Consider the following 57,671-nt stretch of genomic DNA (forward strand, 5'->3'; position numbering starts at 1 on the left):
CCAAACTTCAAACGCTAGAAATGAAGACTTTATAAACCTAAAATAAATCCTCTAATATCTATAAAAAGAAATTCCAATATCTGGAGTAAATGGACATCTACCTTGTTACTATATAAATAACACATAATATTGTATGTGAATATTTAACATACTATCTTTGCCCTCTTAAATTATAGCCATTATTATAATGATTAATATTACTTTGCCAGATGGTACAATTAAAAGTTTTGAAAAAGGCGCTACTCCATTAGAAGTAGCAAAAAGCATAAGTGAAGGGTTTGCAAGAAACGTCATATCTGCAAATTTTAACAATGAAACTATTGAAGTGTCTACACCTTTACAAGTTGATGGCTCACTAATTTTATATACTTGGAGAGATCGTAAAGGAAAAGAAACGTTTTGGCACTCCTCATCTCATGTGATGGCTCAAGCCTTAGAAGAGTTATATCCTGGTATTAAACTAACTATTGGGCCAGCAATTCAAGAAGATAAAGGTAATGGGTTTTACTATGATATCGACTTTGGCGAACATTCAATTTCTGAGAAAGATTTCAAAACTATCGAGAATAAAATGATTGAAATTGCTAGAGGCAAACATGAATTTAGAATGCGTTCTGTATCTAAAGATGAAGCACTTTCATTATATAAATCTCAAAATAATGAATTCAAAGTCGAACTAATCGAAAATCTTGAAGATGGTGATATAACATTCTGCGATCATTCTACATTTACAGATTTATGCCGTGGAGGTCATATTCCAAACACTGGTATAATAAAAGCAGTAAAATTACTTTCAGTTGCAGGTGCCTATTGGAGAGGAGATGAAAAGAACAAACAACTCACAAGAATATATGGCATATCATTTCCTAAACAAAAAGAATTGACTGAATACCTTCAACTATTAGAAGAAGCTAAACAACGTGATCATAGAAAATTAGGAAAAGAGCTAGAATTATTTACTTTTTCTCAAAAAGTTGGTCAGGGTTTGCCTCTTTGGCTGCCCAAGGGAGCTGCTCTTAGAGAACGACTTGAGAATTTTTTGAAAAGTGCTCAGAAAAAAGCTGGCTACGAAATGGTAGTTACGCCTCACATAGGCCAAAAAGAATTATATGTAACTTCTGGTCACTTTGCAAAATATGGAGAAGACAGTTTTCAACCGATAAACACTCCAGCCGAAGGTGAAGAATTCTTACTGAAACCTATGAATTGCCCTCACCATTGCGAAATATTTAACACACGTCCCTTCTCCTATAAAGAATTACCTAAACGTTATGCAGAATTTGGTACTGTTTATCGTTATGAACAAAGCGGAGAACTGCATGGATTAACAAGAGTTAGAGGTTTTACTCAAGATGATGCTCATATATTTTGTACTCCTGATCAGTTAGATTCTGAATTCAAAGAAGTAATTGATCTCGTTCTTTATGTTTTTGGATCTTTAGGGTTTGAAAACTTTAAAGCACAAGTATCATTACGAGATCCGGACAATCCAGATAAATATATAGGTAGTGATGAAAATTGGGAAAAAGCTGAAAACGCCATTCTGAATGCTGCAATAGATAAGGGTCTAGATTATATTGTAGAAACTGGAGAAGCTGCATTTTATGGTCCTAAACTGGATTTCATGGTCAAAGACGCTCTTGGAAGAAATTGGCAACTTGGGACAATTCAAGTAGATTACAACTTACCTGAACGCTTTGATCTAACCTATAAAGGTAGTGATAATGAGCTACATAGACCAGTTATGATTCATCGTGCTCCTTTTGGAAGTATGGAACGATTTATTGCAATTTTACTTGAACACACAGGCGGAAACTTTCCGCTTTGGTTAATGCCAAATCAAGCAATCATACTATCATTAAGTGAGAAATATGAAAAATACGCCGAAAAAGTTTTAAATTTGCTAGAAAATAACGAAATTCGCGCCCTCGTTGATAATAGAAATGAAACAATCGGAAAGAAGATTCGTGAAGCGGAGATGAGTAAAATCCCCTACATGATTATTATTGGTGAGAACGAAGAAAAAGAAAATACGATTTCAGTTCGCCAACATGGTGGTGAAGATTTAGGCACGATTAGTGTAGATCAATTCTCTGAAATCATTAAAAATGAAGTTAATAAAACATTAAAAACGTTTAAATAAAACACATAAGTTTAATTAAAATATATAAGCCATAGCAATACGTAGAAGACATAACTCGAAAAGAGTAGTTAAAGAAGATCAGCATAATATTAACTCTAGAATTAGAGCTGAAAAGGTAAGACTTGTAGGTGATAATGTAGAAATAGGTATTTACACAACAAAACAAGCGCTAGCCATAGCTGATGAGCAAGGTCTAGATCTTGTTGAGATTTCACCTAAAGCAGATCCTCCTGTATGTAAAGTAATGGACTATAAAAAGTTTCTTTACGAACAAAAGAAACGAGAAAAAGCACTTAAAGCTAAAGCTAGTAAAGTTACTATAAAGGAAATACGCTTTGGTCCTCAAACCGACGATCATGACTATCAGTTTAAAAAGAAACATGCTGAAAAATTCCTTAAAGATGGTGCAAAGCTTAAAGCTTTTGTATTTTTCAAAGGACGTTCAATCGTATTTAAAGAGCAAGGTCAAATCTTATTATTAAGATTAGCTCAAGATCTTGAAGAACTAGGTAAAGTTGAACAAATGCCGCGTTTAGAAGGAAAGCGAATGACCATGTTCATTGCACCAAAGAAATAAATTACACTGAAACAAATTCAGTTTTAAAGATAATAAGCGAAACGTAAATAAACTAGGAGACAATGCCCAAAATGAAAACTAAATCAAGTGCTAAGAAACGTTTTAAACTAACTGGCACTGGTAAAATTAAGAGAAAGCATGCTTTTAAGAGTCATATATTGACAAAAAAATCTAAAAAGCGTAAGTTAGCTTTAACTCATGACACTTTGGTACACAAAGCAGATGAGAACAATATTAAAACAATGTTACGCTTAAAGTAATATCGTTTTAATCGGTTAAAACAAATTATAAACCCTGGAGTTAGGCAAAATAATTTAGCAAGTATCGATGTATCGATCGCCTACTACAAAAAACAATTTAAGAAATGCCAAGATCAGTAAATTCAGTAGCGAAAAGAGCCAGAAGAAAAAAGGTTCTTAAGCAAGCAAAAGGTTACTTCGGAAGACGTAAAAACGTTTGGACAGTAGCAAAAAATGCGGTTGATAAAGCGATGCAATATTCGTATAGAGATCGTAGAAACAAAAAAAGAACGTTCCGTTCGCTTTGGATCATGCGTATAAATGCAGGAGCTAGACAACATGGAATGAGCTATTCTAAGTTTATGGGAAAACTGAAAGCTAACAATATCGAATTGAACCGTAAGGTTCTTGCAGATTTAGCAATGAATAACCCAGAAGCTTTTGAAGCAATAGTAAACAAAGTAAAGTAAGGCGTTCGCCTAAACAATAACAACAATTCGCTTATAAAAACCGATTCATTTTAGAATCGGTTTTTTTATTTGCATTTTAAGCTTGAGGCTAAATGATTTGAAATCTATTTTTTAGTAACTTCCCATTCTAATTTTAATTTCTTATGATTCGAATTCAATTTTTAGCAATCCTCACACTATTATTTACCCTAAACTCGTTTAGTCAAGACAAAGAAAAAGATACAAAACCCACTTGGGATGTTTCTAATCCTGAAGGGAATTGGAGCTTTAAAGACCTACAGTTATCAACAAATGAAGGCACTTGGATGAACCTTGACGTAAGTCCAAATGGCAAACACATTGTTTTTGATCTTCTAGGAGATATATACAAGTTAGATATCAATGGAGGAAAAGCTACTGTACTTCGCAAAGGACTCCCTTTTGAAATACAACCACGCTTTAGTCCTGATGGAACCTCAATAGCATTCACTAGTGATGCAGGTGGTGGTGATAATATTTGGACTATGGACTTAAATGGCAATAATGCCAAACAGGTAACAAAAGAAAAATTTAGACTACTAAACAATGCTATATGGACAAATGATGGTAACTACTTAATAGCAAGAAAACACTTTACCTCGACTCGATCTGCAGGTGCTGGAGAACTTTGGATGTATCATAAAACAGGAGGTAGCGGTATACAACTCACTAAGAAGAAAAATGACCAACAAGATGTAAATGAACCTACATTATCGCCAGATGGGAAATACCTTTATTATAGTGAAGATATGTATCCAGGCGGTTTTTTTCAATACAATAAAGATCCAAATAGCCAAATCTATGTCATCAACAGATATAATATGGAAACAGGTGAAATTGATAGAATCACTGGTGGACCAGGTGGTGCAGCAAGGCCTCAAATTTCAAAAGATGGGAAAAAATTAGCGTTTGTTAAACGAGTTAGAACTAAAAGTGTTTTATATATACACGACTTAGAAACTGGAGAAGAATGGCCCATATATGATAAATTAAACAAAGACCAACAAGAAGCATGGGCAATTTTTGGTGTGTATACAAACTTTAATTGGATGCCAGATAATCAAGCTATTATTATTTGGGCTGGCGGAAAAATAAATCATATAAATATCAATACCCTAGACGTTAAAAATATTCCTTTTCAAGTAGATGCTACTATTAAAATTGCAAAAGCTGTTGAGTTTGATAATCCAGTTGCTCCAGAAAATTTTGAAGCAAAAGTTATAAGACATTTAACAACTTCACCAAATGGTAAATCGGTTGTTTTTAATGCCCTTGGTTATTTGTGGACTCAAAAATTACCTAACGGAAATCCAAAACGATTAACTTCTGGAACCGACTTTGAATTTGAACCAACCTATTCTCCTGATGGCAAATACATTACTTATGTGACTTGGAATGATGAGAATTTAGGAGGCATCTACTCTATTCCTACTTCTGGTGGTACACCAAAAAAACTCACAGACCAAAAAGGGATATATAGAAACCCTTCTTACTCAAATAATGGTAAATATATTGCCTACCGTAAAGAAAATGGCAATAGTGAACAAGGTCGAACATTTGATAAAAATCCAGGTTTGTATTATATGAATGTAGATGGATCAAACGCAAAGTTCATAACCAGAGAAGGTGATTATCCTGTTTTTAGCACCAATGATAAGCGTATTATTTATCAAAAGGGAGGGGTTTTCTTTGGAGCGTTAACTAAAGAATTGAAAAGTGTTAATTTAGATGGGTTTGATGAACGCATTTTGGTGAAATCAAAACATGGGAACAGATTGGTTCGTAGTCCAGACGGAAAATGGATCGCATTTGTACATTTACATAAAGTATATATAGCTCCTATGCCTCATCCAGGGCAAACTTTAGATCTAACTAATAAGTCAAAATATATTCCTGTAACGCAATTATCAAAAGATGCTGGTATAAACCTGCATTGGTCTAAGACTAGTAAAAAACTGCATTGGACGCTTGGTAACACCTATTTTTCAATAGACGCCTCCGAAGATGTTAAGCTTGTAGAAGAAGGCATTAAGATTTCTCTAAACGTAAAAACTGATAAACCTCAAGGCTCAATTGCTCTCAAAAATGTAAGGCTAATTACAATGGAAGGAAATGAAGTTATTGAAAATGGGACTATTATCATTAAGAATAATAGAATTGATGCCATTGGTAAAACCTCAGAAGTAAATGTACCATCTGGAGCTAAAGTATATGATCTCTCTGGAAAAACCATTATGCCAGGTATAGTTGATGTACATGCACATATTGGTGGATTTAGATATGGTTTAACAACCCAAAAGCATTGGCAATTTTATGCCAATTTAGCATACGGTGTTACCACAGCACATGATCCTTCGGCGCATTCTGAAACAGTTTTTGCCTTGTCTGAGTTACAAAAAAATGGAACGCTTGTTGGTCCTCGTCTTTATTCTACTGGGTTTATTTTATATGGTGCCGATGGAGATTTCAAAGCAGTAATCAATAGTTTAGAAGATGCACGATCATCAGTAAGGCGAACAAAAGCATTTGGTGCATTATCAGTAAAAAGCTACAATCAACCAAGACGAGATCAAAGACAACAAGTATTACAGGCAGCTCGAGAAGAAGGTATCTTTGTAGTCCCTGAAGGCGGATCAAATTTTTATCATAATATCACTATGATTATGGATGGTCATACAGGAATAGAACATAACATTCCTGTAGCACCTGTCTATAAAGATGTTTTAGAACTTTGGGGACAAAGTAATACGGGCTACACACCTACTCTAGTTGTGAATTATGGAGGCATCAATGGTGAATATTATTGGTATCAAAATACTAATGTTTGGGAAAATGAAAAACTACTAAAATACACACCTAGAGGAATTATTGATTCGAGATCCAGACATAGAACAATGATACCAGAAGATGAGTACAAAAACGGACATATTCTAGTTTCAGAAACCTGTAAAACACTTAGTGATGCTGGTGTAAAAGTAAACCTTGGAGCGCATGGTCAATTACAAGGTCTAGCCGCTCACTGGGAGCTATGGATGCTTCAGCAAGGTGGAATGTCTAATCATGAAGCCTTAAAAGCAGCCACCATCAATGGTGCTGAATACATTGGTGCAGCAGGAGATATTGGTTCCTTAAAGCAAGGGAAACTTGCTGATTTAATTATCTTGGAAGACAACCCTTTAGAAGATATTAAAAATTCAGAAAGCATAATTTACACCATGATAAATGGTCGTATGTATGATACCGAAACTATGAATGAAATTGGTAATCACCCAAAAGAGCGCTCAAAATTTTATTGGGAGAACACAAAATACAATCAAGCATTTCCGTGGCACGAAGAAAGTATGAGCTTTACTCGTGAAGCTTGTGGTTGTCATATAGGTTCACATTAGAAAAGTAAAATCCGATATATCTCTATATCGGATTTTTTTATTAGTGATAGTGATGATGATCTTTATGTCTTATGTCTTATGTCTTATGTCTTATGTTTTTTGTTTTTTCTTCTTAGCAGCTGGGAATAATACATTATTTAATATTAATCTATAGCCAGGTGATGTAGGATGTAAGTCTAACTCTGTTTTTGGGTCTCCAACTTTGTGTGTGTAATCTTCAGGATCATGTCCGCCATAGAAAGTAAAAAAGCCTTTACCTTTGATACCATGAATATATTTAGCTTCACCATTGGTTTTATTCTCTCCCATGACCAAAACATTAGACTTGATTTCATCTCGTGTAAAAGAAGTAGTCTGTCCCATAAAACCTTTAACTAATGCGGTATGATTTTGACACAACATGGTTGGAATTGGATCCCATTTTGCTGAAAAATCCATCAATGAAAAATAATCTGTCATTTTAGGTATTCTACGCTTTTGTGTCATATCTATTGAAGAGAACTCGTAAACATTAGGATTACGTTCAAGTATAAAATCTTTAAACGCAAACGTCTTGTTATAATCAATTTTATTTTGATAACTTGGATCGCTGCCATCTCCATCAAACATAGGTTCGCATATATCTACGCCTTCAGCAGATAATGCAATATCAAAACTATCAGTTGCACTACACATTGCAAACATAAATCCACCTCCAATAACATAATCTCTTATCTTTTTAGCCACATCTAATTTTTCTTCAGAAACCTTATCATAACCTAAACTTCTTGCTAATTCTTCAGCTTCCTTCTTTTCTTGAATATACCATGATGCAGAACGATATGCTCTGTAAAATTTACCATATTGTCCTGTAAAATCTTCATGATGTAAGTGTAACCAATCATATAATAGTAGCGCATCATTCAACACGTCATCATCATAAACTGTTTCATAAGGAATTTCCGCATAGGTTAAAACCATAGTTACTGCATCGTCCCAAGGCTGTAACCCTTTAGGCGTATAAACCGCTATTTTTGGTGCTTTTTCTAAAACAACAGCTTCCATATTTTGCGAAGGACTACTTATAAGATCAAGAATTTCTTCTGCTTTAGAATTAGAAATAACTTCAAAACTAACGCCTCTAATCTGGCACTCACGTTGAATTTCTTCGGTATCTGGTAGTAAAAATGAACCCCCTTTATAATTGAGTAACCATTTAACTTTTAATTGTTTTTCTAAAGTCCAATAGGTTACACCATAAGCTTTTAAATGATTTTGTTGCTCTTCTGCATCCATTGGAATTAGAATATAAGATGCATAACCATTTAAAGCTAATAATAAACAGATAATTAATACAAAATACTTCTTCATAATGGAAAGATACTCAAAAATTATTCCTAAGGTAATAGCTTTAATATAGTTTTATATATTTTTTAGCTAAATGACCTTTTTTTTAAGTTAACGCTAACTTTTGAAGTTGATTGTAGTATGGCTGGCACTCATTTAGAAGCGGAATCAAATACTCAGGAAATGGCTCATTTTTAGGTTTATACCTTGAAAAACCTGAAGATTTATGAACATTAGCATACCAGTACTTAGCCCAAACGCCATCTTCTTCTCGCTGTTGTGGTGACCATTGTAACATATTTATATCGAAAGGAATATCTATAATTTTACAAAATTGACGTAATACACCTTCAGGATTGAGTAATACTTTTTTTGCATCCAACACGACATAATCTATGTCATACAAATCAAAATAATTAATCAAATCTAAATGCAACTTATAACCAACATCAGACATTGTTGGATTATCTATAACTTTTGCAAACGAGGGTAACATCTCTTTAGGATCTCTTGTTAGTATAACGTTTATGATTTGTTTCATAAAGCTTCGATCTAATCCTAAAATATGATGTGTCATGTTCTTAAAAAATACGATTGATTTTTCAGAATAGTTCAGCATCATTTCTACTACTCTTTCTCCATCATTTTCCATGGTTTTTAAAATAACATCAGCTCCTGGATGATACGCTTTTGCTCTAGAATTACTTAGATAGTATGCATACAAAGGCTCATCAAAAACTTTTGTATCATTACGCTGAGCAAAGCTATACATTAATGCTGTAGAAATATTTCTTGGTCCAGACCAAAGTGAAATTCGTTTAATTTTATCGCTTTGCATGTGTTATGTAGTCATCAATTAGGTCATTATATAAATCTGAAAGTTGTTGTGTCTTATTACCATAAGGTTTTTCGCCAATTGATCTTCCATCTATTTTTGTTACAGGCGTTAGTCCACCAAAAGTTCCAGTTACAAAAGCTTCATCAGCTCCATACACATCAAATAATGAAAAATCTTTTTGATGACATACTATACCATTCTTACGACAGGCTTCAATTACTTTTGCTCTAGTAATACCATTCATACAGTACTGACCAGTAGACGTCCAGACTTCATTATTTTTGATTATAAAAAAATTAGTGGCATTACATGTAGAAACAAAACCATTAACGTCTAGCATTAAAGCCTCATCTGCACCAGCTTCAATAGCTTGAATTAACGCTTGGACCTCATGCAGCTTACTATGGCAATTTAACCTCGGGTCCAGATAATCTGGTGAGCCTCTTCTAATTGTACTAGTAAATAATGTTATTCCTTTAAGTTTACTTTCTTGAGATGCTTTCTTATGTTCAGGAATTATGACAATGTTAGGCCCTGAAATGGTTAACCTAGGATCTTGTGATGGTGTCTTTTTTATACCACGAGTGATCATTATTCGCACATGGACATCATCTGTCATATGGTTTTTACTAAGTGTGTTTTTAACAAGCTCAGTCAATTCGTTTTTAGAAAACGGAAAGCTCATACCCACTGTAGCGGCTGAAGTCCATAATCTTTCTAAATGATCTTCTAAAAATACGAGTACACCTTTGTGTAAGCGTAGTGCCTCCCAAATACCATCACCAACTAAATAACCACTATCAAAAACTGATATTTTAGCATCTTTACGCTGAAAATATTCACCGTTTATGAAAATTTTGATGTCTTTATTTCTGTCATCAGCGACAGCATTATGTGTACCATGAACCATATGAAGCAAATTAAACATGACTCTGAAAGATAATTAAAAAACTGAAGCCGTCGACTTACTTTTTCAAGGGTCTAATCGAACGTTCTGGCCCAGATAATATTGAAGCCACAACCTTTGTTCCTGAAAATTGCTCTAAAATAATTTTAATGAATACTGTAATTGGAATGGCCATAATTAAACCAGGAATTCCCCAAATAAAACCCCAAAGCATTAACATTATCAATACGGTTATGACGTTAATAGAAAATGATTTTCCCATAAATATTGGTTCAAGTACGGCTCCAAAAAGCACTTGTACACTAGTAATTGAAAGTATAAAGAAAAATAAGGTACTCGTTGGATCTAATTCAACAAAAGCAAAAATTGATAGCAATATAACTGAGATAAAAGAACCTACCATTTGCACAAAATTAATTAAGAAGGCGAAAAGTCCCCAAAATATTGGAAAGCTTACATCAAAGAATACACAAGCTAAACCAGTAAATATTCCTGTAAGTAAACTCACTAAAAACTTAACTTTAATAAAAGTTATTAAGTCTTTTTCTATTTTCATAAAGGCTTTGATAGAGGTATGTTTACGTTTTAAAATTGTATTATTCAATACTTTATGCATATTTATAGATTCCGACAACCACAAAATGGTAAAAAATGTAATCATTAAAATATTGGTCAAAAATTTCCTAACAAAATCAAATGTAGAGCCTATACTTTCTTTCTGAAAGAATTGTGCTAAAAAGTTACTATTAGGATCATATTCTAAACCTACTTTGTCTTGCATGTAAAGCATTAAATCATTGATTTTCAGCTCAGCTTTGTTAAAAAACCCTGTGTCATTAGATAAAATTTGCTTGCTTGAAAGCTGAACTAATTCTACGCCAATAAAAACACCAATACCTATAAGTGCTACAACAACAATAATACTTATCAACCTAGGTACATTACGTCTCCCAAACCAACGCATCAATGGTAAAAACAATAATGCAATAAACATTGAAGAAATAAGAGGTATGAAAATAAATGATAGAATCTTTAGTAGGTAAAACACCAAAGGAACTACAATAAACAATAAGAGAATATTAGTGGTACGTCGTTTTTCTAGCATGAGGCAAATTTTCTTTTCTTAGCTGGAAAACAAATTTAAAACAATATGTTGTTAATACATCTTAAAAAATCTTAAAATGGTACATCATTATCATCCTCTAGATCTGGAGTACCAAAAGCATCTTCTGCAGAAGGGAAATTATCTGGTTTAAAAGTATCATCATTAGCTGCGGCATTCATTTTAGAATGAAATTCACCAAAAGGTGTATCAAAATCATCTAGATTATCAAACTTACCTAAATGCCCTATGAACTTCAATCTGATATTTTCTAAACCACCATTTCTATGCTTAGCAACAATAAACTCTGCTTGTCCTTCGGTAGGTGAACGGTCATCATCATCCCATTCTTCAATCTTGTAATACTCTGGTCTATAAATAAAGCTTACAATATCGGCATCTTGCTCTATAGCTCCAGATTCACGAAGATCAGATAGCAATGGTCGTTTACTTCCACCACGAGTTTCAACTGCACGTGATAATTGAGATAATGCAATTACTGGCACACTGAGTTCTTTAGCTAATGCTTTAAGGTTACGAGAGATTGTAGAGATTTCCTGTTCACGATTGCCTCCTTTTTGACTTCCGCCTGCTGTCATTAACTGTAAATAATCGATAACGATCATTTTGATTCCATATTGTGAGGCTAAACGCCTTGCTTTTGCTCGTAAATCGAAAATAGAAAGTGAAGGTGTATCATCAATAAACAATGGTGCTTTTTCTAAGGTCTTAACTTTTACATTAAGTTGTTCCCACTCATGTTTTTCAAGCTTGCCTGTTCTTAATTTTTCTGAAGATAAACCCGTTTCAGAAGAAATTAAACGAGTGATCAATTGCACTGAAGACATTTCCAGAGAAAAGAATGCTACCGGAATATTTTGATTTACAGCAATATTTCTTGCCATAGATAGTGTTAATGCTGTTTTACCCATACCAGGACGAGCTGCAACAATAATCAAATCACTTTCTTGCCACCCAGAAGTTAATCTATCGAGCTTGGTAAATCCAGATGGAATACCACTAAGTCCTTCTTTGTTAGAAATTTCTTCAATTTTCTTTTTGGCTTGAATCACCAAGCTTTGAGCTGTTTCAGTAGACTTCTTTACATTGCCTTGGGTGACTTCGTACAGTTTTGCCTCAGCATTATCTAAAAGATCAAAGACATCTTTGGTTTCATCGTAAGCTTCCTCAATAATTTCATTAGAGATTTTGATTAAACTACGTTGAATATATTTTTGAAGAATAATACGGGCATGAAACTCAATATGAGCGGAAGATGACACACGTTGTGTTAATGATATTAGATAAAAATCACCTCCAACTAGATCTAATTTTGCATCTTTTTTAAGCTGACTAGAAACAGTTAATAAGTCGACAGGTTCACTATTTTCAAATAATTTGAAAATAGCTTCAAATATATGTTTATGTGCCTCTTTATAGAACGCTTCAGAACTCAAGATATCAATAACCTCATCAACTCCTCTTTTGTCGATCATCATTGCTCCCAATACAACCTCCTCTAAATCAATAGCTTGAGGCGGTATTTTGCCTTTCTCAAGATTAATTATAGTGCTTTTATCTACTTTGAAGCCTTGTAATTGGTTAGGTTGTTTCATAACTGCGAATGTAAATAAATTGTAAACAAGTATGTTGTTTTTCTAGACATTCAATCTTAACAGGTGTTCAACAATTTAACTGTTAATAACTTGAATATATTGTTAATAGCGATAAAAAAAACCGAAACTCAACGTTTCAGTTTTTTTAATCCGTTATATAATAAGGTCTAACCTTTAAAAACTCCCATTTGAGCATACTTATCCATACGCTGATTAACTAGATCCTTTGGTGATAAGTTTTTAAGTTCTTCATAATTTTTTACGATGGCATCTCTAACAGACATGAATGTCTTTTCACGATTTGTATGTGCTCCACCTAATGGCTCTTTTATGATTTCATCAACTAATTTTAACTTTTTCATATCTGGTGCAGTTAGCTTCAATGCTTCAGCTGCTTGTTCTTTGTATTCCCAACTGCGCCATAAAATAGATGAACATGATTCTGGTGAAATTACCGAATACCATGTGTTTTCTAACATTAACACTTTATCACCAACACCAATCCCTAAGGCACCTCCAGAAGCGCCTTCGCCAATAATGACAGTAATAATTGGTACTTTTAATCGTGTCATTTCTAGAATGTTTCTTGCAATAGCTTCACCTTGACCACGTTCTTCAGCTTCTAAACCTGGATAAGCACCAGGAGTATCTATAAGTGTAACTACAGGTATACCAAATTTTTCTGCTGATTTCATTAAACGTAATGCTTTCCTATAGCCTTCGGGATTAGACATTCCAAAATTTCTATATTGTCTCGTTTTGGTATTGTAACCCTTTTGTTGACCAACAAACATATACGTCTGATCTCCGATTTTACCAAGGCCACCAATCATAGCCTTATCATCTTTGACATTTCTATCACCGTGAAGCTCTAAAAAAGAATCACCGCAAAGGGCTTTTATATGGTCTAATGTGTAAGGTCTGTTTGGATGACGAGACAATTGAACCCTTTGCCAAGCAGTAAGGTTTTTATATATCTCTTTTTTGGTCTCAGTTAATTTCTTTTCAATTTTTTTACAGGTTTCAGTGACATCTACATCGCTTTCTTCACCAATAATTTGACATTTTTCAAGTTGCTCTTGAAGTTCTTTAATAGGAAGTTCAAACTCTAAATATTCCATTGAAATTATAGTTAGTATTTATTAGCTTACAAAGCTACATATTTTTTAGTTTGTACGCACACGAAAGATAAGTTCGATTTAATGGGCATACAAATTTAATGATTATCATTAAAAACTAACAACCTTTGGTCTATTTTATGGAAGGTATTGGTGCTCTTTTTTCTTTTTGTAGTTCTTTAAAATGCCATCCATTAGTACCGTAGCCAATACCAAAGAAGCACCATAATAAAATTGTGTACTCATAATCTCTGTTTCAGGAAACAAGAGTAATGCTAGCGCAATTCCATATATAGGCTCTAAATTATAAGTCAAAATAACGGTATATGGGCTTATATAGGTCATTACTTTTACAGAGCCTATAAATGCATAAGCTGTACAAACCGAAGCTAAAATAAATAGATATACCCAATCTTCAGATGACAAAATAAAAAACTCAATACTGAAGCCATCTTGAAATATTAATATAAATAATGTCAAAAATGCTACACCACTAATAAATTCATAAAATGAAATAATCGTTGCGCTATGTACCTCTATAAAACGACCATTAATTACTGCAAATAATGTAGAAAAAAATGCAGAAGAAATACCTAAAATAATCCCATTAAGATACTTGATCTCACTTTGTGTTATAAGGAATACACCAATAATTACTATTAGACCAAAAATGATCTCATACCATATTATGCGTCGTTTATATATTAAAGGTTCTATGAAAGAAGCAAAAAAAGCTCCTGTTGAAAACATCGCTAGAGTAATTGAAACATTAGATTGATTAATTGCTTCAAAAAAAGTGATCCAATGTAGTGCTATGATAATTCCAGCACCAAAAAATTTAAGTTTTGTTCTGGCATTTACTTTCACTTTAAGCTTAATAAGCTTAATATAAATGTACATAAGTATGCCAGCTATAAACATTCTATACCAAACTAAAGCAGTTGAACCTATAGATATTAGTTCACCAAAAATAGCTGTAAACCCAGCAATAAATACTAAAAAATGAAGGTGAAAATAATTCTTTGCTTTAGCGTTTGGCATTATACAAGAGATATCCTGCTAATATACCAAAAACCAAATTAGGAAACCAGACGGCTATAATAGGTGAAAAATCAGATTGTTCTGCCATAACACCAAATACTTTATCAAAAAACACATAGACCATCGCAATTGTAATTCCAAAAGCAAGATTAACACCCATACCTCCTCTGCGTTTGATAGAAGACACTGCTACAGCAATAATGGTAAGAATAAATATAGATACAGGTAAGCTCCATTTCTTATGCTTAACAACCTCATACCTACCAATGTTAGAAGATCCTCTTTTCTTTTCTTTCTCAATAAACCTATTGAGTTCTCCATATTGTAATGTTTCTGCAATATACTCAACAGGTGTTAAATCTTCTACATCAAAGGCAAACAAGGTATCAAACCGTCTTTGAGATTCTAAAATATCTCCATGATCTCCTATAATTCTTTTGGAATAATTGGTGAGTCTGTATATAGAATCTAAATACATAATTGAAGTTGCAGAAATTTTGTACTTGAGTTTATTACCTTCAAAATGTTCTAAAGTAAAACTACTTCCTTGTCTAGTAGAAGGATTAAAATTACTTACATAAATGAAGTCATTATCGTTTACTTGCCTGTAGATATTTTGTGTTTGAACTACACTCTTACTACTCTTAAGATATTTGTATTTAAACTCATTAAAACCCTTACTTGCTTTTGGTGCTAAATACAATCCTAGTAGTAAAGCAAAAGCAGCTACAATAGAAGCGCCTATTAGATACGGTCTTAGAAATCTTGAAAAAGAAACTCCTGAACTTAAAAAAGCGACAATCTCAGTATTATTTGCAAGCTTAGATGTGAACCAAATAACAGATAAGAATAAGAATATTGGAAACAAAAGATTAGCAAAATATATGGTAAAATCTAAGTAATATTGTGCTACAGCTGGAAAAGGAACTTCGCGTTCTAAAATTTTACCAATCTTTTCAGCTAAGTTAACTGTTATACCTATAGGAATAAACAGTAATAACATCATTAAAAATGTAAACAAATAGCGTTTTAATATGTACCAATCGAGTATTTTTAACATTATAAGCGATTATCCATTTGTTTGACCATTTTATCTTTCCAAGTTCTAAAATCTCCTACTAATATATGTTTTCTAGCTTCTCTTACCAACCACAAATAAAATCCAAGGTTATGAATAGTGGCTATTTGCTTTCCTAAAAGTTCATTGACCGTAAATAAATGTCTTAAATACGCTTTACTATATTCAGTATCTACAAATGTAATACCCATTTCATCAATAGGTGAAAAATCATCAGCCCACTTGAGATTCTTGATATTTATAGTTCCATTTGCTGTAAACAACATTCCATTTCTAGCGTTACGTGTTGGCATGACGCAGTCAAACATATCAACACCCAATGCTATGTTTTCAAGAATATTTATTGGTGTACCAACACCCATTAGATATCGTGGCTTTTCCCATGGTAATATCTCACATACGACATCTGTCATCGCATACATCTCTTCAGCAGGTTCTCCAACAGACAAACCTCCTATAGCATTACCTTCAGCTCCTGCATTAGCAATGTACTCGGCCGATTGTTGGCGTAGGTCTTTATATGTGCTTCCTTGAACTATAGGGAAAAATGTTTGCGCATAATCATATTTAAAAGGGGTTTTATCTAAGTGTGCTAAACAGCGTTCTAACCAACGATGTGTCATATGCATAGAGCGTTTTGCATAATTATAATCACATGGATATGGAGTACATTCATCGAAAGCCATTATGATATCTGCTCCAATACTTCGTTGAATCTCCATCACATTTTCAGGTGTAAAAACGTGATAACTTCCATCAATATGAGATTTAAATTTCACACCTTCTTCTTTTATTTTTCTGTTAGCAGACAAAGAGTATACCTGGTAACCTCCTGAATCGGTCAATATATTCCTATCCCAATTCATAAACTTATGCAAACCGCCTGCTTTCTCTAAGATAGGTGTTTGCGGTCTAAGGTATAAATGATATGTATTTCCTAAAATTATATCTGGGTTTATGTCATTCTTAAGCTCTCGTTGGTGCACACCTTTAACAGATGCAACGGTTCCAACTGGCATAAATATAGGTGTCTCAATCTTACCATGATCTGTTGTTATTACTCCAGCTCTAGCCTTACTTTGAGAATCACTTGCTTTTAATTCAAATTTCATAAAAAATGCTCATCGATGGGCAAAGATAATTATCTAGTTGTATTATGCTCTTAAACATTTAATAAAATTATACTACTAAAAACTTAAATCTCAGATTGATATTTTCAATTCTGATTTAAATTGTTAGCAACTGACTAAAATCGTTAATAAGTGAAGGGTTTCTATTTTTGATTAGCCTTATGAAAACTTTATTTTTGACGCTGAATTTACTCACATTATTTTTATGCCAAACACACAACAATTACAAGACTTAACAACACAAGTTCGTAGAGATATTTTACGAATGGTTCACAAAGTAAACTCTGGTCATCCTGGTGGTTCGTTAGGATGTGCAGAATTTTTTGTAGCACTCTATCAAGAGATTATGGATAGAAAGGATTCATTTGATATGAATGGAATAGGTGAAGATCTTTTCTTTCTATCTAATGGCCATATATCACCTGTATTTTATAGCGTATTAGCGCGCTCTGGTTATTTTCCTATAGATGAACTAAATACATTTAGACTCATAAATTCTCGATTACAAGGTCATCCAACAACACATGAAGGTTTACCTGGTGTACGAGTTGCTTCTGGTTCATTAGGTCAAGGTTTTAGTGTCGCCATTGGTGCAGCAGAAACTAAAAAGCTAAATAACGACAGTCACATCATATATAGTTTACATGGAGATGGTGAGTTGCAAGAAGGTCAAAACTGGGAAGGCATAATGTACGCAGCAGCAAATAATGTAGACAATATAATATCTACAATAGACTTGAATGGTCAACAAATTGATGGTGCCACTGATGATGTGCTTCCAATGGGAAGTCTTAGAGCTAAATTTGAGGCTTTTGGTTGGGTTGTAGTAGATATCGAAAAAGGAAACAACATTGAAGCCATACTTCAAGGAATGGCACAAGCTAAGTCACTAACTGGAAAAGGTAAACCTGTTTGTGTTCTGCTAAAAACAGTCATGGGTAATGGTGTAGATTTTATGATGCATACGCATGCTTGGCACGGAAAAGCTCCAAATGATGAGCAATTAGCTATTGGGTTAGCCCAAAATGCTGAAACTCTAGGAGATTATTAACCATCAATTAAAACAAATGAAAACATATACAAATACAGGAAATAAAGACACACGCTCAGGTTTTGGAGCAGGATTGACAGAATTAGGAAAGACTAATAATAATGTTGTTGCACTTTGTGCAGACCTTATAGGTTCACTTAAAATGGATGAATTTAAAGCAAATCATCCTGAACGCTTCTTCCAAGTAGGTATAGCAGAGGCTAATATGATTGGTTTAGCAGCTGGTATGACTATTGGTGGAAAAATACCTTTTACTGGAACATTTGCTAACTTTTCTACGGGGCGTGTTTATGACCAAATAAGACAAAGTGTAGCCTATTCAGATAAGAATGTAAAAATCTGTGCATCACATGCAGGATTGACCCTTGGAGAAGATGGTGCTACGCATCAAATCCTTGAAGATATTGGTTTGATGAAAATGCTCCCAGGCATGACTGTGATAAACACTTGTGATTATAATCAGACTAAAGCCGCAACAATAGCTATAGCAGAACACCATGGTCCAGTATACCTTCGCTTTGGAAGACCTAAAGTGGCAAATTTTACGCCTGAAGATCAAACTTTTGAAATTGGAAAAGCACTTAAATTAACAGATGGTGATGATGTTACTATAGTGGCTACTGGTCACTTAGTCTGGGAAGCGCTAGAAGCTGCAAAAGTACTTCAAGAAAAAGGGATTTCTGCTGAAATAATTAATATCCATACCATTAAACCTCTTGATAATAAAGCCATTTTAGATTCTGTAAGTAAAACAAAATGTATTGTTACCGCTGAAGAACATAATTATCTAGGCGGTTTAGGAGAAAGTGTTGCTAGAGTATTATCACAACACAACCCAACACCTCAAGAGTTTGTTGCAACAAATGATACTTTTGGTGAGTCTGGTACTCCTGCTCAACTGATGGAAAAGTATGGACTTAATGCCAATGCAATTGTTAAAGCTACTGAAACTGTACTTAAAAGAAAGAAATAATATTCGTTTGGCAACGTTTTTGATATAATACTCAAAATCACAAAAAACGAATATTATGCAAAAATTAGTTATTAGCACATTTGTACTAGCGTTATTATGTTTTAATAGTTACGCTCAAGATGGCACCTCATTTGGTATTAAAGCAGGTTTAAACTACAATGCCAATGGTGATTATTTTGAATCCATTGGAGATAATGCTGAAAATCCAGACCGAAACATTGGCTATCATGTTGGCGTTTTTGGTAAAATTGGAAATCAAATCTACTTCAGACCAGAACTTATTTACACGGCTACTAAAAGTAGTTATGACAGTGATGACTTATCTATGAAGAAAATTGATGCGCCTTTATTAATTGGCGTTAAGGTTATTGGGCCAGTTAGTGTGTTTGCTGGACCATCACTTCAATACATATTAGACACGGAGTTTGACGGTATAGACATTGATGACGTTGAAAATGATTTTTCAATAGGACTTAATTTTGGGATTGGTTTAAACATCAACAAAATTGGAATCGATTTAAGATATGAAAGAGGATTTAATGATAATGAGGCTACATTTATCGACAACAACCTAGGCAATGGCATAGTTAGTAGAATAGACACTAGGCCTGATCAATTAATATTGAGCCTTTCTATTGCGCTTTAATAAAAAAAGCCGCTTTCTAGGAAAGCGGCTTTTTTTATTATTTTATTAATTATCTTCTTCTTGATTTGATTGTGTCGAACTGGCATCTAAGTAATTTGGAATACCATCACCATCGGTATCGTCATTAGACGGGTCACCATCATTATCTATATCTTCAAAAATTGTTGGTACACCATCATTATCATCGTCAGTATCAAAAAAGTTTGGCAATGTATCGCCATCTGTATTATCATCAAATACATCTAAGTTATTGTTTAAGTCTTCAAGATGAGATAAAATTCCATCATTGTCATGATCATTAACACCTGATTGATACAACTCAAACTTAAAAACCAAATTTGCATAAGCAGGTATTCCAGAACCTGGAGGCGGCGAAGCAAAATAGCCTAAACCAGAAGGTAAAAACATCACACCAAAACCATAATTATCAAAATCTGACGTACCATCAGGATTCTCAACAAGACCAACAGCTGTATTGAAATTTGTTAATACATCTCTCCACCCTCTAACAACACTAGTTAAATCTAAAGGTGTATCAGCGTTTACTGTATTATCAAAAACTTCACCATCTAAAAAATTTCCCGAATAATTTATTCTTATATCATCTGTGAAATTAGGATTGTCACCACCGCCTTGATTTAATCTTAGCACATAATACTCATAATCAACATCATCAATCAGTATATTTAGCGTTTCAACCGCATCAATTAACAACGTATTGTTGGTTGGGTCAGGCAAATCTTCGTAATTTCCTTGCTCATCTCTAGGCAACTCGTTAATAATAATACTTGTATAAGAATAATTACCTGGCGTTGTAAATGCAGACGAATTGTAGTAATGTGTTTGCAAGTAATTCAATAAAGAGTCTTTATCGGTTATTTGTTGTTCCGCACGATCTCTCACAGGAGCAGGAATAAATGTTTCTTCATCATCTTTTTTACAAGAGGAAAATCCTAAGACAATTATAAAAAGAAATAAAATAGTATTCTTATATGTCATAATATGGTTCATTTTCTTTAAAATAAGTTTATCGCAAAAAAACGATATAAAATTGCATATTTTTGGGCTGCAAGATACAATAATATAATAGTTTTGCATCATACAATTAACGTCATTTTCACAACTAAATTATGCGTGTAGATAAATACCTTTGGTCTGTTAGATATTTTAAAACCAGAAGTCTTGCAACTCAAGCATGTAAAAAGGGACATGTTAAAGTCAATGAACAAACTGTAAAGCCCAGCAGAGAAGTTTATGCAACCGATAAAATTGAGTTAAGAAAAAACCAAATAAATTATCAAATTATTGTTAATGATTTACCTGCAAATAGAGTTGGTGCAAAATTGGTAGATATTTACAGAACAGACGTAACACCAAAGAATGCGTTTGAGGCTCAAGAACTCCTGAAATATTCAAAAGACTATTATCGAAAAAAAGGAGTAGGAAGACCAACCAAAAAAGACAGGCGAGATATTGACGATTTTTATGACGCACCTGATCTAAACAATTAGACAAAATAACAAGGACATTGTTTATCTTTGAAAAAACATCGGCATAATGAGTATAAGTAAAAACACCATATTAAACCATCAAGAAATACAACATAAAATCAAGCGTATTGCTTATCAAATCTATGAAAGCAATGTAAATGAAACAGAACTTATACTTGCTGGAATTGATAGTAATGGTTATCTTTTAGCTAAAAAAATCAAATCTAATCTTGATAAAATTTCAGACATAAAAGCTGTTTTATGCAAAGTTATTATTGATAAGAAGAACCCTTTATCGCAAATAAAAACGTCTTTAAAAGAAGAGGATTACGCTAATAGGTCTATCGTACTTATTGATGATGTACTTAATTCAGGAAATACGCTTATATATGGTGTAAAGCACTTTTTGGAAGTTCCATTGAAACAATTCAAAACAGCTGTTCTAGTGAACAGAAATCATAAAAAATTTCCTGTTAAGGCAGATTTTAAAGGTATTTCACTATCTACTTCATTAAGTGAACACGTAGAAGTGATCTTAGATGGAAAACAGTTTGAAGCCTATCTAAAATAACTCTAATACAATGGATGCTACAACCTCATCAACGCTCAAGTTATCTGTTTTTATAATAATATCAGATTGTTCATAAAAAGGAGCACGTTCAAATAAATGTTTTCCTATAAATTCCAAAAGTGCTCCTTCAGTTTGAAGATGAGCAATTAGTGGTCTATTTTCTTTTTCAGAAGATAATCTTGTAGTCAGACTCTTAATAGACCCTTTAAGATAAATGATCTTACAATTAGGATGGTTTTTTATTAAAGACAAATTAATGCCGTAACAAGGTGTTCCACCACCTAAAGCAATAACAGCGTTATTAACTTCTATCACTTCTTTCAAAGATGTATGCTCTAGCTTTCTAAAAAAAATCTCATTTCTCGTTTTGAAAATTTCTTTTATAGACATTTCAGCTTTTTCCTCAATATAATCATCCAAATCAATGAAATCATAATTAATAAGTTCGGCCATACGTTTCCCAACAGAAGACTTTCCAGAACCCATATATCCAACTAGAATTAACGTCATTAACGTGTTATAAATTGATTATTAAAAACATACAAAATTAGATAACAAAAAAACAAAAAAATATCTAAAAAACCGTTTGGAATATAAATTAAACGTTTTATATTTGCACCCTCGTTAAAGAGACTTATTGACTTGGTAGCTCAGTTGGTAGAGCATCTCCCTTTTAAGGAGAGGGTCCTGGGTTCGAGCCCCAGCCAAGTCACTTAAAAAAGTTAAGCAATTGCTTAACTTTTTTTTTACCTTTATTATTTAAAAGCGCACGTGGCGGAATTGGTAGACGCGCTGGCTTGAGGGGCCAGTGACCGTTTAGGTCGTGGAAGTTCGAATCTTCTCGTGCGCACTTTTCCTATTTTTATTTCTTTTTAAATCCTTTTACTCATAAATTAAACATAAAATTTAAGACTAAATCAATTAAATGTTTATTTTTGTTTAATCTTTTTACGTGTAAAATGAACAATATTAAAAATACGTTTAGTATTAAAGACTTAGAAAATCTAACTGGTATCAAAGCGCATACTATTAGAATTTGGGAAAAACGGTACAACCTACTTCAGCCTGAAAGAACAGATACTAATATTAGATATTATAGCTTAGCCAACTTACAGAAACTATTAAACATAAGCTATTTAAACAATAATGGCTTTAAAATCTCTAAAATTGCAGCAATTGATGGAGAAGAAATTCCAAAGCTGGTAAAAGAAGTTGCTCAAAGTGATACAACAAATAATCACGCTATAGACACCTTTAAGCTTTCAATGCTAAACTTTGATCAAAAGTTATTTTACGATACCTATGAAGGTTTGATGAAAGAAAAAAGTTTTACTCAGATTTTCTATGAAGATCTCATTCCACTACTCTCACAAATTGGTCTACTTTGGCAAACAGATACAATAACACCTGCACATGAACATTTTCTAACATCACTGATAAGACAAAAAATTCTAATAAATACAGAGCTCATACAGTCTAAAAATCAAGTGGTTACTGATAAGACATTTGTGTTATTTCTTCCAGACAACGAAGTTCATGAGTTAGGATTAATGCTTATAAATTATGAACTTATTGCCAAAGGCCATCAATCAATATTCTTAGGACAAAGTGTACCCTTAGATAGTTTGAGAGACCTGTTAACCTATTACGATGAAATAACATTCGTGTCCTATTTTACAGTGAAACCTGAAAAAGATGAAATAGAAAACTACATCAAAAAGTTTTCAGATAAAATACTAGTCAAAAAAACTATTAATCTTTGGATATTAGGTAGAATGCTAGAAGAACTTGACTTAGATACTCTACCAAAACAAATCTTTCCATTTGATACCATTAAAAATTTAGTTAAAAAACTCTAAAATTTTATACCTCAAGTTAATTTTGTTTAGCTTTTGTATAAATTTGTTAAACAATGAATAAAAATATATCTATTATAGGTTCTGGATTTTCTGCTTTAGCTGCTTCATGCTACTTGGCTAGATATGGCTATAAAGTTACCATTTTTGAAAAAAACAAAACCATAGGTGGCAGAGCAAGACAGCTTAAAAAAGATGGCTTCACATTTGACATTGGGCCAACATGGTACTGGATGCCAGATGTGTTTGAGCGATTCTTTTCAGATTTTAACAAAACACCTGACACCTACTACACTTTAGACAAACTCAATCCTGCATACAGCGTCTATTTTGGGAAAAACGACTACATTACAATTGAAGATACCTTAGAAAAAATCTGTGTTGCTTTTGAAAAAGAAGAAAAAGGAAGCTCAAAAAAATTAATGAAATTTATTGATAATGCACAAAACAATTATGAAGTAGCTATCAAAGATTTAGTCTATAGACCAGGTGTATCACCACTAGAATTAGTCACTCCTGTAACCATTAAAAAAATTAGTCAGTTTTTCAGTACCATAAAAAAAGATGTTAGGAAAGAATTCAAAAACGATAGGCTTGCTATGATTTTAGAATTCCCAGTTTTGTTCTTAGGTGCCAAACCAGACAACACACCCTCATTCTATAGTTTTATGAATTATGCCGATTTTGGTATAGGAACATTTCACCCAAAAGGTGGGATGTACAAGGTTATATTAGCTATGGAAAGTTTAGCTAAAAGCTTAGGTGTAACTATAAACACAGAAAGTGTTATTGAAAAAATAAATGTTACTGATGGTAGAGCCTCATCCATAGTTACAAATGGAACAACTTACACTAGCGATATTGTTTTGAGTGGTGCGGATTACCACCACACCGAAACACTTCTAGCCCCAGAATATGTTCAATATTCAGAAAATTATTGGGAGAAAAAAATATTCGCCCCGTCCTCTCTCCTGTTTTATGTTGGTTTTGATAAAAAACTAAAAAATGTAAATCACCATACGCTGTTTTTCGATGTTGATTTTGATGCTCATGCTAAAGACATCTATGACAGACCTAAATGGCCTGATCATCCTTTGTTTTATGCTAGTTTCCCTTCTATTACAGATAGTGAATCAGCTCCAGAAGGTAATGAAGCTGGTATTTTTTTAATTCCATTAGCGCCAGGATTAGAAGATACAGAACAACTAAGAGCAGAATATTTTGAGAAAATAATAACACGTTTCGAGGACTTAACCTCTCAAAGCGTAAAAAAAAATATTATATTTAAAGAGTCCTTTTGCGTTAATGACTTTATAAACGATTATAACTCATACAAAGGAAATGCTTATGGAATGGCTAACACCTTATTGCAAACAGCATTTTTAAGACCCAAATTGAAAAGTAAAAAGGTGAATAACCTTTATTTCACAGGACAATTAACGGTTCCAGGACCAGGAGTTCCTCCTTCATTGATTTCAGGAAAATTAGTGGCTGAACTCATTAAAAAACATCACAACAATTAATTATGAAGTCTATTTTTGATTCTGTTTCAAACCAATGCAGTAAGACCGTTACTAAATCTTACAGCACTTCGTTTTCTTTAGCAACAAAAATGTTATCTAACTCTATTAGACAAGACATTTATAATATATACGGGTTTGTTAGATTCGCAGACGAAATTGTAGACACATTTCATGATTATGATAAAGCACTCTTATTTGAAAATTTCACTGAAGATCTCGAACGCGCTTTACAATATAAGATCAGCTTGAATCCTATTCTAAATTCATTTCAAGAAACTTACCATAAATATAATATAGACAAAGACTTGGTAGATGCCTTTATGAAAAGTATGCGAACCGATTTACACAAAAACACATACTTAACTGATGATGAATACAAACAATATATTTATGGATCTGCAGATGTGGTTGGCTTGATGTGTTTAAAGGTATTTGTTAAAGGAAATCAAGAAAAGTATGAAGCGTTAAAAGATTCAGCTATGAGCTTAGGCTCTGCTTTTCAAAAGGTTAACTTTTTAAGAGACCTAAAAGCAGATTTTGAAGATCTAAGTAGGACCTACTTTCCGAATACAGACTTAAACCACTTAGATGAAGCCTCTAAACAAGCCATTATTCAAGATATAGAAAACGATTTTGCAAAAGGTCTTAAAGGGATAAAAAACCTACCTATTGAAGCTAAGTTTGGTGTATTTATGGCTTACAGATATTACAACCAGTTGCTTAAAAAACTAAAAAAGACACCAGCTTTGAAGATCAAATCTACTCGTATTAGAGTGCCAAACTATAAGAAATTTGAACTACTCACTCGTAGCTACGTAAAATATCAATTAAATTTAATGTAACAACATGCAAACTGTACTTTGGATTTTTGTTTTTTTGAGTGTATTCTGCACTATGGAATTTATGGCTTGGTTTACACATAAATATGTAATGCATGGGTTTTTATGGAGTTTACACAAGGATCACCATCATAAAGGTCATAAAAGTTGGTTTGAACGTAACGATGCATTCTTTATCTTTTATGCCGTAGTGAGCATGATCTGTTTTTACTTATGGAGTTATGAAAATATATGGTATTGCTTACCTATTGGTCTAGGTATCATGGCTTACGGTGCTGCTTACTTTTTAGTTCATGATATCTTTATTCATCAACGGTTCAAATTATTTAGAAACGCTAACAATTGGTACGCTAAAGGCGTACGTCGTGCCCACAAAATCCACCATAAACACTTAGGTAAAGATGATGGCGAATGTTTTGGGATGTTATTTGTTCCTTTTAAATATTTCAAGAAATAGTTTTCATATAAAATGACAGATAGTTCCCATTTCGATTATATCATTATAGGAAATGGTTTGGCTGGTTTACAGTTGGCTTTAAAGCTAGCTTCTGATTCTTTTTTTAATACTAAACAGATTGCGTTAATTGATCCTTCAGAAAAAAAAGAAAATGACAAAACGTGGAGTTTTTGGGAAAAACAACCTTCTCAGTGGCACTTTTTAACCCATAAATCTTGGGATAATGCTTGTGTACATAGTAGTAAAGCTAAAATCGAACTTGAATTACACCCATACAGTTACAAAACAATTCGCGCAATAGACTTTTATCTAGCAGCAAAACAACAACTCAAAGCAAAAACAAATTTTCATTTTATTACTGATACTGTTACATCAATTTCAGAATCTAAAAAACTTACTGTAAGCACTATAAATAATGAGTACACCGCACTTCATATATTTGACAGCAGAATACCAGACACGTTTTCATTAAATTCAAAGAATAGTATTTCAATTATTCAACACTTTAAAGGTTGGATCATTAAAACTAAAACCGAAGCCTTTGATGAGAAAAAAGTCATTATGATGGATTATAGGTTGAAAGATGGTGAACAAACAACATTTACCTATGTACTCCCTTTTTCTAAAACTGAAGCACTTATTGAATTTACTTATTTTACAGAACATTTAGTTGATGAGATGGTTTACGATAAATTTATAAAGCAGTACATCAAAACGTATTTAAAAATTGAAGATTATACAATTATTGAAACTGAACATGGTCAAATTCCAATGACAACCTTCCCTTTTGAAAAATACAACACAGATCACATCACAAAAATAGGAACTGGAGGTGGCTGGGTTAAAGGTTCTACTGGATATTCATTCAAGCATACTGAAAAAAAAGTTACCAAAATCATAACTAACCTGAAAGCGAATCGCAAACCTTCTAAAAACTTATTCAAACGCAGATATAAGTTTTATGACAAAATTTTTCTTAAGGTATTAAAGGACGAAAATCATAAAGGAGAATGGATTTTTCAGCAATTCTATGGGAGGAATTCCATTCAAACCATGTTTCGATTCTTAGATGAAGAATCTACTTTTTTTGAAGATATAAAAATTATGCTTTCATTGTTTTCATGGTCATTCATTAAAGCCTTTTTTAAAACGCTATAAGCAATTCATCAATAACAGTTGTAATATGGTTACTGTTCCAATTTGCAGCACCAGATTTATCAATAACTATAGTACCATTTCTGTCTATAATGAATGTTCTTGGAATTGAACTCACATTAAAGTTCTTAGGATACGCACTTACAGATTGATAGACCTGGAAACTAAAATTATGATTTATCATAAACTCGTATAGCTTCTCTTTTTCTTCATTAGACACAAACAAAAACACGACATCTTTATTGCCTTTATAACTCTGAAACAACGCTTCTAAACTTGGCATTTCAGCAATACAAGGTGGACACCAAGTAGCCCAGAAATTAATTACTACAACTTTCCCTTTAGCAGATGAAAAGTCATAAGTATTATTTGACGTGTCTTTTAATTTCCAATTGTAATCTATAAGTGTTTTACGTTCAGAAACATCAATAACAGATGGTTTTATAATTAGAGCTATTGCCTTATTCATAAACACTTGAATAGGTAATCGCGTTTGCGGAATAATTAATACGATTAATACAATGATAAAAGTAACGTTGTAAATTTTAGATTTTTTAGTTGTTCCCATAAACATAAAGAAGCATGCTATCATAGTCGATAACATGCCTCAAATCTAACAACAAAACTCTAATTAAAATAGTGTCTTATAATTATCCTAGTTTCTAGTTACTGTTATTGAGTTAGATAAGTGAAACGTACCGGTTAAGTTATTGGCATTAGTCACAGTAGAAATATTTGTATCATTCTCATATCGTAAATACCAAATCAAGCAAACACCAACACCTGCACCATCAAAATCTACACCTTCTACAGCAGCCAATGTTGGAGGAGTTCCTAAGATCATTCCTGTATCGTCGGTAATAATCCAAATAGCATTAGTACCAACTCTATTATCAGGGTTCTCAAAACCGATACCACTAACCATATCTGGAGTACCATCAACAGTGAAGGTAAAAGGCCCTCCAGTTAATACATCGGCATTAGGCCCACGTTCTACTCGAATAGAATTAGACAAACTGAATGTGCCTGTTAAATCTGCAGCATTAGTTACTGTAGCTATGTTTGTATCGTCTTCATAACGCAAATACCAGATCAAGCATACACCACGACCTGCACCGTCAAAATCTACACCTTCAAGTGCTGTAAGATCTCCAGGCGTTCCTAAAATATTTAGGTCAATATCTGTTATAACGAAAGTTCGATTAGTTCCTACTGCATTTGGAGCTGTAGAAATACCACTTACCATATCTGGAGTACCATCAACAATAAAGTTAAAAGGACCACCTATTAAAGTTCCTGCATCTGGTTGTCCTAATCTATTTACTGTGATTGAGTTAGACAAATCAAAACTTCCTTGAAGATCATTTGCATTTTGTCCCATTTCTAGACCTTGCAGTCCATCTTCATACCGCAAATACCAAATTAAGCAAGTACCAACTCCTGCGCCATCAAAATCTACACCTTCTAGATCTTGAATTGTAGGAGGCAATCCTAATATATTTCCTAGATCATCAGTCACTACAAATCGTCTATTACTACCTACTGCATCTGGATCGGTTGTAATTCCATTGACAAAATCTGGAGTGCCATCAACTATAAAAGTAAATGGTCCTCCAGATAAAACTCCTGCATTTGGAACAATTGCTTGAGGAGGCGTACTACTATCGTCATCATTACTACAAGAAGTGGCAACAAAACTAAGTACCAAAACTGCTAAAAACATTTTTTTAATCATCGTATATAATTTTAAAGTTTATTTAATGCTTCAAAATTATAACCTGTATTAATCATAAAATGTTAGCTAGCTAACACTAAGCCGTTTTTTTTAAAATTCGGATTTCTTTTCTATTGAAATTAATGTAGTTTTCTTCTTTAAGCTCATTAAGAAGAATATTAAGTGTGGGTCTAGAAGTGCCTATTAACGAAGCAATATCTTTTTGAGTATAAGGATGCTTAATGACATGATCTCCCGTTTTAGGACAATCGTAACCAAAATCGGCACAAAGTTCATCTAAAAATTCTACTAAACGCGTCTTTGTGTCTTTAAACAGAAGTAATTGAAGTCTACGCTCTAGCTTTTTAAATTTAAATCCAATAAATTTATACACTTTAAAACTGAAGGTTTGATTATCACGCATAAGCTCATGCATTGTTGTGACTCCAATAGGACAAATAGAAGTGGAATTATCTATTGACTGTGCGAACTCATCACGCTTACTATCGCCAAGAATTGCTTTTTCTCCAAACAATTCTCCTTTTGATAGAATTGCTTTTACGACCTCGTCTCCGTTTTCATTGTAATAACCAATTTTTACTTTTCCTTTTTCAATCAAATATACTTTGTTTGCTGAATCTTGTTCAAAATAGATGTAATCCTTTTTCTTATAGGCATCAAAGTCATGACCCTTCTTATAGGCCTTGAATTTATGAGGGCAAAGCACCTTAAAAAGATTGACATCATCAAAGAACCAAAGTGATTGCATTTGGGTGTTTTTTGTTAGATAACTATAAGGTCGTAATACCAATTGAATACTTACATAAATTGAATACTTACATAAATTGAATACTTACAAATCATAAAAAAAGCTCCTAAACTAAATTTAGGAGCTTTTTACATATAATTACATTATAAAATTATGCAGCGTTTTCTTTTTTGATTAAGTTAAGAGCAGAACCTTCATTGTACCAATCAATTTGAGATTGATTATAAGTATGGTTCACTTTAATAACATCTTTACTGCCATCTGTATGTACAACTTCAATAGTTAATTGTTTTTCTGGAGCAAATTCATTTAAATCTAAAAAGTTAAACGTATCATCTTCTTGAATGAGATCATAATCGCTCTCATTTGCAAATGTTAGACCTAACATTCCTTGTTTTTTCAAGTTTGTTTCGTGAATACGAGCAAATGATTTTACAATTACAGCTGCAACACCTAAATGACGTGGTTGCATAGCTGCATGTTCTCTAGATGAACCTTCTCCGTAATTATGATCGCCAACTACTACCGACTTAATTCCTGCTGCCTTATACGCTCTTGCGGTATCGGGAACACCTCCATATTCTCCAGTAAGCTGATTTTTAACAAAATTAGTTTTTTTGTTAAATGCATTTACAGCACCTATGAGTGTATTATTAGCAATATTGTCTAAATGACCACGGAAACGTAACCAAGGCCCAGCCATACTAATATGATCGGTAGTACATTTACCAAATGCTTTAATTAAAAGTTTAGCACCAGTTACTGAGTCACCTATAGGTTCAAAAGGCGTTAGTAGTTGTAGTCGCTCTGAATCTGTAGCTACTTTAACCTCAACACCACTTCCATCTGCCATTGGTGCTAAATAACCATTATCTTTAACCTCAAACCCTTTAGGAGGTAATTCCCATCCTGTTGGCTCATCTAACATTACTTCTTCTCCTTTCTCATTGATCAATTTGTCTGTAAGTGGATTAAAATCTAATCGCCCAGCTATAGCAATGGCTGCTGTTAATTCTGGTGAAGCTACAAAAGCATGCGTATTAGGATTCCCATCTGCTCGTTTGGCAAAGTTTCTATTAAAAGAATGCACAATACTATTTTTAGGAGCATTTTTTGGGTCTTCATAACGTGCCCACTGACCTATACATGGCCCACAAGCATTAGTAAATATCTTTGCATCAAGTTTTTCAAATACTTGAAGAATACCATCACGTTCAGCTGTGTAACGCACTTGTTCAGAACCTGGGTTAATACCAAACTCTGCTTTTGTTTTTAACCCTTTATCTAAAGCTTGTTGGGCAATTGAAGATGCTCGAGATAAGTCTTCATAAGATGAGTTCGTACATGAACCTATCAATCCCCATTCAACTTTAATTGGCCAATCGTTAGCTTTTGCTTTTTTAGTCATTTCTGAACCAACTGTAGTTGATAGGTCTGGTGTGAAAGGACCATTTAATAAAGGACCTAATTCAGATAGATTAATGTCAATAACTTGATCAAAATAATGCTCTGGATTTGCATATACATCTGCATCTGCAGTTAAGTATTCCTTTATTTTATTAGCTTCTTCAGCAACATCTTCTCTATCAGTAGCACGTAAATAACGCTCCATGGATTCGTCATAACCAAAAGTTGACGTAGTTGCTCCAATTTCTGCTCCCATATTACAAATAGTTCCTTTACCTGTACAAGACATTGCTGTTGCTCCTGGACCAAAATATTCAACGATAGCTCCTGTTCCTCCTTTTACAGTAAGAATTTCAGCTACTTTTAAAATGACATCTTTTGGTGCTGTCCATCCTGATAATTTACCTGTTAATCTCACTCCTATTAACTTAGGGAATTTTAACTCCCAAGCCATTCCTGCCATAACATCTACTGCATCAGCACCACCTACTCCAATAGCTACCATTCCTAAACCTCCAGCATTTACAGTATGTGAATCTGTGCCGATCATCATTCCGCCAGGAAACGCATAGTTTTCTAAAACTACCTGATGGATAATACCAGCTCCAGGCTTCCAGAATCCTATTCCATATTTGTTAGATACTGACTCTAAAAAATTAAAAACCTCATTACTTGTATTGATAGCATGTTGTAAATCTTGAGTGGCTCCAAGTTTAGCTTGAATTAAATGATCACAATGTACTGTTGTAGGAACAGCCACCTTATCTTTTCCAGCTTGCATGAATTGCAATAATGCCATTTGAGCTGTTGCATCTTGACATGCCACTCTATCTGGAGCAAAATCGACATAATCTTTACCTCTTGTGAATGCTTTATTAGGCATTCCGTCCCAAAGGTGTGAATACAAAATCTTTTCTGAAAGTGTTAACGGTTTTCCTACTATATCACGAGCTGCGTCCACACGCTTAGCTATGTTAGCATAAACCTCTTTAATCATGTCAATATCAAAAGCCATATTTTCTATTTAAAGTGTGAATATTTTTGTTTTCCTTCTATATAAGGACTGCAAAATTACAAATTTTTAGTCAAATTTAAAAATATGTAACAAAAACTGTTAATTACTGAATATAAATCAATAAATACTCTATTTTAAGATATTAAAATAGATAATTCCTAATTAATTAAGAAATAAAATAATAAATTAACAATTCAATCTACTTGAAATAATTTTTGATTTTTTCTGAATCCCTTAAATCGGTCATTGGTTTTTCATAAAGACGATATAAAGTATAAGATAGCGTAATAGTAATTAGTAAGTAAACTACTATGTAAACGAAAATATCAAATCCTGCTAAGTTTTCTGAAGGTATAAAATATTTTAACAACTGCATAACTATAGAATAATGCAAAAGATATATAGCATAAGACAATATGCTGATATGAGTTATTAAAATTTTTACTGCCTTTGGTGCATATCGAATTTGGCTAAGTAACGGCAAGACAAGAACAATTGCAAATGATTTAATTAAGAAATACCATACATTCCAAAACATAGGATAATTAGTTATAAAAAGCTGCTTCATTGGGATGTAAATATTAATTCCAAAAAAGATCAATACTCCCAAAATAAAAGCGCCATATTGTATTTTCTTCCAAAAGTTTGCGTATAAAATTGAGATATAAGCAGCTAAAACGCCATAATAAATAGCATCAATTCTATATATCACTATGGCTTTGACATTTATCGTCCAATGCCGCATATCTTGTATTGTTTCAAACTGGTTATATACTAGTTTCGTAATCAAGAATATCAATAAGATCAGTAACGTAATCCATAAAAAGAGGTTAGATCTAGAGTATTTAGTTTTAAAAAGCAAAACTAAATACAATAATAAAGGTCCAAGGATGTAGGCAAACTCTTCAATAGACAAACTCCAAGATTCGGCAAATAGCCAAGGCATTTGTGTTGAAAAATTATGAAGAAAAAAGAAATATTTCCAAACGTTATCAGGCAAATGATTGCCTAAATATATAGCTATAATTATATTAAGTAGTAAGACTAAATAGTAGTTTGGCAATGTTCTAAACCAACGCCTAACCCAAAAATAGAATATATCTTTAAATTCAAACGATTTAGAGACATACATCTTGTACAAAATTCTTCCTATTAAAAACCCACTCAAAACAAAGAATATTTCAACACCCATAACACCAGAAATACTCAAAACGTCTGGAATGACACCTCTCGCATCTGGAACAATCCATAAGGTGTGAGAGCAAACTACCATAATGATGGCTATAGCCCTCATCAGGTCTAAGCCAAAAATTCGTTTTTCGTAATTTATTTGCATAAAAAAGTCTTAGCTTTGTTTAGATAGCTACATTTTTAATGAAGTCCAAAATACTAAAATATATGCTGCCAATATTAGTTTTATTAACTATAATTGGAGGCATTTACTATTTAAAATTATCAAATAGGCACAAGGCTATTGTTAAAACACAACTCTACCACAAACTTGGTTTGGTAGATGATACGTGGAATGTGAAAATAAATCCTAACTCTATTTCGCTAACAACACCTACATTAGTGATTGACAATATTTATAAGTCTATGGAAGGTCCAAAAGTAATGCGCTCTTTCCAGTTAGATCACACAAAAAGCGAGTTGGTCTGGTTGACTTCTTTTAAAACTCAAGCCTTTAGCACAAATGAAGTTGATCCACTTTCAAACGATTACGTATGCCATACTAATGTAGATTTTTATGATGGCGAACATTATTCAAGATGGCAGCTCGATAAAAGAATTGGCTTACACTACCCTAGACTAACTTCTATGAGTAATGGTATAGAATATTATGAGTTTCCTGAAGGATTTGGTTTTCCTGTCTTTACAAACGAGAATTTGTTTATTGCCACACAAGCCCTAAATCATAACATAAAAGGTGATGCATTTTCTATTAAACATCGTATAACTATAGACTATCTATCTCATAATAAAAATATGAGACCATTGATGAGTAAGACTATTTTTATAATGCTTCCTTTTGATTCTAACAATCCTTTTAGCGGACCAACAGAAGACAACCCAAACCTGTGTATACCTATTGAAACAAAGAACCATAGCTATAAAACTGATTCTGGCGAAAGCTTATCTGGTCATTGGGTGATCTTCCCAGGTAAAGAAACTTATAAATTTGATGTCACCTCACAATTACAGCTAAAAGATAGTACTACAATGCATCACATTGCAACACATTTACATCCTTTTTCTGAAACACTAGCCTTTAGAGACAAAACTATAGACTCAACATTATTTACGTCAAAAGCGGAAAATTTTACTGATAAGATAGGGCTTAAAAATGTATCCTATTTTTCCAGCTCTAAAGGCATTATGTTATATCCTGATCACAAATACGAATTAGAACTACACACAAATAACACAACATCTATTAACCAAGACATGATGGCTAGTATGTTTGTATTTTTATATGATAAGCAAATGGATGAAAAGATAAAAGCCTTTACTCCCGAAGAATGAGACTATCATTTTTTTTATCTTTCTTATTATTTTTAGCGTGCAATGGCACAACAAAAGAATTGCCAATTTTGAGTTATAAAATTGATAATAAAGGAGCTAAAGTTTACTATTCAATTTCATATAATGGATTTGTAAATCAGGACAATGAGGTATTTGATCATAATGCATTAGATAGCAAGGTGTATATTGCTAATTTCTTTTTTACGAAATGCCCTAGTATCTGTCCACCAATGCGAAACGAATTAATAAAAATAGCTGAGGCATTCTTAAATAAAGATGATTTCGTGTTAGTATCACACACTATTGATCCAAGTAATGATACGGTTTCAGTTTTAAATAATTATGCAAAAGCTACTAGCATTCCTAAATCAAAATGGCAATTTGTTCGTGCATCTGAAACGCAAACAATGCAACTAGCCAAACAATACATGACCAACTTTAAACTAAATAATTATGGCACTGATTTTTATCACAGTAGTTATGTTGCTTTGGTTGATAGAACACAGCAAATTAGAGGATTTTACAACGTATTAAATAAAGAAGAAGTAAAACGATTGAAAAAAGATATCTTTATTTTAATCGACTAGCTAGATTTTTTATTGTTAACTATTAATAAGATTATGGCATAGCAAATGGCTACTACTTTTAGCAACATACCAATGGTTAAAATTAAACTACCATAAGGCCAATGTTGTATCTTAAATAATGCACCTATTATAGTAAAGATAAACCCAATTAATAAAATAATTATTGCGGGTATGTAACGCTTCATTAAAATAAACTTTTTATAATCTGCTTATCGGTGATACCTTCAGCTTCAGCTTTGTAGTTTTTAATAATTCTATGGCGTAACACGCCTTGAGCAACAGCTTGAACATTCTCAATATCTGGTGAAAATTTTCCATTAATTGCAGCATGAGTTTTAGCCGCTAAGATCAAGTTTTGAGAGGCTCTTGGGCCTGCTCCCCAATCAATGAACTCTTTGACTAAATCTGTAGCTGTTGAAGCTTTTGGTCTTGTTTTGGCAACCATACTTACAGCATATTCTATAACATTATCTGCCACAGGAATACGTCGAATTACATTTTGAAAATTAATAATTTCTTCAGCAGTAAATAGCGCATTCACAGTAGCTTGCACATCGGTAGTTGTAGCTTTAACCACTTGCACTTCTTCATCAAATGAAGGATATTCTAAGTTGATAGCAAACATAAAGCGGTCTAATTGAGCTTCTGGTAAAGGGTAAGTTCCTTCTTGTTCAATTGGGTTTTGAGTAGCCAATACAAAATAGGGTAAACTTAACTTATAGTGATGACCAGCAACAGTAACTGCACGTTCTTGCATTGCTTCTAATAAAGCTGCTTGTGTTTTGGGTGGTGTTCTATTGATCTCATCTGCTAGAATAATATTTGCAAAAATAGGTCCCTTCAGAAATTTAAACTGTCTATTCTCGTCCAAAATTTCACTTCCTAATATATCACTAGGCATGAGATCTGGTGTAAATTGAATACGCTTAAAATCTAAACCCAAAGCTTGCGCTATAGTATTGACCATTAACGTTTTTGCCAAACCAGGAACTCCAATGAGTAATGAGTGACCTCCAGAAAAAACAGAAATTAAAATTTGATTTACAACCTCATCTTGACCAACAATAACTTTAGCAACTTCGGTTTTTAAGGCTAGATATTTCTTTACAAATTGTTTTATAGCAGCTACATCAGACATATTATTGTTTTTCTTTTTTTAACCAGTTACTAGAAAACTCACAATCTCTGTAATCGCCATTAACTTTTATGTAGGTGTCGTTAATTTTTTCATCTTGCCATTTAGCAATCTCTCTAATTTGCTTGTCTTGAAGTGCGAGGTTTTTAATCTTTAAATAATCTTTAGCGAAATCTGCCTCGTGCTCATCAGTTCTATCGGTAACCGTTATGATCTTATATTTTATATCATTAATTCTATCTTGATCCAGCAACACCAAACTTATCTCATTATCTTTTAGGTCTTGAATTTGCCCATATAGCTCTGGATCCATTTTAGTAAGCTCAAAGCTGTAGTCTTGAGTATACGGATTGATCAATTGTCCTCCATTATTTTTAGTTTCCTTTTCATCACTAAACTCTTTAGCTGCTTCGGCAAAGGTTAAGTCACCAGCAACGATACGCTCTCTTACTTTATTTATTTTCTCTTTGGCAGCATTCTTTGCTTCTTCGGTAACTTTTGGTCGCAATAAAATATGTCTGATCTCATATTCTTGACCTCTAATTTTTTCTAAAAGAATGATATGATACCCAAAATCGGTTTCAAAGGGATCTGAAATCTCTCCTTCCTGCAACGAAAATGCGACATCTCTAAATTCTTTAACCATTCGAGGGCGCTTTTTATTTAAAACATACTTACCACCATCTTTACGTGAAGGAATATCATCTGAATAAAATACGGCTTTTGTGGTGAAACTTGCTCCGTTTTCAATTACATCTGCTTTAAACTCTTTAAGTTTATTAATCACCCGTTGCTTTTCGGCTTCAGATATTTCAGGAATCACAACAATTTGAGCTACTTTTAACTCAGTACCAAACTCTGGTCGTTCATCTTTAGGTATGCTATTGAAATATTCTCTTACTTCTTCTGGTGTTACTTCTAACTCAGAAACTATTTTACGTTGCATTTCAGCAGCTAATCTTGCATTTTTATTTATTTCAAACATCTCTTCCCTTAGGCTAGCTTCACTATCTTTATTGTAAAACTCTAAGAGTTCGGTCATTGTTCCTCCCTTGGTTTCTAGAAAAGTGCTAATTTGTTGTTCTATAGAAGATCGTATTTCCAGTTCATTAATATTTATACTGTCTTGAATGGCGTGGTGAGCATATAATTTATCTTCTAACAATTTACCAAACAATTGACAGCGAGTAATGTCTTTTGTAGATACTCCTCTGGCTTGCAACTGAATAAATTCTTTATCAATATCAGAGTCTAGTACTACAAAGTCACCAACTACAGCAGTAACACCATCTACTTTAAGTCGGTCATTATCATTTAAGCTATCACTTTTAACTTTAGATTCTACTACTTCATCTTCTATAATTTCTTGAGCACTGAGTGCATTTACACAGAAAAGTGTAATTATAATTAATGCAAATCGCATATTATTTATAAATTTCAAATTGTTTATTTTTAATCGCATCTTTTGTAATATCCTTTTCTAACTTCTTGATAAGTTCTAATTTTCTTTTATTTATTACAATTTGTTTAATTGTGGGTCTAACATACTCTAGAGGTGCAATATTGTTTTGATAAAGCACGTCTTTTACATGCATCAAATATAGGTCTAATGAATCTTTGAGCTGTATAAAATTAGATTTTTTTAACAGTTCTTTTTTGTTTTCTGAATTGACTACTGGAATTTTGCTCGAAATCTGTGAAACCTTTACCCAAATGGAATCATTAAGCGCATAAGACTTAAATTGTACTGAGATAGAATCTAAATATGTTTTATCATCATCATCAAAACGTTTGAAACGTTTCATTATCTCATCTTTATTGATGGCGTTATCTAAAATACTGATGTAGCGAAATCTTACCAGTTCTTCATTAAGCTTGAAGGTTTCTTTATTAGCTTCATATACCTTTTCTGCTTCTTCATTAATGATAACTGTATCTATGCTTTTATTTACTAATGCCTCAAGATATGCTTTGGTGTAGAGGTCTTTCTTATATTGATCTACCAGTTTATTGAAGTCTTCTTGTTTTTCTTCAGATAGGTTTCGCTCTGCGCCATCGATGAGTAATAATTGTGTAGCCCATCGTGTTATAAACGCATCAACTACAAAGGTACTGTCATCTTTTGATGTGCCCTCAACAACTAGGTCTTTTACATCTTCTTGATACAAATAAGATTCATTAACTCTTGCAATAGGAATCCTATCATCTGATTTTTTAAAAAAATCACATGAGTAAAAGCAAAATAAAATAAATACTAATATGCGATATTTATAAAACAATTAATTTAATATTTGAGATTTGACCTTCTTAAGAACTTCGGTATTTATTTTTACATCATAGCGTTCATTAAGGGTAGTAATCCATTGGTTTTCAATTTGGTTTTGATAGTCACTAATAACTTTACCTTTAGATTCTTCTAAAGTTTTCAAACGTTCAGGTATAATTTTATTAACCTTTATTGCGTGATAGGCTTCATTATGAACATAGACTCCTGAAACACCTTCCTTTAATTCAAAATCTTTTGGTAACGCTTGATGATCTGTTTCTAAAACACCCTTGGTTGAGATGATATTCTGAGCGCCATCAGTATTCAATTTAGATTCGATATCTTCAACAGATGCTCCTTTTTGCAAAGCATCATAAGCTTTTTTAGCATTTTTCTTACTAGCCGAAGACATAATAATAACATCTACCCTATCTTTCCAGACATAGTTGTCTTTATTCGCTTCATAAAATTGTATTAAACCCAAAGAATCTTTTGATGCTGCATTCCAAATTTGATTTTCCATAAGGTCAAACAATAATAAACCATCTCTATATTCTTTAAGTACATGAGCAAACTCTTGGTTTTCAAATTCAAGATTGTCTTTTTGATATTGAATAAGTTTAGTTTCTAAAAACGAATCGTATTCTTTCTGTATAAGTGCTTTTGCATCTAACTTCTTATTGATATAATTTCGTTGACTTGAAAATAAATGCTTAGCAAACTCTTGATATGTAATAGTTTGGTTTTCAATCTTTAGAAATGTTTGCTCTTTGTCAAGGTCTTGAGGCAAAGCCCATGACCTTTTGAAAAAATTGTCGTTTATCAAGCTTTCAAAATAAGATAGTGCTTCTTTATTATTGGTTAATATGTATTTTGCCTTTAGCTGTTTTGCTAATACAGAGTTGATCAATTTTGAACGTGAATCCCTTTTCACTTTGTTCTCAAACAAAGCTTTCACTTCAACGTATGGCTGCATTTCTTTTTTCTGTATAAATTTGATGATATGCCAACCGTAATCTGTTTTGAAGGGTTTAGATATCTCATTTTTTTCGTTTAAACTAAAAGCGACATCTTCAAACTCTTGTGAACTGAGCTGCCCACCGGTAAACGAAGATAATCTTCCGCCTTTGCTAGAAGAGCTTTTATCATCTGAAAACTGCTTGGCTAACGATTCAAAATTTTCTCCTTGTTGTAACTTTTTATAGATTTCATTGATTCGTGTCTCTGGATTAAGTGCAGTGTCATTTTGTTTGTTAGATATCATAATATGAGAAACCGTTACTTCGCCAAGAGAAGGACGTCTGTCAAGCACTTTCACTATATGAAACCCAAAACGCGTTCGAAATGGCATTGAAACCTCACCAACAGTGGTATTGTATGCTGCGTTCTCAAAAGGATATACCATTTTAAAAGCTGAAAAATACCCTAAATCCTCAGCATAAATGGTTTTCCCATCATGAACTTCTTTTTGTACTGCTTCAAACCCTTGCTTCTTAATTTGCTCTCGCAACTTAAGAAGTCTGTTGTAAACTTCTGTAGTATCTTTTTCATTGACATCAAGTCTGATTAAAATGTGTGACGCTTTTATATCTTCAGTTGAACGATCATAAGCTTCTTTGACTAAAGCTTCTGTCACCTTATTATCAGACATGAAGTTTTTGGTAAGCTGAGATTTGTAATTTGAAAACTCTCTGACATATTTAGGTGCCTTATCAAGCTCTAAACGTTTAGCTTCTTTGACTTTGAGTTGGTAATTGACAAAAAGTTTTAGGTAGGCATCAATATCTTTCTGAGATTCATCTTTAACAAGGTCTAAATTTTTATTATAAACTCTTATGAATTCTGATGCCAAAACTGGTTCTTCATCTACAGTGAATAAAACATCTTTTTCATCCACTTGTGCAAATAGACTGACAGACAAACAAAGAAAAACAGTACTTATAATTTGTTTCATTTTTTTATTCTTAAAAATTAAAATGATTACATATGATTTGAGCAAAAATAATACAATTAAGATATTAAACAAGCTGCTTTTTCTAAACGTTAACAGGGTGGTTTTAGTATTTAACTATTTGGTTGATATTATAATGAGTTTTTACGCTTCAATAAAAGTTTTCAACATAAAATAGTATTGTTAATTCTATAGCTTAACAAAAATCAATTCTGTATATTGATTTATAGCTTAAACAGTTACTAAAATTATAGAATCCAGATTACAATAAACCGAATTTATATACCTGTTAACTAAAATGAGAAGCAAAGTGCTCTATCGTTATTTTGTTTTAAAAAAAAGACTTTATATTTAGTCCAGCAAAAAATAAATCCCTAAAAATGCTTTATACTAACGAAATAATAGTAGAAGTCCCCATTGATGTGTTTATTAATAAAATGAATAACATCGAAAACATGAAACACTGGCAACGCGGTTTACAATCAACAGAGCATATTTCTGGCGTTCCAGGTGAGCTTGGATCAAAAATAAAACTCACCTACAAATTTGGAAAGCGTCAAATGGAAATCATTGAGACCATTACACATCAAAATTTTCCTCATGAATTTCATGCCACCTACAACACTAAAGGTATGACTAACATACAAGAGAACGCCTTTACAACTACTAATGATGGTTACACCAAATGGGTTTCTAAAAGCGAGTTTATACCTTTGAGCTTTATGATGAGAGCTATGCTCTTTTTTATGCCCAATGCCTTTAAAAAGCAATCCTTAAAATACATGCAAGATTTCAAAAAATTTGCTGAAACTGGAAGTTCAGTTGCTCATGCGTAAACTAAAACTCATTTGGGATTTTCGTGGCCCTGTGGCACTAAAAACTGCTGAACACCATAACATTCATTTAAAAGAGTATATTGCTATTAATAAGCTCAACATTACGATTACTGGTTTTAGCGCTTTGAGTGATATGCATGCCATTGCATTTATGGTTGTTGACGAAAAAGACATGAAACCCATAAGAGATACGTTAAAGCCTCATCGCGGACAACTGTATGAAGATTAAATACGATAAAACATAACTAAATGAACATCACAAAGAAAATCACGACTATTACCTCATGCGCTATACTACTTTTTTGTAGTTGTGAAACTGAAAAAAAAGAACAGACCATTACATCAACCTACGTTAAAGAATCTCATTCTTATGCTCAACCTAACGCATCAGTAATCAAGCATTTAAGTTTAGATATTGATGTTGATTTTGATACTGAAACCATTAGTGGAAAAGCCACATATAACATTGATAACAATAGTGCTAATGAATTAATACTAGATACTAAGTTTTTAGAAATCGATTCGGTTAAAGCTAACGGAAAAACAACACAATTTTCATTAGGAGATTTTGATAAGCAATTGGGAAGTCCTTTAAAAATAGTGATCAAAGAAAATACTAAAACCGTAACCGTATATTATAATACTACAGACAAAACTGAAGCACTTCAATGGTTAAACCCACAACAAACATTAGATAAAACCCATCCGTTTTTATTTACCCAAGGTCAAGCAATTTTAACACGAACATGGATTCCTATTCAAGATAGTCCACAGATACGCATTACCTATGATGCTAAGGTAAAAGTTCCTAAAGAACTCATGGCAGTTATGAGTGCCGAAAACCCAAAAGAAAAAACTGCAGATGGTAATTATACATTTACGATGAAACAGCCTATCTCTCCTTATTTAATGGCTTTAGCTGTTGGAGACATTGCTTATAAAGCGGTTAGTGAACGTACAGGAGTTTATGCCGAAAAATCAATGCTTGATAAGGCTCATGCTGAATTTTCCGATATGGAAAATATGGTAGCTGCTGCTGAGAACCTTTATGGCGATTACGATTGGGAACAATTTGATGTTATTGTATTACCACCAAGTTTTCCGTTTGGAGGTATGGAAAACCCTAGGCTTACTTTCGCAACACCAACAATTATTGCAGGAGATAAGAGCCTAACTTCATTAATTGCACATGAATTAGCACATTCTTGGTCAGGCAATTTAGTAACCAATGCCACCTGGAACGATTTTTGGCTAAACGAAGGATTTACAGTTTATTTTGAAATACGAATCATGGAAGCGCTTTACGGAAAAGAGAGAGCCAATATGATCGCTTTGATTAGCAGACAAGATCTAGAAGAAGAAATTGAAAGTTTTGAAGACAATCCTGAAGCTACACATTTAAAACTTGATCTTAAAGGAAAAAACCCAGATGACGGCATGAACAGTATTGCTTATGACAAAGGCTATTTGTTCTTACGCACCTTAGAAGAAACTGTTGGTCGTTCTACATTTGATGTCTTCCTAAAAGATTATTTTAAAACCCATGCCTTTTCAACAATAACAACCGAACAATTCATCACATACTTAAACAAAAATCTATTAGAACCCAACAATATTAAATTCAATACTGAAGATTGGATATACCAACCTAGGATACCAAGTAACCAAGCCATCATCACTTCTGATAAGTTTGAGAATACCGAAAACGCATTACAGGAATTTCTAAGTAATGATACTATTAATGTTTCATTAACAGAAGGCTGGACGACACTTGAATGGGTGCACTTCATTAGGAATTTCCCTGAAACCATAACTACTAAAGATCTAGCACGACTAGACAATGCTTTCAATTTGACAAATACTACTAATTCGCATATAGCTATGGTATGGTTTGAACAAACCATCAATCATGATTATCATGGTAATCATGTAGACCAAAAGATTGAAGAATTCTTGATTCGAGTAGGTAGGCGTTGGTATGTTTCGACATTGTTCAGAGCTTTCAAAAACAATGATAAGATTAAAGAAGCTTTAGAAATTTACAAAAAAGCACGACCTAACTACCATTCTGTTACAGCAAATACAATAGATGATCTATTAAACTATAAAAGTATCGAATAGAACTAAAAACTAGACTATGACCAAAAATATCGCATTGCTTTTCGTTTTAGTTATTGCTTCACTTTTATTTTTCAATTGTAATAACAAAAGCCACCTACTAACAAATGATGACATCGAGTCTATTAAAAAAACAAGAAAAAATTTTGAATTTGCCTGGTTAGAAAACAACACTATTGGAGTTATTGAAACCTTAACAGAAGATGCTATTCTTATGCCGCATCATGGAGATCAGCCTATTATTGGAGCCACAGCAATAGAAGCATTTTGGTTTCCAAAGAATTCAGCGCCTTCAAAAGTTACAGTGTTTACATCAACCATAGACGACATTAATGGGTCTGGAAATTTGGCTTATATTCATGGAAGGTTCAAATTAGCTTTTGAATATGAACAAAAGACCTATTCAAACGAAGGGAATTATTTGAATGTCTTGGTTAAAGATCAAGGGGTTTGGAAATTGTCTAAACTCATTTGGAATGATCCAACACCTAATGTTCAATGAAATAAGTATCAACCAATGATAATTCTAGAAACTGATAGATTAGAGCTTAGAACATTAAATTACAATGACGTCACGCTTCTATATCCTATTTTAAGTGATGAGAAGACCATGGCTTTCTATCCGTCAACTTATAACATTGAAAAAGTAACAAGATGGATCAACAAAAGTATTAATAGCTACAGAACAAATGGATTTGGCCTTTGGGCTGTAATTTTAAAAGAAACAAATACATTCATTGGTCAATGTGGTATTAGCTTACAAGATATAAATGGTAATATCGTTCCAGAAATTGGTTATCAAATCGATAAACACTATTGGAATAAAGGTTATGCTGCTGAAGCTGCTTTTGGTTGTTTGAAATACGGATTTCAAACACTTAAATTAGACGAATTATTCATCCATACCTACATAAAAAATAAACCTTCTCAACGAGTTGCCGAAAAAATTGGAATGTCAAAAAACTTTGTATATGAAAAGCAGTTAAAAACTTTTGATGTTATTTGGGAGCATGTGGTATATTCTATCAAAAACAACTAATTATCATTTTTGCTTCCATCTCATAAAACCACACCAGAAACTTCTTTAATTTTTTGCTTTTCACTAATTTAGTCAATTAGTAACTAAACTACATTTCATTTTGAAAACTATTATAAATACTTCAAAAGCACCGGCACCTATTGGGCCTTACAACCAAGCTGTTCTAAGCGGAAACACCTTATACACTTCAGGGCAAATTGCCATAAACGTTGATACTGGTGAATTGGTTCTAGATTCTATTAAAGCTGAAACCAAGCAAGTAATGGAAAATTTAAAAGTAGTGCTTGAAGCTGCAGAAATGCACTTTGAGCATGTAGTTAAAACTTCCATATTTATAAGTGACATGCACCATTTTTCTGAAATTAATGACATTTACGCTCAATATTTTGATACTGTTTCTGCTCCAGCTCGTGAAACCGTAGAGGTTGCTAATTTACCAAAATTTGTGAATGTAGAGATTAGTATGATTGCCGTAAAATAAATTTATCTTGGCCAATACTATAAAGCTATCAAAAAAAGACCTTAAAGAGTTTCTAAACGAAAAGGTTGATCAATACAATCATCCAAGGTTTATTGAAACTGATCCGATTCAAATCCCACATCAGTTCAGCTCAAAAGAAGATATTGAGATCGCTGGTTTTTTAACCGCAACCATTGCTTGGGGAAATCGTAAAAGTATTATCAATAATGCCCGAAAAATGATGCAGTTGCTTGAGCAATCACCTTACGATTTTGTGTGCAATCATAAAGCGTCAGATCTAGACCAACTCAACGCTTTTGTTCATCGCACGTTCAACGGACAAGATTTTATTCAGTTCATTAAAAGCTTACAACATCTCTATAAAAATCATAATGGCTTAGAAGCTGTATTTTCTAATTACGTAAAAGATGAATCACTGCAATTTGCTATTCATAAATTTAAGACACTTTTTTTTGAAATAGACCATCTACCACGAACCAAAAAGCATGTAAGTGATCCCTTAAAGAATTCAGCAGCAAAACGCATCAATATGTTTTTAAGGTGGATGGTACGTCAAGATCAAAATGGTGTAGATTTTGGTATATGGAAACAAATAGACTCATCATATTTATCCTGTCCCTTAGATGTACATTCAGGAAATGTAGCTCGAAAACTTGGTTTGTTGAAACGAAAGCAAAACGATGCTAAAGCACTCAATGAGTTGGACGTTCAACTTCGAATTTTAGACTCTAAAGACCCTGCAAAATATGATTTTGCTTTATTTGGTCTTGGTGTTTTTGAAGGCTTCTAAATACAAAGGCTGCTTGAAAATAATCAAGCAGCCTTTGTATTTATTTATCTTATGTTTCTTAAGAATCTGACTTTAATTTTAACCATGCCTTTCTTGTCGCGATTTGCGATGCGGTAGCATTTTCATTTTCACTAATGGTTTTTATAGCTGTAAATGTTGGAGTTAATTCTTTTTTCAAGATAACTTCTTTGCCATTTCTATCAAGCACAACCTCAACTTCTTGTCCTGGTTTCCATTGGTACATTTGTCCTAAAATGGCTCTAGCATTTTGCATACTTACATCAGTACCATTCACGCGCTTAACGATGTCGTTAGCTTTAACACCATTTTCATTCCAAAAGCTGTTCTCTTTTACACTTTCTGAGAAAAATAATGTTTCTTTTTCAGGATCTGCTGCAAAGATAAAACCAGAACCACTTTGAATATAACCAGTCTCAACACTTTCTTCTTTAAAGATCAATCCTACTTTATCTAAAAATACACTATAGTCAATAGGTGTACTGCCAATTACATGTGTATTCAAGAAACCTCCAATAGAAGGATAAGTCATTCCAACAATTTCATCTATAATAGATTCATCATCAAAAGGTTTATGCTTCCCATATTTATTAGAAAGTTCTTTCATTAAGCTAAGCATACTACGATTACCATTACTTTCTTCTCTGAGTAAAATATCTATACACATCCCAATTAACGCTCCTTTTTGATACACATTAGCGTAGTTAGGCTTGTAAGGGTCTTCAAGAATATTTTCACTCATTTCCGTAAAGCTCATGTTATCATCATAGTATAATGAACGTCTTATTTGTGTATTGATTTCGTTATAATATTCTTCTGGCGTAACTAGACCTTCGTATACTTGAAAATGCTGTGCAAAATATTCAGTTACGCCTTCATACATCCATAAATGCTTTGAAAATGTTGGATCATTGTAATCAAAATAATGCACATCTTCAGAATGAACAGATAAAGGTGTCACAATATGAAAGAACTCATGCGCAACTACATCTGTTACTGATTTTGCTAAAGACTCTGCTGATGCTGATTCACTTAAAACTACAACAGTAGATGTGTGATGCTCTAAAGCTCCGAAACCTTTAGGAGAGCCTTGGCTTCCATCAGATAAATACAGATATACATCATATCTTGGTGTACTATTGATGTCTCCCAAATACCTTTTTTGAGCTTCCATCATTTTATAGACTGTTTCTTTTAAACTCGACGCAGAATAAACCTTATTAGGAGAATAAACACTTAATACGATCTTAATATCTCCAACCATGAATTCCTCAACATCTAACTTACCATACATCATTGGGTTATCAGTAACATCAAAATAGCGTGGTGCAAAATAACTTGTTGTAATCTTAGTTCCATCATCACTAGATTTGATTGCTGTATTCTCTAATGCAGATGTACGCTCAAAGTTTGCTGGTGAAGTGACATCGATTGCATATTGAGCATTTTTAAGCGAGTCAAAATACCCAATAAATCCATGAAGATTCAACACATAATTATCTGGAGAAATATTTGTTCCTCCAGGAGAAAAAGGCACATCTTCTCCTATTCCGCCTTTAACTTCAAGGTCAAATGTATCATTGACGTAATATTCTATTTTATCTAAACGACTAGCATTTAAGATTTGCCAAGTATTATCATCTAGCTTTGTAGATGTTATTTCATTCCCATCATAATCTAGAGCTTTAAAAGCTTCGATATATTTTCCGAAGTCATTTACAGCATAACTACCTTGAATAATTCTTGGTAATCTGTACACAATTGTGTCTTGTGTAAAACGTCCTGGATTAATCGTAACTGGAGCTTTATCATCAACAACTTGTGTGAGATCTATTGAAGTTTTAATAGGATTACTGTTTGCTAGATCGCTAGTTCCGTTTTTTTGTGAGCCACATGCAAAAAGCAAAGTACTTAAAGCTACAGCAGATAAAATATGTTTCATTTTTTAATGTTTATTTTTCATAGACGCACAAAACTACAATCCGTTACATTTAATTTAGTAAAGGTTTTGTTAAAATAGATGTCGTATTTTAGCATTATGTCTAAACCTTTAATTAGCATTCTTACACCATTTAAGAATACATCTAGCTATTTATACGAATGCATTAACTCAATTATAGCGCAAACCTATAAACACTGGGAGTTACTAATTATTGATGATCACTCAACCGATAGTAGTTATACTATTGTTGAAGACTTCGCCAAGAGTGATCATCGCATAAAACTATTCAAAAACTCTGGAGACGGAATTATTGATGCACTCGCGTTGGCTTTTTCTAAAAGTACTGGAACCTTTATCACTAGAATGGATAGTGATGATAAAATGCATCCCGAAAAATTACAGATCATGCTCAATGATTTGCAATCTCACGGTAAAGGACATATTGCTTTAGGTTTAGTAAAATATTTTAGTACTAATGGTATTGGTGATGGTTATGCAAAATATGAATCTTGGTTGAATAACTTGACCATTCGAGGAACTAATTATTCTGAAATCTATAAAGAATGTGTCATTCCTTCACCATGTTGGATGCTACATCGAGACGACTTAATTGCTTGTGATGGATTTGATCTAAATCGATATCCTGAAGATTACGACCTCACCTTTCGTCTATATAAAAACAACATTAAATGTATTGCTAGTAACCGACTTCTACATTATTGGAGAGACTATAGCACTCGTGCTTCAAGAACTCATCCCAACTATGCTGAAAATCATTTTTTACAACTAAAGCTAGATTATTTTCTAGAACTAGATAGAGACCAATCAAGACCATTGACTATTTGGGGAGCAGGACATAAAGGAAAAACTGTTGCTAAACTTTTAAAAGAAAAACAAGTGGATTTCATTTGGATTTGTGATAATCCGAAAAAAATTGGGAAACACATCTATGCTATTGAACTGTTCAATTTTGAACACTTGAATACATTGAAACAGCCTCAAAGCATCATTACTGTGGCAAATAGCAAAGAACAAAAAATCATAACATCATATTTTGAAAAGATTGAAATGAAATCTATGGTTGATTATTTTTTCTTTTGCTGATTTTTTACCCTTAAAGCCTTCTTAAGAAGCATTAGATTTAATGAAACTTTAATTAACTTTGTAAGATGCGCTTCAAAGTAAAATCTGAATTCAAACCAACAGGAGATCAACCACAAGCCATTCAACAATTAGTTGAAGGTATTAATACTAATGAAAAGTACCAAACACTACTTGGTGTAACAGGTTCTGGCAAGACCTTTACGGTAGCTAATGTCATTCAAGAAGTACAACGGCCAACTTTAGTATTGGCACATAACAAAACACTTGCAGCACAACTCTATTCAGAATTCAAACAATTTTTTCCTGAAAATGCTGTAGAATATTTTGTGTCTTATTACGATTATTATCAGCCCGAAGCCTATATTCCAGTATCTGGAGTGTATATTGAAAAAGATTTGTCTATCAACGAAGAAATCGAGAAGATGCGTTTGAGTACTACCTCTTCTCTACTATCTGGTCGTCGTGATGTCATTGTTGTCGCTTCCGTATCATGTTTGTATGGCATTGGTAATCCTGTAGAATTTCAGAAGAATGTGATTTCTCTTGAAGTAGATCAAGAAATCTCTAGAACTGACTTGTTACATCGACTTGTACAGAGTTTGTATTCAAGGACAGAAGCCGATTTTAATCATGGTAACTTCAGAATAAAAGGTGATACTGTTGATGTATTCCCTAGTTATGCAGATGATGCTTTTCGTATTCACTTTTTTGGTGACGAAATTGAAGACATTGAACAATTTAACATACAAACCAATGCGGTTATTGAACATTACGATCGTTTAAACATATATCCAGCCAATATGTTTGTGACCTCTCCAGATATTTTACAAGGCGCAATTAAAGAAATTCAAGACGATCTAGTAAAACAGCATGACTATTTCAAAGACATAGGTAAACATTTGGAAGCAAAACGTTTAAAAGAACGTACAGAGTTTGACCTAGAGATGATTCGAGAATTGGGTTATTGTTCTGGTATTGAAAACTACTCTAGATATTTAGATGGTCGTCAACCTGGCACTAGACCATTTTGCCTTCTTGATTATTTTCCAGACGATTATTTAATGGTTGTTGATGAAAGTCATGTCACCATTTCTCAAGTTCACGCTATGTATGGAGGTGATAGAAGCCGAAAGGAGAATTTAGTAGAATATGGTTTTAGGCTTCCAGCAGCAATGGATAATAGACCTTTAAAATTTGAAGAGTTTGAAGCTTTACAAAACCAAGTGATTTACGTTAGTGCAACTCCAGCCGATTACGAACTCCAAAAATCGGATGGAGTATACGTAGAACAAGTAATACGTCCTACAGGACTTTTAGACCCAATTATAGATGTACGACCAAGTTTGAATCAAATTGATAATTTAATTGAAGAAATACAACAACGAGTTGAAAAAGATGAACGTACGTTAGTCACTACACTTACAAAACGCATGGCTGAAGAGCTCACTAAATACTTAGACCGCATTCAGATACGCTGTCGTTACATTCATAGTGATGTTGACACTCTTGAACGCGTTGAGATCATGCAAGATTTACGGAAAGGCCTATTTGATGTCTTGGTAGGTGTTAATCTACTACGAGAAGGACTTGATCTGCCTGAAGTATCACTTGTGGCAATATTAGATGCAGATAAAGAAGGATTTTTACGCTCAAATAGATCACTCACACAAACCGTAGGTAGAGCAGCCAGACACTTGAATGGACGTGCAATAATGTATGCTGATAAGATCACAAATAGTATGCAAAAGACCATTGATGAAACCAATTATAGACGTGAAAAACAAATTAACTATAACACCAAACACAATATCACTCCAAAGGCCTTGAATAAAAGTTTGGATAATGCTTTGTCTAAAAACTCAGTTAGCACATACAGTTACGAGTTAGAAGCAGCTAAAGCTGCAGAACCTGAAAGTGAATACTTGACCAAAAACCAGCTAGAGAAAAAGATTCGTGAAAAACGTAAACTTATGGAACAAGCAGCAAAAGCCTTAGATTTTATAATCGCTGCTCAATTTCGGGATGAAATAAAAGGTTATCAAAAAAAGTTAGAAAAGCTAAAGCAGAGTATATGAAAATATCTGAAGGCCCAATAATTATTGAACATAGCTTCGATCAATCTAAAGAACGACTATGGAAAGCTATTACTGAGCTTAATGAGATGAAGCAATGGTTCTTTAATAATATTCCAGCTTTTAAAGCAGAAGTTGGTTTTGAAACAACCTTTACTGTAATCTCAGAAGACAGGGTGTTTACGCATGAGTGGAAAATTATGGAAGTGATTCCTTTACACAAAATTTGCTATAATTGGAAATACTCTAACTATAAAGGAGACGCTATCGTAAGCTTTGAATTATTTGAAGATTCTAATAAAACAAAATTAATCTTAACCACAAATGTTATTGAAGATTTTTCAGACACTATCCCAGAATTTAAAAGGGAAAGCTGTATCGCTGGATGGAACTACTTTATAAAAGATAGTTTAGTGAATTATTTCAAATCAAATTAATTATACTGTATTTTAAAAATATCAATTAAAAAATCTGGTGGAACTACTTTATTTGGAAAGCTTTCCATCAAGTCCAATACACGATTGATAGATTCATGACTCAAACCCATCCTTAAACCAAAATTATGAAGCTTAACCAATTCTTTATTAGATATATCTTTTCCTAAATTCATTAATAAAACTAATCTGTGAAACTGTACGATACGTTCACTATGAGACTTAAGGTGAACGTATGTTACTGGATGCTCAATGAGATAATCAAAATCTGCCTGAGAAATATCTAATTGCTTAGCTACTCCAGAAAGAAATTTATATTCAATGGACTTTATATTTTCATTTGTCTGCGCGAAAGCTATCATCTCTGAAAGCAAACTCAATTTTTCAATGCGATTTATCATTGTGAGGGATCATTATTTAATATTTTAAAGTTAATAAGTTTACTTTGGCAATAATCCTTGATAAATTGTAGCTTATCGAAAAATAAATTACCATTCATCGGTATTTTCCTACTTTAATATATTTTTATTTGATAACAAACTCATTTTCAATCTATTATACAAAATATGCATTTCATCGAAAATCGTATCGACGAAAATCATTATCGATGAAATGCATCTATTAAATTCCTAAAAATTTTATGTACATTCGTTTAATTCAATTCGATTTATGAAAACGCTTATCATCAGCATTACCATATTACTATTTGGTGTTTTTCTTGTTTGCGCTCAAAGCACTGCATCAAAACAGGTGTCAACATTTGTTATAGAAGCACCTCAAATAAAAACGCATAAAATGATTTGGGTTTATTTACCAAAGTCTTATAGTATATCTAAAAAAAACTATCCTGTAATATATATGTTTGATGCGCAAAACCTTTTTGATGATGAAACATCGTATATTGGTGAATGGAAAATTGATGAGTATCTAGATACTCTAAAAACAAAAGAAGCCATAATAATAGGTATCGAGCATGGTAACGAAAAACGTTTTGAAGAATTAACACCTTATAAAAATGAAAAATACAGTAGCGGAAAAGGTGATGATTTTTTAAACTTTATAATGCATACATTAAAACCTCATGTAGACACTATTTACAGAACAAAAGCTGACGCAAGTCACACATCAGTTATAGGTGCTTCACTAGGAGGTCTTATGGCATTTTATGCAACATTAAAATATCCTGAGGTATTTGGGTCTTCAGGTGTTTTCTCTGCCTCGTTTTGGATCAATCCTGAAATATATGATGCCATACAATCAAATACAACATTATCAAATGACGATTCAAAGTTCTTTTTCTTGATAGGCTCTGAAGAAGGTGATGAAATGGTCCATGGGCAAGAACAAATCATACAATTACTAAAAGAAAAAGGCATTAATGAAGAGCGAATAAAAAACAAAGTTGTACCAGGAGGAACGCATAATGAAACACTCTGGAGCACTAATTTTCCAGAAGTGTTTAATTGGTTGATTCCAAATTAATATAAAAGATTAATTATGACAAATAATGATATATTTAAAAAATTAAGAGTAGCACATAAACTTCGCGATGATGATATTGTCAAAATTTTAGAACTAGTAGACTTTAGAATTTCTAAAAGTGAGCTTGGCGCTTTCTTTAGACGTGAAGATCATCCAAAATATATGGAGTGTGGCGATCAAATTTTAAGAAATTTTCTTAATGGATTAATCATTCATTTGCGTGGTCCTATGTCAAAACCTCAAAAAAAGTAGCCTTAAATTATCATAATCGTAAAAATGAACTCAAATTATGCATGCTTAAAAATTGTATGCTAACTTGCGTGCCTTCAATTCTATGTTATGTTTGAATCAACACCTGTAAAAAAAGTCATACCAAATATCACCGAGGCTCAAATAAAAGCACTCAATAAAAAGTATAAGACACTTTCTGCAACAGAACGCATCAAACAATTATACAAAGATTTTGATGTGGCTGATGTTATGCTAACAAGTTCATTTGCAGCTACGTCGGCTTTTCTACTAAAATTATTTTCAGATATAAATAAAAAGCAAGAAGTTTTTTTTATTGATACTGGCTACCACTTTGAAGATACGCTTCAGTATAAAGAAGAGCTTACCAAACGTTATGGCCTAAACGTTTCTTCAATTAGTGCTATCGAAGAAGAGCATAAGTTTACCACTGAAGATGAAACATGGAAAAAGAACCCTGATTTTTGCTGTTCTATTAATAAAGTAAGACCTTTAGATATCATAAAGAACAAATACAAAGTATGGGTTTCTGGTCTCATGGAATGGCAGAGTGACCATCGCGCAACGTTAGATATTTTTGAACTTAGAGGAGAGATTTTAAAATTCTATCCACTGTTAGATATCACAAAAGAAAAGCGTGATGCCTATATTAAAGCGCACGATTTACCGTTTCATCCACTAGTAGCAAAAGGCTACAACTCGATAGGGTGTAAACACTGTACTGTTCCAGGTGAAGACCGCAATGGTCGTTGGAACAATAATCCCAAAACAGAATGTGGACTACATTTATAAAAAAAGCACTCTATTGAGTGCTTTTTTTATACTTATGCTATCATAAGTTAAGCCAAAACAGCTTGAACTTTATCAGCAGCTTCTTGGAATTCAGTTGCACTTAACACATCTAATCCAGAATTATCAATTAGCTCTTTTGCAATATCTGCATTTGTTCCTTGTAAACGTACAATAATTGGAACGTTAATATTACCCATATTTTTATAAGCATCTATAACACCTTGTGCTACACGATCACAACGAACAATACCTCCAAAGATATTGATCAAAATAGCTTTTACAGCTGGATCTTTTAAAATAATTTGAAAAGCAGCCTCAACACGCGCAGCATCTGCAGTACCTCCAACATCTAAAAAGTTGGCTGGTTCTCCTCCTGCTTGCTTAATCAAATCCATAGTTGCCATAGCTAGTCCTGCCCCATTAACCATACAACCTACGTTTCCATCAAGATCAACATAATTCAAACCTTTCTCTCCTGCTTCAACTTCAATTGGATTTTCTTCACGGAGATCACGCAATTCAGCTAGATCTTTATGTCTAAATAAAGCATTATCGTCTAAAGATACTTTTGCATCTACAGCCATAATTTTATCATCACTTGTTTTCAAAACTGGATTGATCTCAAATAATGAAGAATCAGACTTAACGTAAGCGGTATATAATGCATTTACAAACTTGGTCATGTCTTTAAATGCAGCTCCAGATAAGCCCAGGTTAAATGCTATACGTCTAGCTTGGAAAGGCATCAAACCAACAGCTGGATCGATGTCTTCAGTAAAAATTAAGTGAGGCGTTTCTTCTGCAACTGTTTCAATATCCATACCACCTTCTGTAGAATACATGATCATATTACGACCATTAGAACGGTTTAGCAATACAGATATGTAATATTCTTCTGGTTCAGAATCACCTGGATAATACACATCCTCAGCCACTAATACTTGATGTACACGTTTACCTTCTGCTGAAGTTTGAGGTGTTACCAAATCCATTCCAATAATTTGATCTGCTAAAGTTTTAACTTCATCTAAATTTTTAGCCAACTTAACACCTCCGCCTTTTCCACGTCCACCTGCATGAACTTGTGCTTTGATAACATGCCAACCTGTACCAGTTTCTTCAGTTAATTTTTTAGCAGCTTCAACAGCTTGATCAGCATTTTGAGCAACGATCCCTCGTTGAATACGCACACCAAAACTACTTAATAATTCTTTTCCTTGATATTCGTGTAAATTCATTTGATTCTGAAATTTTTAATTCGTCATTGACAACTATTTTCGAAGTCATTTTTTACGACCACAAAAGTAAACATACTTAAGGTTTTTACCAATATATTTTTAATTGGATTATAGTCTTATGTTATTTATCTGTTAATCTCATGTCTTATATAAGCATATACTAAAAAATACTTTTTAGTTTTACCTTTTATTTAAATTAAAAATTATGGAACAAAACACCTTATTACAGATTGCTAAGGACTTTGGAAGTCCTGTTTATGTTTACGATGCTGATAAAATTGAATCGCAGTATAAACGTTTAACATCTGCATTTAGTAAGGTCAAACAGTTGAAGTTGAATTATGCTGTTAAGGCATTATCAAACATATCAGTACTAAAATTATTCAATCAATTAGGTTCTGGATTAGATACTGTTTCTATTCAGGAAGTGCAGCTCGGACTTAAAGCTGGCTTTTTACCAGAACAAATAATATTTACGCCTAATGGCGTGTCTTTAGATGAGATAGAAAAAGCTGCTGAGTTGGGTGTTCAAATCAATATTGATAACCTTTCAATATTAGAGCAATTTGGCACCAAACACCCAAAAACTCCTGTATGTATACGAATCAATCCTCATGTTATGGCTGGAGGCAATACAAATATCTCTGTAGGACATATCGATAGTAAATTTGGTATTTCTATCCATCAAATTCCGCACTTGCTAAGAATTGTTGAAAATACAAATATGAATATTAATGGAATTCATATGCATACAGGTAGTGATATTCTAGATATAGATGTCTTTTTATATGCTAGTGAAATATTATTTGAAACTGCCAAGAATTTTAAAGACTTAGATTTTATAGACTTTGGTTCTGGGTTTAAAGTCCCTTATAAAACTGGTGATATTGAAACCAATATTGAAGAATTAGGCGAAAAGCTATCAGAACGTTTTAATGAGTTTTGTAAGGATTATGGCAAACCATTAACATTAGCCTTTGAACCTGGAAAATTTCTAGTTAGCGAATCTGGATATTTTTTGACTAAGGTAAATGTGGTCAAGCAAACCACTTCAACTGTTTTTGCTCAAATAGACTCTGGTTTTAATCATTTGATTCGTCCTATGCTTTATGGGTCTCAACACGAAATAATTAATATATCTAACCCTAATGGTCGTGAACGTTTTTATTCGGTAGTTGGTTACATATGTGAAACAGACACTTTTGCTAACAATAGGCGCATAAAGGAAATAAGTGAGGATGATGTTTTATGTTTTAGAAATGCTGGCGCTTATTGTTTTACAATGGCTAGTAATTATAATTCTCGTTACCGTCCTGCAGAAGTGCTTTGGTATAATCAAAAGGCGAATTTGATTAGAAAACGAGAAACATTTGATGATATCTTAAACAATCAAATTGAGTTAAACTTGAATCTTAATTAAATAAAAAAATATCAATCAATTTTTAAAATTCTTGCGTTTTTAGTTAATAAAATGTTAAAAACGAAAGATTTTTTTTACTATATTTGACCTTCCCTAAAGTCTTTTTAATAGCTAACTAAAGACTTATAATGAAAGTGCCAACCCTATACTTTGTATTTTTTTATACAGTAGTATCTTTTTCTCAAAACCCTAAAACTACGACTTTGGATTCCTTAGTTGATTGGATCGAGGTACATATAGACAGCCCTAAAGATTCAATTGCTATAGGTCTTAATGCTCATAAGTTATTAAAACTGTCAAAAACATCTAAAAACGAAGATATACTAGCAAGATCTTATCGGTTTTTGGCTGCTTATCATAAAGAACATGCTCAATTAGACTCTTCTGAATATTACCTCAACACTGCAAAAACTATTTATATAAATCAAGAAGACAATCTTGAGCTTGCCAAAACTTACATAGAACTAAAACAATTATTTATAATCAGAGCTGATTACAATAACGCAAAAAAATTTATATACAAAGCATTAGGTTTATACGAAGAAAGCAAAAATGATAAAGGAATCGCACTATGTTACGCTCATATTGGAGACTTACTATACTATGAAAATAATTATCATGAAGCTGTAATCTATTGTGATAAGGCCATAGCAATTCAAAAACGAATTAATGCTCAAGAAGATTTAGCCCTTTCCTATAGGTTTAAAGCTAATAGTCAACTTTTTTCTGGAGTTGA

The 57,671-nt window shown here is 33.0% G+C and carries 55 protein-coding genes and 2 tRNA genes (1 of these 57 running past the window's edge); 34 read left to right on the forward strand and 23 right to left on the reverse strand.

Going from position 1 to position 57,671, the window contains the following annotated elements; all coding sequences use genetic code 11:
* Positions 1–187: 187 nt before the first annotated feature.
* The 5 genes from thrS (at position 188) to Q0876_RS07715 (ending at position 6,836) form a co-directional block, all read left to right on the forward strand.
* Positions 188–2,143, forward strand: coding sequence for a threonine--tRNA ligase (gene thrS / locus Q0876_RS07695; protein ID WP_299225839.1), 1,956 nt, complete (start codon positions 188–190; stop codon positions 2,141–2,143).
* Between the two features lie 31 nt (positions 2,144–2,174).
* A complete protein-coding gene (gene infC / locus Q0876_RS07700; protein WP_299226706.1) occupies positions 2,175–2,720 on the forward strand; it encodes a translation initiation factor IF-3 in 546 nt (181 codons plus the stop codon).
* A gap of 62 nt (positions 2,721–2,782) precedes the next feature.
* The gene (rpmI, locus tag Q0876_RS07705) at positions 2,783–2,980 is read left to right on the forward strand and encodes a 50S ribosomal protein L35 (RefSeq protein WP_040250651.1); all 198 of its coding nucleotides are present in this window, start codon (positions 2,783–2,785) and stop codon (positions 2,978–2,980) included.
* 104 nt (positions 2,981–3,084) lie between these two features.
* Positions 3,085–3,429 carry a 50S ribosomal protein L20 gene (gene rplT / locus Q0876_RS07710; RefSeq protein ID WP_204347045.1) on the forward strand — a complete coding sequence of 115 codons (345 nt, stop codon included), beginning with the start codon at positions 3,085–3,087 and terminating at the stop codon, positions 3,427–3,429.
* Positions 3,430–3,572: 143 nt separating this feature from the next.
* Positions 3,573–6,836, forward strand: coding sequence for an amidohydrolase family protein (locus tag Q0876_RS07715; protein WP_299225842.1), 3,264 nt, complete (start codon positions 3,573–3,575; stop codon positions 6,834–6,836).
* A 90-nt stretch (positions 6,837–6,926) separates the two neighbouring features.
* Here the strand turns inward: Q0876_RS07715 and Q0876_RS07720 are convergent, their stop codons facing one another.
* The 9 genes from Q0876_RS07720 to tgt all read right to left on the reverse strand — a co-directional run bounded on the left by Q0876_RS07720 (position 6,927) and on the right by tgt (position 16,974).
* Positions 6,927–8,186, reverse strand: coding sequence for an asparagine synthetase B (locus tag Q0876_RS07720; RefSeq protein ID WP_299225844.1), 1,260 nt, complete (start codon positions 8,184–8,186; stop codon positions 6,927–6,929).
* Between the two features lie 82 nt (positions 8,187–8,268).
* Entirely contained in the window at positions 8,269–9,000 is a 732-nt protein-coding gene (locus Q0876_RS07725) for a sulfotransferase family protein (protein WP_299225847.1), read from the reverse strand.
* On the reverse strand, positions 8,987–9,928 hold the full coding sequence (locus tag Q0876_RS07730) for an aminotransferase class IV (protein ID WP_299225850.1): 942 nt from the start codon (positions 9,926–9,928) through the stop codon (positions 8,987–8,989). The genes Q0876_RS07725 and Q0876_RS07730 overlap by 14 nt, the downstream gene beginning before the upstream one ends.
* Positions 9,929–9,965: 37 nt before the next feature.
* A complete protein-coding gene (locus Q0876_RS07735; RefSeq protein ID WP_299225852.1) occupies positions 9,966–11,012 on the reverse strand; it encodes an AI-2E family transporter in 1,047 nt (348 codons plus the stop codon).
* A gap of 71 nt (positions 11,013–11,083) precedes the next feature.
* The gene (gene dnaB / locus Q0876_RS07740; protein ID WP_299225855.1) at positions 11,084–12,625 is read right to left on the reverse strand and encodes a replicative DNA helicase; all 1,542 of its coding nucleotides are present in this window, start codon (positions 12,623–12,625) and stop codon (positions 11,084–11,086) included.
* A 167-nt stretch (positions 12,626–12,792) separates the two neighbouring features.
* Positions 12,793–13,746, reverse strand: coding sequence for an acetyl-CoA carboxylase carboxyltransferase subunit alpha (locus Q0876_RS07745; protein WP_299225858.1), 954 nt, complete (start codon positions 13,744–13,746; stop codon positions 12,793–12,795).
* Positions 13,747–13,881: 135 nt separating this feature from the next.
* A complete protein-coding gene (locus tag Q0876_RS07750) occupies positions 13,882–14,784 on the reverse strand; it encodes a DMT family transporter (RefSeq protein WP_299225861.1) in 903 nt (300 codons plus the stop codon).
* Positions 14,771–15,844, reverse strand: a complete 1,074-nt coding sequence (locus tag Q0876_RS07755; protein ID WP_299225864.1) for an LptF/LptG family permease — start codon at positions 15,842–15,844, stop codon at positions 14,771–14,773. The genes Q0876_RS07750 and Q0876_RS07755 overlap by 14 nt, the downstream gene beginning before the upstream one ends.
* Complete coding sequence (gene tgt / locus Q0876_RS07760) at positions 15,844–16,974, reverse strand: tRNA guanosine(34) transglycosylase Tgt (RefSeq protein ID WP_299225867.1); 1,131 nt, start codon at positions 16,972–16,974, stop codon at positions 15,844–15,846. Before tgt ends, Q0876_RS07755 begins: the two co-directional genes overlap by 1 nt.
* Positions 16,975–17,197: 223 nt before the next feature.
* Here tgt and Q0876_RS07765 point away from each other — a divergent pair, with 223 nt between their 5' ends.
* The 3 genes from Q0876_RS07765 to Q0876_RS07775 are packed head-to-tail and all read left to right on the forward strand — an operon-like array spanning position 17,198 to position 19,662.
* A complete protein-coding gene (locus Q0876_RS07765; RefSeq protein ID WP_299225870.1) occupies positions 17,198–18,043 on the forward strand; it encodes a transketolase in 846 nt (281 codons plus the stop codon).
* A gap of 16 nt (positions 18,044–18,059) precedes the next feature.
* On the forward strand, positions 18,060–19,016 hold the full coding sequence (locus tag Q0876_RS07770) for a transketolase C-terminal domain-containing protein (RefSeq protein WP_299225873.1): 957 nt from the start codon (positions 18,060–18,062) through the stop codon (positions 19,014–19,016).
* Between the two features lie 55 nt (positions 19,017–19,071).
* A complete protein-coding gene (locus tag Q0876_RS07775; RefSeq protein ID WP_299225876.1) occupies positions 19,072–19,662 on the forward strand; it encodes an outer membrane beta-barrel protein in 591 nt (196 codons plus the stop codon).
* 45 nt (positions 19,663–19,707) lie between these two features.
* Here Q0876_RS07775 and Q0876_RS07780 read toward each other — a convergent pair whose 3' ends face one another.
* Complete coding sequence (locus Q0876_RS07780; RefSeq protein WP_299225879.1) at positions 19,708–20,661, reverse strand: hypothetical protein; 954 nt, start codon at positions 20,659–20,661, stop codon at positions 19,708–19,710.
* 131 nt (positions 20,662–20,792) lie between these two features.
* Here Q0876_RS07780 and Q0876_RS07785 point away from each other — a divergent pair, with 131 nt between their 5' ends.
* Positions 20,793–21,173, forward strand: a complete 381-nt coding sequence (locus Q0876_RS07785; protein ID WP_299225882.1) for an RNA-binding S4 domain-containing protein — start codon at positions 20,793–20,795, stop codon at positions 21,171–21,173.
* A 46-nt stretch (positions 21,174–21,219) separates the two neighbouring features.
* Positions 21,220–21,723 carry a phosphoribosyltransferase family protein gene (locus Q0876_RS07790; RefSeq protein ID WP_299225885.1) on the forward strand — a complete coding sequence of 168 codons (504 nt, stop codon included), beginning with the start codon at positions 21,220–21,222 and terminating at the stop codon, positions 21,721–21,723.
* Here Q0876_RS07790 and Q0876_RS07795 read toward each other — a convergent pair.
* Entirely contained in the window at positions 21,715–22,233 is a 519-nt protein-coding gene (locus Q0876_RS07795; RefSeq protein WP_299225888.1) for a shikimate kinase, read from the reverse strand. The genes Q0876_RS07790 and Q0876_RS07795 overlap by 9 nt on opposite strands.
* Before the next feature lie 129 nt (positions 22,234–22,362).
* Between Q0876_RS07795 and Q0876_RS07800 the strand changes: the two genes are divergently transcribed.
* The 7 genes from Q0876_RS07800 (at position 22,363) to Q0876_RS07830 (ending at position 27,556) form a co-directional block, all read left to right on the forward strand.
* Positions 22,363–22,435 (forward strand) — tRNA-Lys (locus Q0876_RS07800).
* A gap of 53 nt (positions 22,436–22,488) precedes the next feature.
* Positions 22,489–22,573 (forward strand) — tRNA-Leu (locus tag Q0876_RS07805).
* A gap of 109 nt (positions 22,574–22,682) precedes the next feature.
* Complete coding sequence (locus Q0876_RS07810; protein ID WP_299225891.1) at positions 22,683–23,582, forward strand: MerR family transcriptional regulator; 900 nt, start codon at positions 22,683–22,685, stop codon at positions 23,580–23,582.
* 53 nt (positions 23,583–23,635) lie between these two features.
* Positions 23,636–25,102, forward strand: a complete 1,467-nt coding sequence (locus tag Q0876_RS07815) for an NAD(P)/FAD-dependent oxidoreductase (protein ID WP_299225894.1) — start codon at positions 23,636–23,638, stop codon at positions 25,100–25,102.
* A 2-nt stretch (positions 25,103–25,104) separates the two neighbouring features.
* A complete protein-coding gene (locus tag Q0876_RS07820) occupies positions 25,105–25,944 on the forward strand; it encodes a phytoene/squalene synthase family protein (protein ID WP_299225897.1) in 840 nt (279 codons plus the stop codon).
* A 4-nt stretch (positions 25,945–25,948) separates the two neighbouring features.
* On the forward strand, positions 25,949–26,398 hold the full coding sequence (locus Q0876_RS07825; RefSeq protein WP_299225900.1) for a sterol desaturase family protein: 450 nt from the start codon (positions 25,949–25,951) through the stop codon (positions 26,396–26,398).
* Positions 26,399–26,410: 12 nt separating this feature from the next.
* The gene (locus Q0876_RS07830) at positions 26,411–27,556 is read left to right on the forward strand and encodes a lycopene cyclase family protein (protein WP_299225903.1); all 1,146 of its coding nucleotides are present in this window, start codon (positions 26,411–26,413) and stop codon (positions 27,554–27,556) included.
* On the opposite strand, the gene Q0876_RS07835 is transcribed toward Q0876_RS07830, so the two are convergent.
* From Q0876_RS07835 to Q0876_RS07855, 5 genes are all read right to left on the reverse strand, one after another.
* Positions 27,543–28,121 carry a TlpA disulfide reductase family protein gene (locus tag Q0876_RS07835; RefSeq protein WP_299225906.1) on the reverse strand — a complete coding sequence of 193 codons (579 nt, stop codon included), beginning with the start codon at positions 28,119–28,121 and terminating at the stop codon, positions 27,543–27,545. The genes Q0876_RS07830 and Q0876_RS07835 overlap by 14 nt on opposite strands.
* A gap of 87 nt (positions 28,122–28,208) precedes the next feature.
* Entirely contained in the window at positions 28,209–29,288 is a 1,080-nt protein-coding gene (locus Q0876_RS07840; RefSeq protein WP_299225909.1) for a hypothetical protein, read from the reverse strand.
* 76 nt (positions 29,289–29,364) lie between these two features.
* A complete protein-coding gene (locus Q0876_RS07845) occupies positions 29,365–30,036 on the reverse strand; it encodes a Crp/Fnr family transcriptional regulator (protein WP_299225912.1) in 672 nt (223 codons plus the stop codon).
* A 151-nt stretch (positions 30,037–30,187) separates the two neighbouring features.
* Positions 30,188–32,458, reverse strand: coding sequence for an aconitate hydratase (locus tag Q0876_RS07850; RefSeq protein ID WP_299225914.1), 2,271 nt, complete (start codon positions 32,456–32,458; stop codon positions 30,188–30,190).
* Positions 32,459–32,657: 199 nt separating this feature from the next.
* Positions 32,658–33,794 (reverse strand): acyltransferase, encoded by a 1,137-nt coding sequence (locus tag Q0876_RS07855; RefSeq protein ID WP_299225916.1) that lies wholly within the window; start codon positions 33,792–33,794, stop codon positions 32,658–32,660.
* A gap of 38 nt (positions 33,795–33,832) precedes the next feature.
* Between Q0876_RS07855 and Q0876_RS07860 the strand changes: the two genes are divergently transcribed.
* Both Q0876_RS07860 and Q0876_RS07865 read left to right on the forward strand, forming a co-directional pair.
* Positions 33,833–34,981: a hypothetical protein gene (locus tag Q0876_RS07860; RefSeq protein ID WP_299225918.1), complete on the forward strand. Its 1,149-nt coding sequence runs from the start codon at positions 33,833–33,835 to the stop codon at positions 34,979–34,981.
* Positions 34,978–35,568 carry an SCO family protein gene (locus Q0876_RS07865; protein WP_299225921.1) on the forward strand — a complete coding sequence of 197 codons (591 nt, stop codon included), beginning with the start codon at positions 34,978–34,980 and terminating at the stop codon, positions 35,566–35,568. Before Q0876_RS07860 ends, Q0876_RS07865 begins: the two co-directional genes overlap by 4 nt.
* Positions 35,569–35,752: 184 nt before the next feature.
* Here Q0876_RS07865 and Q0876_RS07870 read toward each other — a convergent pair whose 3' ends face one another.
* The 4 genes from Q0876_RS07870 to Q0876_RS07885 are packed head-to-tail and all read right to left on the reverse strand — an operon-like array spanning position 35,753 to position 40,923.
* Positions 35,753–36,706 carry a MoxR family ATPase gene (locus Q0876_RS07870; RefSeq protein ID WP_299225923.1) on the reverse strand — a complete coding sequence of 318 codons (954 nt, stop codon included), beginning with the start codon at positions 36,704–36,706 and terminating at the stop codon, positions 35,753–35,755.
* A 1-nt stretch (position 36,707) separates the two neighbouring features.
* Positions 36,708–38,144, reverse strand: coding sequence for a peptidylprolyl isomerase (locus Q0876_RS07875; RefSeq protein WP_367276639.1), 1,437 nt, complete (start codon positions 38,142–38,144; stop codon positions 36,708–36,710).
* Positions 38,128–38,982: a peptidyl-prolyl cis-trans isomerase gene (locus Q0876_RS07880; protein ID WP_299225929.1), complete on the reverse strand. Its 855-nt coding sequence runs from the start codon at positions 38,980–38,982 to the stop codon at positions 38,128–38,130. The genes Q0876_RS07875 and Q0876_RS07880 overlap by 17 nt, the downstream gene beginning before the upstream one ends.
* Entirely contained in the window at positions 38,983–40,923 is a 1,941-nt protein-coding gene (locus Q0876_RS07885) for a peptidylprolyl isomerase (protein WP_299225932.1), read from the reverse strand.
* 377 nt (positions 40,924–41,300) lie between these two features.
* On the opposite strand from Q0876_RS07885, the gene Q0876_RS07890 reads away from it, so the two are divergent.
* From Q0876_RS07890 to Q0876_RS07920, 7 genes are all read left to right on the forward strand, one after another.
* Positions 41,301–41,756, forward strand: coding sequence for an SRPBCC family protein (locus Q0876_RS07890; protein ID WP_299225935.1), 456 nt, complete (start codon positions 41,301–41,303; stop codon positions 41,754–41,756).
* Entirely contained in the window at positions 41,749–41,985 is a 237-nt protein-coding gene (locus Q0876_RS07895; protein WP_299225938.1) for a hypothetical protein, read from the forward strand. Before Q0876_RS07890 ends, Q0876_RS07895 begins: the two co-directional genes overlap by 8 nt.
* Positions 41,986–42,005: 20 nt before the next feature.
* Positions 42,006–43,877, forward strand: coding sequence for a M1 family metallopeptidase (locus Q0876_RS07900; RefSeq protein ID WP_299225941.1), 1,872 nt, complete (start codon positions 42,006–42,008; stop codon positions 43,875–43,877).
* A 16-nt stretch (positions 43,878–43,893) separates the two neighbouring features.
* Positions 43,894–44,376, forward strand: coding sequence for a nuclear transport factor 2 family protein (locus Q0876_RS07905; protein ID WP_299225944.1), 483 nt, complete (start codon positions 43,894–43,896; stop codon positions 44,374–44,376).
* Between the two features lie 15 nt (positions 44,377–44,391).
* On the forward strand, positions 44,392–44,913 hold the full coding sequence (locus Q0876_RS07910) for a GNAT family N-acetyltransferase (RefSeq protein WP_299225947.1): 522 nt from the start codon (positions 44,392–44,394) through the stop codon (positions 44,911–44,913).
* A 100-nt stretch (positions 44,914–45,013) separates the two neighbouring features.
* Positions 45,014–45,394 carry a Rid family detoxifying hydrolase gene (locus Q0876_RS07915; RefSeq protein ID WP_299225950.1) on the forward strand — a complete coding sequence of 127 codons (381 nt, stop codon included), beginning with the start codon at positions 45,014–45,016 and terminating at the stop codon, positions 45,392–45,394.
* 7 nt (positions 45,395–45,401) lie between these two features.
* Positions 45,402–46,184 (forward strand): TIGR02757 family protein, encoded by a 783-nt coding sequence (locus Q0876_RS07920; RefSeq protein WP_299225953.1) that lies wholly within the window; start codon positions 45,402–45,404, stop codon positions 46,182–46,184.
* Between the two features lie 58 nt (positions 46,185–46,242).
* Here Q0876_RS07920 and Q0876_RS07925 read toward each other — a convergent pair whose 3' ends face one another.
* A complete protein-coding gene (locus Q0876_RS07925; protein WP_299225956.1) occupies positions 46,243–48,144 on the reverse strand; it encodes a peptidase M61 in 1,902 nt (633 codons plus the stop codon).
* Positions 48,145–48,240: 96 nt separating this feature from the next.
* Between Q0876_RS07925 and Q0876_RS07930 the strand changes: the two genes are divergently transcribed.
* The 3 genes from Q0876_RS07930 (at position 48,241) to Q0876_RS07940 (ending at position 51,757) form a co-directional block, all read left to right on the forward strand.
* Positions 48,241–49,248 carry a glycosyltransferase family 2 protein gene (locus Q0876_RS07930; protein WP_299225958.1) on the forward strand — a complete coding sequence of 336 codons (1,008 nt, stop codon included), beginning with the start codon at positions 48,241–48,243 and terminating at the stop codon, positions 49,246–49,248.
* A 65-nt stretch (positions 49,249–49,313) separates the two neighbouring features.
* A complete protein-coding gene (uvrB, locus tag Q0876_RS07935) occupies positions 49,314–51,323 on the forward strand; it encodes an excinuclease ABC subunit UvrB (protein ID WP_299225961.1) in 2,010 nt (669 codons plus the stop codon).
* A complete protein-coding gene (locus Q0876_RS07940; RefSeq protein WP_299225965.1) occupies positions 51,320–51,757 on the forward strand; it encodes an SRPBCC domain-containing protein in 438 nt (145 codons plus the stop codon). Before uvrB ends, Q0876_RS07940 begins: the two co-directional genes overlap by 4 nt.
* Here Q0876_RS07940 and Q0876_RS07945 read toward each other — a convergent pair.
* On the reverse strand, positions 51,754–52,155 hold the full coding sequence (locus Q0876_RS07945; protein WP_299225967.1) for a TerB family tellurite resistance protein: 402 nt from the start codon (positions 52,153–52,155) through the stop codon (positions 51,754–51,756). The two genes, Q0876_RS07940 and Q0876_RS07945, sit on opposite strands and share 4 nt — an antisense overlap.
* 268 nt (positions 52,156–52,423) lie before the next feature.
* Here Q0876_RS07945 and Q0876_RS07950 point away from each other — a divergent pair, with 268 nt between their 5' ends.
* The 3 genes from Q0876_RS07950 (at position 52,424) to Q0876_RS07960 (ending at position 54,277) form a co-directional block, all read left to right on the forward strand.
* Complete coding sequence (locus tag Q0876_RS07950) at positions 52,424–53,236, forward strand: alpha/beta hydrolase-fold protein (RefSeq protein WP_299225970.1); 813 nt, start codon at positions 52,424–52,426, stop codon at positions 53,234–53,236.
* A 15-nt stretch (positions 53,237–53,251) separates the two neighbouring features.
* The gene (locus Q0876_RS07955) at positions 53,252–53,488 is read left to right on the forward strand and encodes a DUF1456 family protein (RefSeq protein ID WP_299225973.1); all 237 of its coding nucleotides are present in this window, start codon (positions 53,252–53,254) and stop codon (positions 53,486–53,488) included.
* An 87-nt stretch (positions 53,489–53,575) separates the two neighbouring features.
* Positions 53,576–54,277, forward strand: a complete 702-nt coding sequence (locus Q0876_RS07960; RefSeq protein ID WP_299225976.1) for a phosphoadenylyl-sulfate reductase — start codon at positions 53,576–53,578, stop codon at positions 54,275–54,277.
* 47 nt (positions 54,278–54,324) lie between these two features.
* On the opposite strand, the gene sucC is transcribed toward Q0876_RS07960, so the two are convergent.
* Positions 54,325–55,515, reverse strand: coding sequence for an ADP-forming succinate--CoA ligase subunit beta (sucC, locus tag Q0876_RS07965; RefSeq protein ID WP_299225979.1), 1,191 nt, complete (start codon positions 55,513–55,515; stop codon positions 54,325–54,327).
* Between the two features lie 205 nt (positions 55,516–55,720).
* On the opposite strand from sucC, the gene lysA reads away from it, so the two are divergent.
* Positions 55,721–56,935: a diaminopimelate decarboxylase gene (gene lysA, locus Q0876_RS07970; protein WP_299225983.1), complete on the forward strand. Its 1,215-nt coding sequence runs from the start codon at positions 55,721–55,723 to the stop codon at positions 56,933–56,935.
* A 203-nt stretch (positions 56,936–57,138) separates the two neighbouring features.
* A protein-coding gene (locus Q0876_RS07975) for a histidine kinase dimerization/phosphoacceptor domain -containing protein (RefSeq protein ID WP_299225985.1) crosses the window boundary here: on the forward strand, positions 57,139–57,671 show its 5' end (the start). Its footprint extends 1,273 nt past the window's final position; 533 of the gene's 1,806 nt are visible here — the first part of the coding sequence; it begins with the start codon at positions 57,139–57,141; the stop codon falls past the right edge of the window.

The sequence above is a fragment of the uncultured Psychroserpens sp. genome (genome assembly GCF_947503375.1).
GTDB lineage: Bacteria > Bacteroidota > Bacteroidia > Flavobacteriales > Flavobacteriaceae > Psychroserpens.

Excerpts from the sequence above, each read along its gene's own strand:
- Q0876_RS07785 (WP_299225882.1), top strand. The coding sequence starts at position 20,793 with ATGCGTGTAGATAAATACCTTTGGTCTGTTAGATATTTTAAAACCAGA.
- Q0876_RS07815 (WP_299225894.1), top strand. The coding sequence starts at position 23,636 with ATGAATAAAAATATATCTATTATAGGTTCTGGATTTTCTGCTTTAGCT.
- Q0876_RS07835 (WP_299225906.1), bottom strand. The coding sequence starts at position 28,121 with ATGGGAACAACTAAAAAATCTAAAATTTACAACGTTACTTTTATCATT.
- Q0876_RS07955 (WP_299225973.1), top strand. The coding sequence starts at position 53,252 with ATGACAAATAATGATATATTTAAAAAATTAAGAGTAGCACATAAACTT.
- rpmI (WP_040250651.1), top strand. The coding sequence starts at position 2,783 with ATGCCCAAAATGAAAACTAAATCAAGTGCTAAGAAACGTTTTAAACTA.
- tgt (WP_299225867.1), bottom strand. The coding sequence starts at position 16,974 with ATGAAATTTGAATTAAAAGCAAGTGATTCTCAAAGTAAGGCTAGAGCT.
- Q0876_RS07820 (WP_299225897.1), top strand. The coding sequence starts at position 25,105 with ATGAAGTCTATTTTTGATTCTGTTTCAAACCAATGCAGTAAGACCGTT.
- Q0876_RS07725 (WP_299225847.1), bottom strand. The coding sequence starts at position 9,000 with ATGCAAAGCGATAAAATTAAACGAATTTCACTTTGGTCTGGACCAAGA.
- sucC (WP_299225979.1), bottom strand. The coding sequence starts at position 55,515 with ATGAATTTACACGAATATCAAGGAAAAGAATTATTAAGTAGTTTTGGT.
- Q0876_RS07945 (WP_299225967.1), bottom strand. The coding sequence starts at position 52,155 with ATGATAAATCGCATTGAAAAATTGAGTTTGCTTTCAGAGATGATAGCT.
- lysA (WP_299225983.1), top strand. The coding sequence starts at position 55,721 with ATGGAACAAAACACCTTATTACAGATTGCTAAGGACTTTGGAAGTCCT.
- Q0876_RS07885 (WP_299225932.1), bottom strand. The coding sequence starts at position 40,923 with ATGAAACAAATTATAAGTACTGTTTTTCTTTGTTTGTCTGTCAGTCTA.
- Q0876_RS07790 (WP_299225885.1), top strand. The coding sequence starts at position 21,220 with ATGAGTATAAGTAAAAACACCATATTAAACCATCAAGAAATACAACAT.
- Q0876_RS07755 (WP_299225864.1), bottom strand. The coding sequence starts at position 15,844 with ATGTTAAAAATACTCGATTGGTACATATTAAAACGCTATTTGTTTACA.
- Q0876_RS07730 (WP_299225850.1), bottom strand. The coding sequence starts at position 9,928 with ATGTTTAATTTGCTTCATATGGTTCATGGTACACATAATGCTGTCGCT.
- Q0876_RS07765 (WP_299225870.1), top strand. The coding sequence starts at position 17,198 with ATGCCAAACACACAACAATTACAAGACTTAACAACACAAGTTCGTAGA.
- Q0876_RS07745 (WP_299225858.1), bottom strand. The coding sequence starts at position 13,746 with ATGGAATATTTAGAGTTTGAACTTCCTATTAAAGAACTTCAAGAGCAA.
- Q0876_RS07720 (WP_299225844.1), bottom strand. The coding sequence starts at position 8,186 with ATGAAGAAGTATTTTGTATTAATTATCTGTTTATTATTAGCTTTAAAT.
- Q0876_RS07735 (WP_299225852.1), bottom strand. The coding sequence starts at position 11,012 with ATGCTAGAAAAACGACGTACCACTAATATTCTCTTATTGTTTATTGTA.
- Q0876_RS07810 (WP_299225891.1), top strand. The coding sequence starts at position 22,683 with ATGAACAATATTAAAAATACGTTTAGTATTAAAGACTTAGAAAATCTA.
- Q0876_RS07850 (WP_299225914.1), bottom strand. The coding sequence starts at position 32,458 with ATGGCTTTTGATATTGACATGATTAAAGAGGTTTATGCTAACATAGCT.
- Q0876_RS07890 (WP_299225935.1), top strand. The coding sequence starts at position 41,301 with ATGCTTTATACTAACGAAATAATAGTAGAAGTCCCCATTGATGTGTTT.
- Q0876_RS07750 (WP_299225861.1), bottom strand. The coding sequence starts at position 14,784 with ATGCCAAACGCTAAAGCAAAGAATTATTTTCACCTTCATTTTTTAGTA.
- Q0876_RS07860 (WP_299225918.1), top strand. The coding sequence starts at position 33,833 with ATGAAGTCCAAAATACTAAAATATATGCTGCCAATATTAGTTTTATTA.
- Q0876_RS07865 (WP_299225921.1), top strand. The coding sequence starts at position 34,978 with ATGAGACTATCATTTTTTTTATCTTTCTTATTATTTTTAGCGTGCAAT.
- Q0876_RS07780 (WP_299225879.1), bottom strand. The coding sequence starts at position 20,661 with ATGACATATAAGAATACTATTTTATTTCTTTTTATAATTGTCTTAGGA.
- Q0876_RS07795 (WP_299225888.1), bottom strand. The coding sequence starts at position 22,233 with ATGACGTTAATTCTAGTTGGATATATGGGTTCTGGAAAGTCTTCTGTT.
- thrS (WP_299225839.1), top strand. The coding sequence starts at position 188 with ATGATTAATATTACTTTGCCAGATGGTACAATTAAAAGTTTTGAAAAA.
- Q0876_RS07830 (WP_299225903.1), top strand. The coding sequence starts at position 26,411 with ATGACAGATAGTTCCCATTTCGATTATATCATTATAGGAAATGGTTTG.
- Q0876_RS07940 (WP_299225965.1), top strand. The coding sequence starts at position 51,320 with ATGAAAATATCTGAAGGCCCAATAATTATTGAACATAGCTTCGATCAA.
- Q0876_RS07870 (WP_299225923.1), bottom strand. The coding sequence starts at position 36,706 with ATGTCTGATGTAGCTGCTATAAAACAATTTGTAAAGAAATATCTAGCC.
- Q0876_RS07925 (WP_299225956.1), bottom strand. The coding sequence starts at position 48,144 with ATGAAACATATTTTATCTGCTGTAGCTTTAAGTACTTTGCTTTTTGCA.
- Q0876_RS07905 (WP_299225944.1), top strand. The coding sequence starts at position 43,894 with ATGACCAAAAATATCGCATTGCTTTTCGTTTTAGTTATTGCTTCACTT.
- dnaB (WP_299225855.1), bottom strand. The coding sequence starts at position 12,625 with ATGAAACAACCTAACCAATTACAAGGCTTCAAAGTAGATAAAAGCACT.
- Q0876_RS07770 (WP_299225873.1), top strand. The coding sequence starts at position 18,060 with ATGAAAACATATACAAATACAGGAAATAAAGACACACGCTCAGGTTTT.
- Q0876_RS07960 (WP_299225976.1), top strand. The coding sequence starts at position 53,576 with ATGTTTGAATCAACACCTGTAAAAAAAGTCATACCAAATATCACCGAG.
- Q0876_RS07930 (WP_299225958.1), top strand. The coding sequence starts at position 48,241 with ATGTCTAAACCTTTAATTAGCATTCTTACACCATTTAAGAATACATCT.
- Q0876_RS07855 (WP_299225916.1), bottom strand. The coding sequence starts at position 33,794 with ATGCAAATAAATTACGAAAAACGAATTTTTGGCTTAGACCTGATGAGG.
- Q0876_RS07840 (WP_299225909.1), bottom strand. The coding sequence starts at position 29,288 with ATGATTAAAAAAATGTTTTTAGCAGTTTTGGTACTTAGTTTTGTTGCC.
- Q0876_RS07715 (WP_299225842.1), top strand. The coding sequence starts at position 3,573 with ATGATTCGAATTCAATTTTTAGCAATCCTCACACTATTATTTACCCTA.
- rplT (WP_204347045.1), top strand. The coding sequence starts at position 3,085 with ATGCCAAGATCAGTAAATTCAGTAGCGAAAAGAGCCAGAAGAAAAAAG.
- Q0876_RS07845 (WP_299225912.1), bottom strand. The coding sequence starts at position 30,036 with ATGCAATCACTTTGGTTCTTTGATGATGTCAATCTTTTTAAGGTGCTT.
- Q0876_RS07900 (WP_299225941.1), top strand. The coding sequence starts at position 42,006 with ATGAACATCACAAAGAAAATCACGACTATTACCTCATGCGCTATACTA.
- Q0876_RS07825 (WP_299225900.1), top strand. The coding sequence starts at position 25,949 with ATGCAAACTGTACTTTGGATTTTTGTTTTTTTGAGTGTATTCTGCACT.
- uvrB (WP_299225961.1), top strand. The coding sequence starts at position 49,314 with ATGCGCTTCAAAGTAAAATCTGAATTCAAACCAACAGGAGATCAACCA.
- Q0876_RS07895 (WP_299225938.1), top strand. The coding sequence starts at position 41,749 with ATGCGTAAACTAAAACTCATTTGGGATTTTCGTGGCCCTGTGGCACTA.
- Q0876_RS07950 (WP_299225970.1), top strand. The coding sequence starts at position 52,424 with ATGAAAACGCTTATCATCAGCATTACCATATTACTATTTGGTGTTTTT.
- Q0876_RS07910 (WP_299225947.1), top strand. The coding sequence starts at position 44,392 with ATGATAATTCTAGAAACTGATAGATTAGAGCTTAGAACATTAAATTAC.
- Q0876_RS07775 (WP_299225876.1), top strand. The coding sequence starts at position 19,072 with ATGCAAAAATTAGTTATTAGCACATTTGTACTAGCGTTATTATGTTTT.